The sequence below is a fragment of the Streptomyces sp. NPDC103540 genome (genome assembly GCF_055584445.1).
This window is the reverse complement of record NZ_JBVJMA010000009.1, coordinates 165,102-220,914: the sequence shown is the minus strand read 5'-3', so window position 1 is coordinate 220,914 and position 55,813 is coordinate 165,102. Positions and strand designations below refer to the sequence as shown.

50 protein-coding genes (1 of these 50 running past the window's edge) are annotated in these 55,813 nt (G+C 73.6%); 19 read left to right on the top strand and 31 right to left on the bottom strand.

Annotated elements, in window-relative coordinates; translation table 11 throughout:
• Positions 1-38 precede the first annotated feature (38 nt).
• Together ACZ6ZI_RS23020 and ACZ6ZI_RS23015 are read right to left on the bottom strand one after the other, a co-directional pair.
• A complete protein-coding gene (locus ACZ6ZI_RS23020; protein ID WP_469523769.1) occupies positions 39-962 on the bottom strand; it encodes a diacylglycerol kinase in 924 nt (307 codons plus the stop codon).
• Positions 959-2,596 (bottom strand): FAD-binding oxidoreductase, encoded by a 1,638-nt coding sequence (locus ACZ6ZI_RS23015; RefSeq protein WP_469523768.1) that lies wholly within the window; start codon positions 2,594-2,596, stop codon positions 959-961. The genes ACZ6ZI_RS23020 and ACZ6ZI_RS23015 overlap by 4 nt, the downstream gene beginning before the upstream one ends.
• 20 nt (positions 2,597-2,616) lie before the next feature.
• Here ACZ6ZI_RS23015 and ACZ6ZI_RS23010 point away from each other — a divergent pair, with 20 nt between their 5' ends.
• The 3 genes from ACZ6ZI_RS23010 to ACZ6ZI_RS23000 all read left to right on the top strand — a co-directional run bounded on the left by ACZ6ZI_RS23010 (position 2,617) and on the right by ACZ6ZI_RS23000 (position 5,295).
• Positions 2,617-3,216 (top strand): TetR/AcrR family transcriptional regulator, encoded by a 600-nt coding sequence (locus ACZ6ZI_RS23010; protein ID WP_469523766.1) that lies wholly within the window; start codon positions 2,617-2,619, stop codon positions 3,214-3,216.
• Positions 3,213-4,760 (top strand): glycerol-3-phosphate dehydrogenase/oxidase, encoded by a 1,548-nt coding sequence (locus ACZ6ZI_RS23005; protein WP_469523765.1) that lies wholly within the window; start codon positions 3,213-3,215, stop codon positions 4,758-4,760. The genes ACZ6ZI_RS23010 and ACZ6ZI_RS23005 overlap by 4 nt, the downstream gene beginning before the upstream one ends.
• Before the next feature lie 184 nt (positions 4,761-4,944).
• On the top strand, positions 4,945-5,295 hold the full coding sequence (locus ACZ6ZI_RS23000) for a hypothetical protein (RefSeq protein ID WP_469523763.1): 351 nt from the start codon (positions 4,945-4,947) through the stop codon (positions 5,293-5,295).
• Between the two features lie 55 nt (positions 5,296-5,350).
• Here the strand turns inward: ACZ6ZI_RS23000 and ACZ6ZI_RS22995 are convergent, their stop codons facing one another.
• The 7 genes from ACZ6ZI_RS22995 to ACZ6ZI_RS22965 all read right to left on the bottom strand — a co-directional run bounded on the left by ACZ6ZI_RS22995 (position 5,351) and on the right by ACZ6ZI_RS22965 (position 10,842).
• Positions 5,351-6,085: a dienelactone hydrolase family protein gene (locus ACZ6ZI_RS22995; RefSeq protein WP_469523762.1), complete on the bottom strand. Its 735-nt coding sequence runs from the start codon at positions 6,083-6,085 to the stop codon at positions 5,351-5,353.
• A gap of 215 nt (positions 6,086-6,300) precedes the next feature.
• Positions 6,301-7,464, bottom strand: a complete 1,164-nt coding sequence (locus tag ACZ6ZI_RS22990; protein ID WP_469523760.1) for an oxygenase MpaB family protein — start codon at positions 7,462-7,464, stop codon at positions 6,301-6,303.
• Positions 7,465-7,517: 53 nt separating this feature from the next.
• Positions 7,518-8,570 carry a polyprenyl synthetase family protein gene (locus tag ACZ6ZI_RS22985; protein ID WP_469523759.1) on the bottom strand — a complete coding sequence of 351 codons (1,053 nt, stop codon included), beginning with the start codon at positions 8,568-8,570 and terminating at the stop codon, positions 7,518-7,520.
• On the bottom strand, positions 8,563-8,841 hold the full coding sequence (locus ACZ6ZI_RS22980) for a polyprenyl synthetase (RefSeq protein ID WP_469523757.1): 279 nt from the start codon (positions 8,839-8,841) through the stop codon (positions 8,563-8,565). The genes ACZ6ZI_RS22985 and ACZ6ZI_RS22980 overlap by 8 nt, the downstream gene beginning before the upstream one ends.
• A 172-nt stretch (positions 8,842-9,013) precedes the next feature.
• On the bottom strand, positions 9,014-9,409 hold the full coding sequence (locus tag ACZ6ZI_RS22975; RefSeq protein WP_469523756.1) for a YciI family protein: 396 nt from the start codon (positions 9,407-9,409) through the stop codon (positions 9,014-9,016).
• Between the two features lie 177 nt (positions 9,410-9,586).
• A complete protein-coding gene (locus ACZ6ZI_RS22970) occupies positions 9,587-9,997 on the bottom strand; it encodes a VOC family protein (RefSeq protein ID WP_469523754.1) in 411 nt (136 codons plus the stop codon).
• A 77-nt stretch (positions 9,998-10,074) separates the two neighbouring features.
• Positions 10,075-10,842: an NPP1 family protein gene (locus ACZ6ZI_RS22965; RefSeq protein WP_469523753.1), complete on the bottom strand. Its 768-nt coding sequence runs from the start codon at positions 10,840-10,842 to the stop codon at positions 10,075-10,077.
• A 323-nt stretch (positions 10,843-11,165) separates the two neighbouring features.
• On the opposite strand from ACZ6ZI_RS22965, the gene ACZ6ZI_RS22960 reads away from it, so the two are divergent.
• A complete protein-coding gene (locus tag ACZ6ZI_RS22960; RefSeq protein WP_469523751.1) occupies positions 11,166-11,480 on the top strand; it encodes a hypothetical protein in 315 nt (104 codons plus the stop codon).
• A gap of 49 nt (positions 11,481-11,529) precedes the next feature.
• On the opposite strand, the gene ACZ6ZI_RS22955 is transcribed toward ACZ6ZI_RS22960, so the two are convergent.
• The 4 genes from ACZ6ZI_RS22955 to ACZ6ZI_RS22940 all read right to left on the bottom strand — a co-directional run bounded on the left by ACZ6ZI_RS22955 (position 11,530) and on the right by ACZ6ZI_RS22940 (position 16,438).
• Positions 11,530-12,957, bottom strand: a complete 1,428-nt coding sequence (locus ACZ6ZI_RS22955; protein ID WP_469523750.1) for a GH1 family beta-glucosidase — start codon at positions 12,955-12,957, stop codon at positions 11,530-11,532.
• A 174-nt stretch (positions 12,958-13,131) separates the two neighbouring features.
• The gene (locus ACZ6ZI_RS22950; RefSeq protein ID WP_469523748.1) at positions 13,132-13,986 is read right to left on the bottom strand and encodes a carbohydrate ABC transporter permease; all 855 of its coding nucleotides are present in this window, start codon (positions 13,984-13,986) and stop codon (positions 13,132-13,134) included.
• Positions 13,983-14,984, bottom strand: a complete 1,002-nt coding sequence (locus ACZ6ZI_RS22945) for a carbohydrate ABC transporter permease (RefSeq protein ID WP_469523747.1) — start codon at positions 14,982-14,984, stop codon at positions 13,983-13,985. The genes ACZ6ZI_RS22950 and ACZ6ZI_RS22945 overlap by 4 nt, the downstream gene beginning before the upstream one ends.
• A gap of 113 nt (positions 14,985-15,097) precedes the next feature.
• Complete coding sequence (locus ACZ6ZI_RS22940; RefSeq protein ID WP_469523745.1) at positions 15,098-16,438, bottom strand: ABC transporter substrate-binding protein; 1,341 nt, start codon at positions 16,436-16,438, stop codon at positions 15,098-15,100.
• A 241-nt stretch (positions 16,439-16,679) separates the two neighbouring features.
• On the opposite strand from ACZ6ZI_RS22940, the gene ACZ6ZI_RS22935 reads away from it, so the two are divergent.
• Positions 16,680-19,460 (top strand): glycosyl hydrolase, encoded by a 2,781-nt coding sequence (locus ACZ6ZI_RS22935; protein WP_469523743.1) that lies wholly within the window; start codon positions 16,680-16,682, stop codon positions 19,458-19,460.
• Positions 19,461-19,566: 106 nt separating this feature from the next.
• Here ACZ6ZI_RS22935 and ACZ6ZI_RS22930 read toward each other — a convergent pair whose 3' ends face one another.
• A complete protein-coding gene (locus ACZ6ZI_RS22930) occupies positions 19,567-20,604 on the bottom strand; it encodes a LacI family DNA-binding transcriptional regulator (protein WP_469523741.1) in 1,038 nt (345 codons plus the stop codon).
• 265 nt (positions 20,605-20,869) lie between these two features.
• The gene (locus tag ACZ6ZI_RS22925) at positions 20,870-21,226 is read right to left on the bottom strand and encodes a winged helix-turn-helix transcriptional regulator (RefSeq protein ID WP_469523739.1); all 357 of its coding nucleotides are present in this window, start codon (positions 21,224-21,226) and stop codon (positions 20,870-20,872) included.
• A gap of 67 nt (positions 21,227-21,293) precedes the next feature.
• On the opposite strand from ACZ6ZI_RS22925, the gene ACZ6ZI_RS22920 reads away from it, so the two are divergent.
• Both ACZ6ZI_RS22920 and ACZ6ZI_RS22915 read left to right on the top strand, forming a co-directional pair.
• Complete coding sequence (locus tag ACZ6ZI_RS22920; RefSeq protein ID WP_469523737.1) at positions 21,294-22,196, top strand: NAD(P)-dependent oxidoreductase; 903 nt, start codon at positions 21,294-21,296, stop codon at positions 22,194-22,196.
• 241 nt (positions 22,197-22,437) lie between these two features.
• On the top strand, positions 22,438-22,584 hold the full coding sequence (locus tag ACZ6ZI_RS22915) for an excalibur calcium-binding domain-containing protein (RefSeq protein ID WP_469523736.1): 147 nt from the start codon (positions 22,438-22,440) through the stop codon (positions 22,582-22,584).
• Positions 22,585-22,605: 21 nt separating this feature from the next.
• Here ACZ6ZI_RS22915 and ACZ6ZI_RS22910 read toward each other — a convergent pair whose 3' ends face one another.
• A complete protein-coding gene (locus ACZ6ZI_RS22910; protein WP_469523734.1) occupies positions 22,606-24,501 on the bottom strand; it encodes an alkyl/aryl-sulfatase in 1,896 nt (631 codons plus the stop codon).
• A gap of 505 nt (positions 24,502-25,006) precedes the next feature.
• On the opposite strand from ACZ6ZI_RS22910, the gene ACZ6ZI_RS22905 reads away from it, so the two are divergent.
• The 3 genes from ACZ6ZI_RS22905 (at position 25,007) to ACZ6ZI_RS22895 (ending at position 27,880) form a co-directional block, all read left to right on the top strand.
• A complete protein-coding gene (locus ACZ6ZI_RS22905; RefSeq protein ID WP_469523732.1) occupies positions 25,007-25,357 on the top strand; it encodes an effector-associated constant component EACC1 in 351 nt (116 codons plus the stop codon).
• On the top strand, positions 25,350-27,146 hold the full coding sequence (locus ACZ6ZI_RS22900; RefSeq protein ID WP_469523730.1) for a caspase, EACC1-associated type: 1,797 nt from the start codon (positions 25,350-25,352) through the stop codon (positions 27,144-27,146). The genes ACZ6ZI_RS22905 and ACZ6ZI_RS22900 overlap by 8 nt, the downstream gene beginning before the upstream one ends.
• Positions 27,147-27,226: 80 nt before the next feature.
• Positions 27,227-27,880: a DUF7691 family protein gene (locus tag ACZ6ZI_RS22895; RefSeq protein ID WP_469523729.1), complete on the top strand. Its 654-nt coding sequence runs from the start codon at positions 27,227-27,229 to the stop codon at positions 27,878-27,880.
• On the opposite strand, the gene ACZ6ZI_RS22890 is transcribed toward ACZ6ZI_RS22895, so the two are convergent.
• Positions 27,870-28,205, bottom strand: a complete 336-nt coding sequence (locus ACZ6ZI_RS22890; RefSeq protein ID WP_469524010.1) for a type 2 periplasmic-binding domain-containing protein — start codon at positions 28,203-28,205, stop codon at positions 27,870-27,872. The genes ACZ6ZI_RS22895 and ACZ6ZI_RS22890 overlap by 11 nt on opposite strands.
• Before the next feature lie 232 nt (positions 28,206-28,437).
• On the opposite strand from ACZ6ZI_RS22890, the gene ACZ6ZI_RS22885 reads away from it, so the two are divergent.
• The gene (locus tag ACZ6ZI_RS22885) at positions 28,438-28,884 is read left to right on the top strand and encodes a hypothetical protein (RefSeq protein WP_469523727.1); all 447 of its coding nucleotides are present in this window, start codon (positions 28,438-28,440) and stop codon (positions 28,882-28,884) included.
• A gap of 59 nt (positions 28,885-28,943) precedes the next feature.
• On the opposite strand, the gene ACZ6ZI_RS22880 is transcribed toward ACZ6ZI_RS22885, so the two are convergent.
• The 4 genes from ACZ6ZI_RS22880 to ACZ6ZI_RS22865 all read right to left on the bottom strand — a co-directional run bounded on the left by ACZ6ZI_RS22880 (position 28,944) and on the right by ACZ6ZI_RS22865 (position 33,218).
• Complete coding sequence (locus tag ACZ6ZI_RS22880) at positions 28,944-29,837, bottom strand: D-hexose-6-phosphate mutarotase (RefSeq protein ID WP_469523726.1); 894 nt, start codon at positions 29,835-29,837, stop codon at positions 28,944-28,946.
• Positions 29,838-29,957: 120 nt separating this feature from the next.
• Complete coding sequence (locus ACZ6ZI_RS22875) at positions 29,958-30,401, bottom strand: SRPBCC family protein (protein ID WP_469523725.1); 444 nt, start codon at positions 30,399-30,401, stop codon at positions 29,958-29,960.
• A gap of 154 nt (positions 30,402-30,555) precedes the next feature.
• Positions 30,556-31,893: a carotenoid oxygenase family protein gene (locus ACZ6ZI_RS22870; protein WP_469523723.1), complete on the bottom strand. Its 1,338-nt coding sequence runs from the start codon at positions 31,891-31,893 to the stop codon at positions 30,556-30,558.
• A gap of 2 nt (positions 31,894-31,895) precedes the next feature.
• Positions 31,896-33,218, bottom strand: coding sequence for an MFS transporter (locus ACZ6ZI_RS22865; RefSeq protein ID WP_469523721.1), 1,323 nt, complete (start codon positions 33,216-33,218; stop codon positions 31,896-31,898).
• Positions 33,219-33,426: 208 nt separating this feature from the next.
• On the opposite strand from ACZ6ZI_RS22865, the gene ACZ6ZI_RS22860 reads away from it, so the two are divergent.
• A complete protein-coding gene (locus ACZ6ZI_RS22860) occupies positions 33,427-36,093 on the top strand; it encodes an AAA family ATPase (protein WP_469523720.1) in 2,667 nt (888 codons plus the stop codon).
• On the opposite strand, the gene ACZ6ZI_RS22855 is transcribed toward ACZ6ZI_RS22860, so the two are convergent.
• Positions 36,055-36,432, bottom strand: a complete 378-nt coding sequence (locus ACZ6ZI_RS22855) for a DUF2255 family protein (RefSeq protein ID WP_469523718.1) — start codon at positions 36,430-36,432, stop codon at positions 36,055-36,057. The two genes, ACZ6ZI_RS22860 and ACZ6ZI_RS22855, sit on opposite strands and share 39 nt — an antisense overlap.
• 188 nt (positions 36,433-36,620) lie before the next feature.
• On the opposite strand from ACZ6ZI_RS22855, the gene ACZ6ZI_RS22850 reads away from it, so the two are divergent.
• Complete coding sequence (locus tag ACZ6ZI_RS22850) at positions 36,621-37,460, top strand: PLL family lectin (RefSeq protein ID WP_469523716.1); 840 nt, start codon at positions 36,621-36,623, stop codon at positions 37,458-37,460.
• A 135-nt stretch (positions 37,461-37,595) separates the two neighbouring features.
• On the top strand, positions 37,596-39,362 hold the full coding sequence (locus ACZ6ZI_RS22845; RefSeq protein WP_469523714.1) for a hydroxysqualene dehydroxylase: 1,767 nt from the start codon (positions 37,596-37,598) through the stop codon (positions 39,360-39,362).
• Here the strand turns inward: ACZ6ZI_RS22845 and ACZ6ZI_RS22840 are convergent.
• The 3 genes from ACZ6ZI_RS22840 to ACZ6ZI_RS22830 form a co-directional block, all read right to left on the bottom strand.
• A complete protein-coding gene (locus ACZ6ZI_RS22840; protein ID WP_469523712.1) occupies positions 39,343-40,470 on the bottom strand; it encodes a polyprenyl synthetase family protein in 1,128 nt (375 codons plus the stop codon). The genes ACZ6ZI_RS22845 and ACZ6ZI_RS22840 overlap by 20 nt on opposite strands.
• A 73-nt stretch (positions 40,471-40,543) precedes the next feature.
• Positions 40,544-41,278: a hypothetical protein gene (locus tag ACZ6ZI_RS22835; protein WP_469523711.1), complete on the bottom strand. Its 735-nt coding sequence runs from the start codon at positions 41,276-41,278 to the stop codon at positions 40,544-40,546.
• Positions 41,275-42,465, bottom strand: a complete 1,191-nt coding sequence (locus tag ACZ6ZI_RS22830; protein ID WP_469523709.1) for a 2-isopropylmalate synthase — start codon at positions 42,463-42,465, stop codon at positions 41,275-41,277. Before ACZ6ZI_RS22830 ends, ACZ6ZI_RS22835 begins: the two co-directional genes overlap by 4 nt.
• Positions 42,466-43,074: 609 nt before the next feature.
• On the opposite strand from ACZ6ZI_RS22830, the gene ACZ6ZI_RS22825 reads away from it, so the two are divergent.
• Positions 43,075-43,899 (top strand): MerR family transcriptional regulator, encoded by an 825-nt coding sequence (locus ACZ6ZI_RS22825; RefSeq protein WP_469523708.1) that lies wholly within the window; start codon positions 43,075-43,077, stop codon positions 43,897-43,899.
• A gap of 28 nt (positions 43,900-43,927) precedes the next feature.
• Here ACZ6ZI_RS22825 and ACZ6ZI_RS22820 read toward each other — a convergent pair whose 3' ends face one another.
• The 3 genes from ACZ6ZI_RS22820 to ACZ6ZI_RS22810 form a co-directional block, all read right to left on the bottom strand.
• Positions 43,928-45,415 carry a glycoside hydrolase gene (locus ACZ6ZI_RS22820; RefSeq protein WP_469523706.1) on the bottom strand — a complete coding sequence of 496 codons (1,488 nt, stop codon included), beginning with the start codon at positions 45,413-45,415 and terminating at the stop codon, positions 43,928-43,930.
• A 134-nt stretch (positions 45,416-45,549) separates the two neighbouring features.
• Positions 45,550-46,329, bottom strand: coding sequence for an SDR family oxidoreductase (locus ACZ6ZI_RS22815; protein ID WP_469523704.1), 780 nt, complete (start codon positions 46,327-46,329; stop codon positions 45,550-45,552).
• A gap of 190 nt (positions 46,330-46,519) precedes the next feature.
• Positions 46,520-47,674, bottom strand: a complete 1,155-nt coding sequence (locus ACZ6ZI_RS22810) for an NADH:flavin oxidoreductase (protein ID WP_469523702.1) — start codon at positions 47,672-47,674, stop codon at positions 46,520-46,522.
• Between the two features lie 175 nt (positions 47,675-47,849).
• Between ACZ6ZI_RS22810 and ACZ6ZI_RS22805 the strand changes: the two genes are divergently transcribed.
• Positions 47,850-48,386 (top strand): MarR family winged helix-turn-helix transcriptional regulator, encoded by a 537-nt coding sequence (locus ACZ6ZI_RS22805; RefSeq protein WP_469523701.1) that lies wholly within the window; start codon positions 47,850-47,852, stop codon positions 48,384-48,386.
• 54 nt (positions 48,387-48,440) lie between these two features.
• Here ACZ6ZI_RS22805 and ACZ6ZI_RS22800 read toward each other — a convergent pair whose 3' ends face one another.
• Positions 48,441-49,256 (bottom strand): SAM-dependent methyltransferase, encoded by an 816-nt coding sequence (locus ACZ6ZI_RS22800; RefSeq protein ID WP_469523699.1) that lies wholly within the window; start codon positions 49,254-49,256, stop codon positions 48,441-48,443.
• Positions 49,257-49,526: 270 nt separating this feature from the next.
• Between ACZ6ZI_RS22800 and ACZ6ZI_RS22795 the strand changes: the two genes are divergently transcribed.
• The 3 genes from ACZ6ZI_RS22795 (at position 49,527) to ACZ6ZI_RS22785 (ending at position 51,146) form a co-directional block, all read left to right on the top strand.
• Entirely contained in the window at positions 49,527-49,934 is a 408-nt protein-coding gene (locus tag ACZ6ZI_RS22795) for a VOC family protein (protein ID WP_469523698.1), read from the top strand.
• Positions 49,931-50,059, top strand: coding sequence for a hypothetical protein (locus ACZ6ZI_RS22790; protein WP_469523697.1), 129 nt, complete (start codon positions 49,931-49,933; stop codon positions 50,057-50,059). The genes ACZ6ZI_RS22795 and ACZ6ZI_RS22790 overlap by 4 nt, the downstream gene beginning before the upstream one ends.
• 244 nt (positions 50,060-50,303) lie before the next feature.
• Positions 50,304-51,146, top strand: coding sequence for a MerR family transcriptional regulator (locus ACZ6ZI_RS22785; protein WP_469523695.1), 843 nt, complete (start codon positions 50,304-50,306; stop codon positions 51,144-51,146).
• A 65-nt stretch (positions 51,147-51,211) separates the two neighbouring features.
• Here ACZ6ZI_RS22785 and ACZ6ZI_RS22780 read toward each other — a convergent pair whose 3' ends face one another.
• Both ACZ6ZI_RS22780 and ACZ6ZI_RS22775 read right to left on the bottom strand, forming a co-directional pair.
• Complete coding sequence (locus tag ACZ6ZI_RS22780) at positions 51,212-53,371, bottom strand: protein kinase domain-containing protein (RefSeq protein WP_469523693.1); 2,160 nt, start codon at positions 53,369-53,371, stop codon at positions 51,212-51,214.
• Positions 53,372-53,514: 143 nt separating this feature from the next.
• Positions 53,515-55,813, bottom strand: partial view of an outer membrane protein assembly factor BamB family protein gene (locus ACZ6ZI_RS22775; RefSeq protein ID WP_469523692.1) — the 3' portion only. It continues 50 nt past the right edge of the window; the window shows 2,299 of its 2,349 coding nt (coding positions 51-2,349); its start codon lies off the right edge, out of view — the gene reads right to left on this strand; its stop codon occupies positions 53,515-53,517.

Sequence of the window (55,813 nt, the reverse complement as noted above, 5' to 3'; positions counted from 1 at the left end):
GGGACGCCCGGACGCGGGTCCACGTCCGGGCGGCCGGATCAGTCCGGGACCAGCAGCGACAAGGAGCGCGGCACCACGCGGATCTCGGCCGGCAGCGGACCCACGTGGTCCCCGTCCGCGTACACGTTGATCCCCGGGCTCTCCACGCGCAGCGACGTCGTGCGGCGCGTGGTCACCTCGCTCCTGCGGACGTGCCCGCCCGTGAAGACGGTGGGGAAGAACCGCACGAGCCTGGCGCGCGGCATGGCGTCCACGAGCGTCAGGTCGAGCAGCCCGTCGCAGGGGTCCGCGTCCGGACAGATGAGCATGCCCCCGCCGTAGCTCCGCGAGTTGCCCACCGACGCCAGCGCCAGGTCGCGCGCGATCACCTCCCGTCCACCGTCGAGCACGAGCCGGAACGGCAGGGGGCGCAGCCCGGCCAGTTCCCGCAGCATGGCGATGTTGTACCGCGCGCGCCCGCGCGGTCGGCGCATCCGGTTGGCCCGGTCGCTCACCAGGGAGTCGAAGCCGATGGCCAGGACCGAGACGAAGTACCGGCTCGTCCCGTCGGCCGTCTCCACGAGACCCGTGTCCACGCGCAGCGTCCGGCCGGCCGCGACGACCTCCGCCGCGGCGCCCGGGTTCCCCCGGGGGAGGCCGTACTGCCGCGCGACGTCGTTGCCCGTCCCGGCGGGTACGACGCCGAGCGGCACGTCCGTGCCGGCGAGCGCCTGGACGGCCAGGGCCGCCATCCCGTCGCCGCCGACCACCACGAGCGCGTCGACGCCCCGGTCGACGGCCGCACGGGCCCGGCGCAGGGCGTCCCGCGGATCCGTGCCCGCCTCGACGTGCGTGCGTACGCCGAGTTCGCGCAGCCGTGCCACCGCCGTCCCGGCGACCCCGGCGGCGCGGCCGGAGCCCGCCGCCGGGTTCGTCAGCACCAGTACGTCCTTCACCGGGCGCCGCGTCGGCTCCGGTCTCACGGGATGAGCTTTCCCGGGTTGAGGATGCCGGCCGGATCCACGGCGCCCTTGACGGCGCGCAGTACCGCCGCGCCCAGGTCGCCGATCTCCTCGCGCATCCACGGCTTGTGGTCCGTGCCCACCGCGTGGTGGTGGGTGATGGTGCCGCCGTGGGCGAGGATCGCGTCGCCGGCGGCGGTCTTGACGCTCCGCCACTGCTCGACGGCGTCCCCGCGCTGGGCGCCGAGCACGGTGAAGTACAGCGAGGCGCCGGTCGCGTACACGTGCGAGATGTGGCACATGACCAGGGAGGTGGAGCCCGTCGCCCGCAGGGCCGTCTGGAGCGCGGAGGTCACGGCCGTCCGCAGGTCCTCCAGGTTCGACCAGCTGGTCGCGGTCTCCAACGTCTCGCACAGCGCGCCGCCGTCCAGCAGGGCGTCGCGCAGGTACGGGGCGCCGAACCGGCCGTGTTCCCAGGCGCGGGCCGGCTCCTCGCCCAGCGAGGTGCCCCCGGCCTCCGTCAGGACGGCGCGGGTCAGCTCCTGCCGGGCCGCGGTCGCCGCCTCGGACCCCTCGAAGACGGTGACCGCGAGACAGCCGGACACCGCCTGGGGCGCGCCGATCTTCGCCGTCATCGCCAGGTTGACCCCCGTCTCGGTCTCGTCCGACAGGCGCAGCACGGTGGGTCCGGTGCCCTGCTGGGCGACCGCGCGCAGCGCGGCGGCGCCGGTGGCGAAGTCCGGGAAGCTCCACGCCTCGTAGCGCTTGACGTCGGGCAGCGGGTGCACCCGCACCCTGACCCGGGTGATCACCCCCAGCGTGCCCTCCGAGCCCAGGAACACCTGGCGCAGGTCCGGCCCGGCGGCCGAGGCGGGCCCGCGACCGAGGTCGAGGACGCCGGAGGGGGTGATCACCCGCAGCCCCTGGACCATGTCGTCGAAGCGGCCGTGGCCGGCGGAGTCCTGCCCCGAGGACCGGGTCGCCGCGAACCCGCCGATCGTGGCGAAGCGGAAGCTCTGCGGGTAGTGGCCCAGTTCGAAGCCGCGTGCCGCGAGGAGTTCCTCGGCGCGCGGGCCCGTCACGCCCGCGCCGAGTTCGGCCTCTCCGGACACCTCGTCCAGGGAGTGCAGGACGTCGAAACGCCGCAGGTCCAGGGAGACGACCGCGGCGAACTCCCCGCGCACCGGGTCGAGTCCGCCGACGACGCTCGTACCGCCGCCGAACGGCACCACCGCGATGCGCTGGCGGGTGCAGAAGGTGAGCAGCTCGGCGATCTCCCCCTCGCTGCCCGGCACCACCACACCGTCCGGGGCGTCCTGCGGCTCCGAGGAGCGTCGCCGCAGCAGGTCGGGCGTGGACTTCCCGCCCGCACGGGGCAGCCGGTCGCCGTCCAGGGTGGACACGTGCTCCTCGCCGACGATCCCGGCGAGCCCCCGCAGGTGCACCCCGCTCAGGCGCGAGGGCGTGAGGCGGACGTCCCCGGCGGCGATCGGGGCGGCGTCCGAGGGGGATATCTCCAGGAGTCCGCGGACCAGCGCCGCGATCTCGTCGGTCAGGGGCTTGGCGAGCGCCGGGTCGCCCCAGGCGTTCCAGGCCATCGGAGGCAGCGGAAGGGTCGAGGCACCGCCCGGCGGCAGGTGAGGTTCCGTAGACATGCGTTACAGTTTTCCACATCATGTCAATGCGTAACGCTGATGCCGCCGCATCTCCCCGAACCGGAGACCGCAGTCTCGACGACCGGATCCTCGACGCCGCCGCCGAACTGGTCGCGGTGCTGGGCGGTCGCGTCCAGCTCACCGAGATCGCACGGCGCGCGGGCGTCAGCCGCCCCACCGTCTACCGGCGCTGGCCGGACGTCCGCGCCCTCGTCGGCTCCCTGCTGACCCGCGAGATCCTCGACACCGTCGCCCGCACGCCGCGCGCCTCGGACGACCGCGAGGGCCTCGTCCGGTGGATCGTCGAGATCGCCGTCCAGATGCGCGACCACCGCGTGCTCGGCGCCCTCTTCCAGGGCGACGCCGACCTGATCTCCGAGTACGTCGTCCAGCGGCTCGGCACCAGCCAGCGCGACCTGATCGACCAGCTCAGCGGCCTGCTGGCCGCCGCCCAACAGGACGGCACGGTGCGCGCCGGGGAACCCCTGGAACTCTCCGCCATGGTGCTGCTCATCACCCAGTCCACGGTCCAGTCGCACCGCATGGTCGCCGAGCTGCTGCCCGAGACCGCGTGGCGTCGCGAACTGGCGATCGCACTGAACGGATACCTGAAACCATGAACCGACGCTCCCCGACCGCCCTGGACTCCGCCCGCCGCACCGCCGACCTCGAAGCCCTCGCCGGCGGCGCCGGCGTGGACGTGCTCGTCATCGGTGGGGGAGTGACCGGTACCGGCGTGGCCCTGGACGCCGCATCGCGCGGACTGCGCACCGTCCTCGTCGAGGCCAACGACCTCGCCTTCGGCACCAGCCGCTGGAGCTCCAAACTCGTCCACGGAGGCCTGCGCTACCTCGCCTCCGGCCGGATCGGCGTCGCCCACGAGAGCGCCGTCGAACGCGGCGTCCTCATGACCCGCACCGCACCGCACCTCATCCGCGCCCTGCCGCAGATGGTCCCCCTCCTGCCGTCCGTCTCCCGCGGCGCGGCGCTGCTGGTCCGCACGGGCTTCACGGCCGGAGACGCCCTGCGGATGGCCGCGCGCACCCCGGCGGCCCTGCTGCCCCGCGCCCGACGCGTCGGCCCCGCCGAGGCGGCCCGCCTGGTGCCCGCCGTCCGCACCCAGGGCCTGCGCGGCGCCCTCGTCGCCCACGACGGCCAACTCGTCGACGACGCCCGCCTCGTCACCGCACTCGCCCGCACCGCCGCCGGACACGGCGCCCGCGTCCTGACGCGCGTCCGCGCCGGCCGGGTCACCGGCTCCTCCGCCGTCCTCACGGACACCCTGACCGGCACCGACATCGAGGTCACGGCACGCGCCGTGATCAACGCGACCGGCGTCTGGGCCGACCAGGTCGACGACTCCATACGGCTGCGTCCCAGCCGCGGCACCCACCTCGTCCTCGACGCGGCCACCCTCGGCCGGCCGCGCGGCGCGCTGACCGTACCGGTGCCCGGCACGACGAGCCGCTTCGTCTTCGCCCTGCCGCAGCAACTGGGGCGCGTCGTCCTGGGCCTGACCGACGAGGACGCCCCCGGGCCGGTCCCGGACGTCCCGGTGCCCACCGAGGAGGAGATCGACTTCCTCCTCGCCACCGTGAACACGGCCCTGGAACGCGACCTGACCCGCGCCGACGTCCTGGGCTCCTTCGCCGGACTGCGCCCCCTGCTCGACACGGGCGGCGGGGAGACCGCGGACCTCTCCCGCCGTCACGCCGTCCGCGAGGCCCCGTCGGGCACCATCACCGTCGTCGGCGGCAAGCTCACCACCTACCGCGCCATGGCCCAGGACGCCGTGGACCTGGCCTGCCGGATCCGGGACCTGCGAGCGGGCCCTTGCCGCACCCGCGACCTCCCGCTCGTCGGCGCCCCCGGCCACCCCGAGACGCCCACCGCCGTTCGCGCGGGCGTCCCCGCGCCCCTCCTCGCCCGCTACGGCGGCGAGGCCGGCGCCGTACTCGACACCGCCACGGTCTCGGATCCGCTCGGACGCATCGCCCCCCGCGTCAACGTCACCCGCGCCGAGATCGCCTACACGGTCACCCACGAGGGGGCCCTCGACGCCGACGACGTCTTGCACCGCCGCACCCGCATCGGCCTCGTCGACCGGGACGCGCGGGCCGCGCGCCCCGGCGTCGAGGACGTCCTCGCCCAACTCGGATCCTGACGCGCGAAGGCCCGGCCCCGCCCCGCCGGTACCACCGGTCGTGCGGAGCCGGGCCCTTGGCGACATCGGCAGAGCAAGCAGGCGGTTGCGGGGAGGGCCCGCCGAGGTGAAACTCGGTGCCTGTCCAGACCCTGGGCACCCGACCGATCATGCCCCGTGCGGTGTGTCAGCCAAGGAGAGCACCATGTCAACCGCGGACATCGCAGACGAGAAGGCCTGGTACGCGGTGCGCTGCGTGTTCCGGTGGGACGTCGTGGACGACACGACCTACGAGGAGCGCCTGACCCTCTGGCAGGCCGTCTCGATGTCCCAGGCCGCCGCCAGGGCGGAGGACGAGGCACGGACCTACGCGGGGGAGAACGGCCTGCGCTACCTGGAGCTGGCCCAGTGCTACCGCCTGGCCACCGGGGGGCGGCCGGGCGACGGAGACGAGGTCTTCTCCCTCCTGCGCGACAGCCCGCTCGACGAGGAGTCCTACCTGGACCGGTACTTCGACACCGGCGGCGAGCACCAGGGCACCGTCGCGGAGGGCTGACAGCCGCGCCGCGCCGCCCCGCCCCGACAGGACGGGACGGGGCGGCCTCCCGGCCCTACTTCAGGTGCCGGGCGAAGAACCGTGTCGCCGCCTCACCGGCGGACCGCGGGACGCCGGCATGACCGCCGAGATGGGCGTGCAGGGACTTGTCCCTCGAACCGAAGGCGTCGAACAGCTCCAGGGCCGCCTCCCGTTCGTTGCCCTCGTCGTCCCACTGCAGGAGCACGTGCAGGGGGATCGTGACCTGGCGGGCCTCCTCGAACACGGCGCGCGGTACGAGGCTGCCCGCGAACAGAACGGCGGCCGCGACGCGGGGCTCCACCGCCGCGAGGCGGACGCCGATGGAGATCACTCCCCCCGAGTAGCCGACCGGGCCGCCGATCCCGGGCAGGGCCAGGAGGGAGTCGAGGGCGGCCCGCCACTCCGGTACCGCCCGGTCGACGAGGGGCAGGACGAGGGCGTCGACGATCTCGGGGCCGACCGGCTCGCCCGCGTCCATCGCCCGCCGCATCGCAGCACGGGCCTGTTCGACGGCGGGCAGGCGGGGCCGGTCGCCGCTTCCGGGGAGCTCGATCGTGGCCGCGGCGAAGCCCTCCGCCGCGGCCTGCCCGGCCCGGTCCACCAAACGGGGGTACATCCGGCGCAGCCCGAGGGGCGGGTGGCCGAGCAGGATCAGGGGCGTCGGCCCGGACACTGAGGTGGGTGTCCACAGGATGCCGGGGATCTCGTCGAGGGTGAACTCGCGTTCGAGGATGCCGTCGTCGAGGTGTTGTTCGGAGGTGAAGCGCATGGTCGTGCCTTTCGGGAGTGCTCGTGAGACGGCGCTCCCGGACGACCTGTTCAGCGTCCGACCGTGACCCCTGAGGGGAGCACCCGTGTCGATACTGCGTTCACGGGTACCACCTCCTCGATCTCTCGCACGGCCTCCGGAAAACATAACAGCGGCCGCCGGGGCGTCCCAACGGTTTTCCGAGGGACGGGCGCCGGCGGCCGCCCGTACGGCCGTCAGGAGGACAGCGTCGGGGCGGGTGGAACCCAGCGGTGGGTGCGGGGCACCGTCGCGTCGACGTCGAACTCCTTCTTCAGCTGCTCCGGGATCGCGTAGTGCATGACGCGACCACGGGTGAGGGAGGACAGTTCGAGGACGGTCGTGAGGTGGCCGAGGCGGTCGAGCACCCAGGCGCCGAGCGGGGAGTGGTCCTCGATGCTCTCCAGGACGCCGAGGAGGTGCGGCACGGCCTTGACGACGGTGTCCCAGGGGGTGCGAGGCACCCGCAGCCAGTCCGCGCAGGTGTCGCCGACGAGATGGCGGATGAGCGCCGAGACGATCGGGTCGAAGAAGGTGCCCGGCACGATTTCCTCGTAGAGGTCGATGAGCTGCCGCGTCAGATGGGCGCCCTCCTCGGAGGGCGCCATGTGCCGGACCATGTACAGATCGAGGAACCGCCGCGCCTCCTCCAGTGACTTGGGGACGGCGTCCTGGTCGACGCCGAGCATCGCGCCGACCACGCGCCAGGCGTAGTAGTAGGCCTCGGCGCCCTCCGTGGACATGTGGATGCCCAGGCGGTGCAGGCTGTCCAGGACGAGCATCGAGAAGAACATCTGCCCGCCGATCATGTCCTCCTGACAGATCGGCGTGCCGAGTGCCCCGACGTCCCACCGGTTCTCGCGGACGAGGTGGTGGCGGATGGAGGCGTGCAGGAGGCGCACCTTCTGCGCGGCCGGGATGAAGCGGCTGCCCGCCTCGAAGGCGTCGGGCTGCATCAGGTAGACGGTGAACTGGCCGGTCTCCGCCATCCGCTTGGACGGGTACTTCAGTCCGTGGGTGGCCGACAGGAGCTTCGCCACGTGCGGGACGACGTAGCAGGCGGGCATGGAGGCGAAGGACAGGGCGGTGGAGATGTGCACGTTGTTGTCGATGAAGAAGAGTCGGGCCCGCTCCATCTCGCCCCAGTCCACCCACGCCGGCGGCGCACCCGTGACGTGCAGGTACTCCCGGGCCACCTCGGGCAGCCCGTCCGGCAAGGGGGCGCCGACGGTGGAGACGTACCGCATCAGGGTGTTGAACTTGCCCACCTCCCCCCGTTCGAAGAGCGTGGCCACGGTGGCGTCGGCGAGTTCGTCACCGGCCTGCCGCAGGGTGTCCATGGATGCCTCGGTGTAGGTCACGACGGGTCTCCTCGTACTTCGTCGGTCGTCGGTCGTCTGTGCCGGGCGGGGGGTCAGGCCCGCCGGATCGCGGCGGAGCCCGCCAGCGAGGTCAGGGCGGCCGTGGCGGGCGCGGGCACGTTCAGGGTCCCCAGCACCGCCAGCGCCTCGTCGACCCGCTCGCCGATCATCACCTCGATGCGGTCGGGGGCCTTCACCCCGCGCATCACCTCGCGGACCTCGGCCAGTCCCGCCTCGTCGAGGTCGCGGCGGCCGAGCAGCGCGGCGAGCCGCTCCCGCTCGCCCTCGTCCGCCAGGCGCCAGGTCTCGGCCAGCAGGGCGGTGGGCCGGTGACCGCGCACGTCGTCGGCATTGGCCTTGCCCGTGCGCACCGGGTCGCCGAACAGCCCGAGCAGATCGTCCCGCAGCTGGAACGCCTCCCCGAGCGGCAGCCCGTACGCGGAGCAGCCCTGACGGAGCCGGTCGCCGGCTCCCGCCAGGGCGGCGCCGATCAGCAGGGGCTGCTCGACGGTGTACTTGGCGGTCTTGTACCGGATCACCTTCAGCGACTCCGAGGTGTCCGGAGGTGTCCCCGTACGGAGGATCTCCAGGCACTCGCCCGCGATCAGTTCCCGGGCCATCACCGACCACAACGGGCGAGCCCGGGACAGATAGGCGGCCGGCAGGCCGCTGGTGGCGAACAACTGCCCGGCCAGCGACATCAGCAGATCGCCCACCAGCATCGCGAGCGAGCGGGCGGCCGCGTCGGCGTGCGATCGACGGCGCACGGCCTCGCGCAACGCGATGTGCGCCGTGGGGCGGCCGTGCCGGATGGGGCTGTCGTCGATGAGGTCGTCGTGCACCACCGCGGCGGCGTGCACCAGCTCCATCGAGGCCGCCGCCCGCACCAGCGCGTCGCTGTCGGGCTGCCCGGCCGCGCGCCAGCCCCAGTAGCAGAACGCCGCGCGCAACCGTTTGCCGTCGGCGACCGCGTCCTCCAACGCGCCGGCCACCGGACCGAGCAGAGGGTCGACGGCCGACAGCAGGTCGGCCTCGACGGCGACGAATTCCCGCAGCACCTCGTCGACGCGGGCCTTGAACGGGGCCGGCTCCCACCGATCAGACATGATCACCGGCGCGCCGGGCCAGAGCCTGCCGGGCGAGGACCTCCAGGTGGGCCGGCGGGGCGGCCGCGTACCGGTCCATCACCAGGCGCCCGCGCGCGAGCAGATCGCGCTCGGTGTCCGCCGCCAGCTCGGCCGTGTCCGAGCGGCGCAGCGCCCCCCACACGTACTCCAGGGCCGTGCCCACGGTGTTCACCGCCAGGTCGGCGAGTCCCACCGCCACCAGGACGGCCCGTTCCTCCGGGCCCCCGCGTCGTCCCGTGTTCCCTGTCATGGCCTCTCCTCACCCTGGGGCGCGGCCGGGCGGACGCCCGTGACCTGCCGCGCCTCCCAGGTTCGCAGCGCGCCCGACCCCCGGCCGGAGGAACTCACGATCGGGTGAACGGCCGTGGGCGGAGTGCGGCGCGCGGAGAGCGGAGTGCGGCGCGCCGCAAGGGCGGCCGGGCTCAGCCCTGCGTGGGGTCACCGGGGATCGGGTGCACCTCGACCGGGTCGTTGCCGGGCGTGCCGCCCGGGCCGGGGCACGCCGACGCCCGGGCGGCGATCTCCAGGGCCCGTTCCTCGCTCTTGACGTCGACCACCCAGTACCCGGCCAGGATGTGCCCGCCGGCCTGGCCGGGCCCCGCGGTCACCTGCGGCCGCCCGTCGCTGCCGGCCCGTACCGTCTTGACCAGGGAGGGGCCGCCCAGTCCCTGCCCGTCCACCCATTCCCCCGCGGCGGTCAGGTCCGCGTTGAGGGCGTTCATGTGGGCGAACATGGCCTCCATGTCGTCCTTGGAGAACGACGACATGACGGCGTCCCACTCCTCGACCGGCACGTTCATCTGGATCATGTACCTCATGTTCCTCACCCTTCCCGGGCTTCCGCCGGGGCCGGCTTTCGGCCCGTCGGAGAGGTAGACCGGCCGGGACCGCGAAACTCATCGGTGTGCGCCGACCCACCGCTTCGCCTCTCCTGGGGAAGTCTCGGGGACCGGCGGGGCCGAGGGGCGGATTACCCCGGTGCCAGGCGATTCGCCCTACAGTCGCAGGGGAGGTGCCTCCGCTTCGAGGACGAACGCGTGGCCGGCCGGATCGGCGTAGCGCCGTACGGTGGTCCGGCTGCCCGGTGCGGCCCCGTCGTCCCGGGCGGTCATCGGGCGGGCCCCGAGGGCCACGGCCTCGCGTTCGGCCTCGTCGAGGTCCCGCCCGTCGACCCGTATGAGCACGTGGGCCTGGTGGGAGCCCTCCGGAAGCGGCCAGGTCGGCGGTATGTGGGACGGGTCGCGGCGGATGCCGAGCGCCGCGCCCGCGGGGCCGGTGACGAGGAGGAGCTCCCCGTCTCCCGGCGCCGGCTCCACCGCCGCGCCGAGCAGGTCGGCGTAGAAGCGGGCCAGCAGCTCGGGCTCGGCGCTGTCGAGGACGAGAACGGTCGTCTTGGGTACGGTCATGCCCGCCGTCTGCCCTGTGTCGCGATCCGTACGCGCCGAGGCTCCGAGGCCCGGCCCGGCCGGGCCGGCCGGGCCCGTCAGGCGTTCGGGTCGAAGGCGATCCCCGCGGGCTTGGCCTTCGTCAGGTGGGAGGCGAAGGAGTCGTCGCGCAGGCCGAAGTGCGCGCTGCCGAAGTCGGCCGTGCTCAGCTTGTCCCGGAGGTTCGCGGGATAGCCGTCCCAGCCGACGAGCGTGGGGAACTGCCAGGTGCGGCGGTGGTTCTCCGGCGGCTCGTCGTTGTTGTTCGCCGCCCGGAAGCAGTGGGTGCCGATTCCGTCCTTGTGATAGACGATCTTCGGGTGGTTGCCGTCCCACCGGATCCGGTCCCGCGCGTGGACGACGAAGTCGCCGTGCGCCGAAGTCGACACGTACTCGGCCGTACCGTTCCTGGTCCACACCACCACGTGCTCCCAGTCGTGGCGGTGTCCGCCCAGGCTGACGCCGGCGAGGGCCTGGTCCTTCTCGAAGTAGAGGGCGTACAGGACCGCGCACCAGCCGTTGTTGCACTTGGCGCGGGAATAGCCGTTGGTGTTGTCGAGGTCCGAGGCGTCCCGGCAGTTCCCGTTGAGGGCGCCGGTGGGCTTCAACCCGCCGTTGAGTTCGCCGTTCACGCCGATCGCGGGCGTCGGGTAACACCCGTCGGTGTCGTAGTCGTAGGCCGGCTGGAACGTCGACTCCAGGGCGGAGGCGTTGCCCGCAAGGCCCGGGGGCGGCGCCGCGAAGGCCACCTGGGGGACGGCGACGACCAGCGCGAGGGCGGCTCCGACGACGGCCGCCGACTTCCGGCCGCGATGACTGGTCCGCATACGAGGTCTCCTGGAGTGTCGTGGCCGATGCGCGGGCCTGTGAACGCCCGCAGCATCATTGGCGAGCCGCGTCCACCACGGCAAGGGGCGTGCGGCATCGGATCCGTCACCTACGCGTGTCACCAACTCCCGCACGCCGCATACGCGTTGCCGACGGGCGGGAGCGCCCGGAAAGGCACCCTCGCGGAACCCTCCACGGTCTGCGTTGAACGTGTTCAGAAAATCTGACAGCATGGCGCGCGGAAAGGCCCGCCGGGCCGGGGCGAACGTGGATCCGTGCGCCTTCGGCCTGCCCGGCCACGAGACCCGGAGGTCGGTAACACATGATCGTCGCCCTGCTCATCTTCCTGTTCCTGGGTGTGGTGGTGGCCATCGGGCCGGGCCTGCTCATCGGGTACGCCTTCGTCGCGGTGAGCGGCGGACTGTCGCTCACCGCGAGGATCCCGCTGCTGGTTGCTCTGGCGTCGGCCACGGCGACGCTGTGGCTGGGCCTGGGGCAGACCGCCAACGTCCTGCTGCCGCTCGCCATGGTGCTGTCGTTCCTCGCGACCCTCGCCTCGGGGGCCCTGTTCCTCGGCATCGAAGCCCGCAAGCGGCGCGCGCCCTTCCACCCCGCGCCGGTGTGGCAGAACCGGTAGCCCGCCGTCCGGCGCTCGCCGCCCCGTTCCCGTACGAGGCGGGTCCCGCTCAGCTCCGCGCCAGCCCGTTTCGCGCGATGACCCCCGCGTACCATCGCGCGCTGTCCTTCACCGTCCGGCGCTGGGACGCGAAGTCCACGTGGACGATGCCGAAGCGCTTGCTGTACCCGTAGGCCCACTCGAAGTTGTCCAGCAGGCTCCACAGGAAGTAACCCCGTACGTCCACGCCGTCCTCGATGGCCCGGTGCACGGCCGTCAGGTGCGCGTCCAGGTACGCCACCCGCTCCGGGTCGTGGACCTGTCCCTCCGGGTCCGCGTAGTCGTCGTACGCCGCCCCGTTCTCCGTCACCAGGAGCGGCAGGCCCGGGAGTTCGTCGCGCAGTCGGGTCAGCAACTCGTACAGGCCGTTCGCGTCCACCGGCCAGTCCATCGCCGTGCGCGGGCCCGCCGCCGGGGTGAACTCCACATGCCGCTCGGCGCCCGCCCAGGGGGCCGGCGAGGCGGAGGAGCCGGCGGAGACCACGCTGGGGGAGTAGTAGTTGACGCCCAGCGAGTCGATGGGGGCGGACGTGACCTCCAGGTCACCGTCCCGGACGAACGACCAGTCCGTCACCCGCTTCGTGTCCTCGACCAGGTCCCGCGGCAGCCGCCCGTGGAAGACCGGGTCCAGGAAGATCCGGTTCGCCACCGCGTCGATGCGGCGCACCGCGTCCAGGTCCGCCGCCGTGTCCGTCAGCGGGCGCAGGGCGTGCAGGTTCAGGGTCAGGGAGATCTCGGCGGTGGAGGGGAGGCGGTCACGCAGGACGCGGACCGCGCCGCCGTGCGCCAGGTTGAAGTGGTGGGCCGCGCGCAGCGCGGCGAGGTCACTGGTGCGGCCGGGGGCGTGGACCCCGTTCCCGTACCCGAGGAACGCACCGCACCAGGGCTCGTTCAGCGTCGTCCAGGTGGCCACCCGGTCGCCCAACGCCCCGGCCACCAGGTCCGCGTAGTCCGCGAACCGGTGCGCGGTGTCGCGTTGCGGCCAGCCGCCCGCGTCCTCCAGCTCCTGGGGGAGGTCCCAGTGGTAGAGCGTCGCGACCGGCCTGATGCCGTTCGCCAGCAGCTCGTCCACCAGGCGGCGGTAGAAGTCCAGGCCGCACTCCACGGCCGGGCCCCGCCCCGTCGGCTGGACCCGGGGCCAGGAGACGGAGAAGCGGTAGTCCGTGACGCCGAGTTCCTTCATCAGCTTCACGTCGTCCGGCATCCGGTGCAGGTGGTCGGCGGCGATGTCACCGGTGTCACCGTTGCGGACCTTGCCGGGCGTACGGCTGAAGGTGTCCCAGATGGACGGCGTCCGGCCGTTCTCGGTGGCCGCCCCCTCGATCTGGTAGGCGGCGGTGGCGGTGCCCCAACGAAATCCCGTGGGGAAGCGCAGTCCGGTCCCGGTCTCGGGGCGGGTGCCCGTGGAGGTCGCGGGGCGGGCGTCGACAGCGGTCATGAGACGGACACTCCAGGAGGGTAGGGGGAATGGGGACGATCGGAGGGGCCCATGCGCCCCATGCGCCCGATGAGCCCATGGGGGTGCATGCGGGCGGTGCGGCCGATGGGTTGATCGGGCCGGTGGGGGCGATCGGGCCGGTGGCTCCATCGGCTCGGTCGTGGGGCGAGCGCGTCAGCCCTTCACCGCGCCCTGCATGATGCCGCCGACGATCTGCCGGCCCAGCAGGCCGAAGACGAGCAGCACCGGCAGCGTGCCGAGCAGGGTGCCGGCCATGATGACCGACTGGTCGTTGACGTAACCGCCGCCCAGCTGTCGCAGGGCGACCTGCACCGTCGGCTCCTGCGAGGACAGCGCGATGACCGGCCAGAAGAAGTCGTTCCACGCCGTCATGAACGTGAGCATCCCGAGCACCGCCATCCCCGGCCGCGCGATCGGGATCACGATCGACCAGAAGACGCGGGCCGTGGAGGCCCCGTCCACGCGGGCCGCCTCGATCAGCTCGTCCGGCAGCGACTGGACCAGGTACTGGCGCATGAAGAACACCCCGAACGCCGACACCAGACCCGGCAGGATCACCGCCTGGAGCTGGTTCACCCACTGGAGTTCGGCGATCAGCATGAACAACGGGATCACCCCGAGCTGCGGCGGGATCATCATCGTGCCGATCGTCAACGTCAGCAGAGCGCCCCGGCCCCGGAACCGCAGCTTGGCGAAGGCGAACCCGGCCAGCGTGCAGGAGAGCACCGTGCCCACGGTGATCGCCCCGGAGACGATCAGCGAGTTCAGCAGGGCCTTGCCGATGTCCGCCTCTTCGAGGACCGCCTCGAAGTTCTTCATCAGGTTCGGGCCGGGCAGCAGGCTCGGCGGCACCCGCGCCAGGTCCGCGTTGGACCGGCTGGCCGCGACGATCGTCCAGTAGAACGGGAACGCCGAGATCAGCAGCGCGAAGCCGAGGACGAGGTAGGCGAACCAGCCGCCCGCCATCGTCTTCCCGGCCCCGGACGACGGTCGGGCGAGCGCGGTCATCGGCCGGCCTCCTTGCGGGTGCGGCGGCGCGCGATCAGGGCGTTGACCCCGACGAGCAGCACGATCAGGACGAACATCACCCAGGCGATGGCCGCGGCCCGCCCCAGGTGGAAGAAGCCCCAGCCCTGTTCGTACATGTACAGGCCGAGGGTCTGGTACTGGTGCGAGATGCCGCCCGAGATCGACCCCTCGAACAACAGGGGTTCACCGAAGAGCTGGGTCGCGCCGATCGTCGAGACGATCACGGTGAAGACGATCGTCGGCCGCAGTCCGGGAAGGGTCACGTGGACGAACTGGCGCCATCGGGATGCCCCGTCCATCTCCGCGGCCTCGTACAGCTCGTGGGGGATCGACTGCATGCCCGCGAGGTAGATCAGCGCGTTGTAGCCGGTCCAGCGCCAGATCACGATCGTCGACACGGCGACCTGCGAGGCGACCGTGCCCGTCTGCCAGTCCACCGGGTCGAATCCGACGAGCCCGATCACGTAGTTGATCAGACCGAAGTCGCGGCCGAAGAGCTGCGCGAAGACGAGCGTGGCGGCGGCGACGGAGGTCGCGTAGGGGAGCAGGATCGCGGTCCGGATGAAGGTCCGGCCGCGCAGCTTGTAGTTGAGCAGGTGCGCCAGGCCCAGCGCCATCGCGAGCTGCGGGACGGTGGACAGCACACCGATGGTGAACGTGTTGCGCAGCGAGATCCAGAAGTACTCGTCGGCGAAGAGCGCGGTGTAGTTGGCGATGCCCCGCCACTCCATCTCGCCGCTCGTCTGGAGCTCGACGCGGTAGAGGGAGACGAACGCCGTGTAGAGGAGCGGGAAGAGGCCGAAGGCGAGGAACAGGGTGAAGAAGGGGGCGACGTAGGCGTACGGGGAGGCCTTGCGCCAGGTGCGCCGGAGAGCGGCTGCCGGACCGTCGCCCGGGGCGGCCCCGGGGGCGGGACCGGGTGCGGGACCGGCTTCGGCCCGGCCGGGCCCGGCCTTCGCGAGGGAGGTGGGGGACACGATGTGCGGCCCTTCGGGATCGGGACGGGAGGGGTGCGGGGCGGGGGCGGGGGCCCGGCCGTCCGGGAGGGGACGGCCGGTCGTGCGTGCGCGGCCGGCCGGGCGGACCGGTGTCAGCCGATCACGTTGGCCACGCCCTTCTTGGCCGTCTCCCACGCCGTTGCCGAGGGGACTCCCTTGCGCTCCACCTCGCTCAGCGCGTTCGTCAGCTGCTGCATCACGTTCTGGTCGTGCACGCCCAGCACCTGGACCGGGGAATCCTTGGCCGCGTCACCGAAGATCCTGCCGATCGGGGCGTCCGAGAAGTACGGGTCCGTGGCGTCCCCGATCTTCGCGATGGCGCCCGTCGAAGACGGGAAGTTGCCCTGCTTCCGGAAGACCTTCGCCTGCTGCTCGGGCGCGGTCAGCCACTCGATCAGCCGGTACGCCTCCTCCTTGTGCTTGGCCGCACGGGGGATCGCGAGGTACGAGCCGCCCCAGTTGCCCGCTCCGCCGGGGAGCTTGGCGACGTCCCACTTGCCCCGGCCCGCGTCGCCGGCCTGGCCCTTGACGTAGCCGAGCATCCACGCCGGGCAGGGGATCGTGGCGAACGAACCGGCGGCGAAGGCCTGGTTCCACTGCGGCGACCACTGGTCGAGCTTGGCGCTCAGGCCGGCCTCGGCCGCTTTCACGGAGGCGTCCCAGGCGGTCTTGACCGCCGGGTTGGTCTCGTAGACCAACGTGCCCGAGGCGTCGTAGTACCGCTCCTTCTCCTGACCGATCATGACCCCGTAGAGGGATCCGACGCTGTCCAGCCAGGCGCTCTGGGCGGGCGCCTTCCGCTTGTACTCCTTGCCCAGCTCCAGGTAGCCGTCCCACGTGGACCACCTCTTCGCGAGTTCCTCGCGGTCGGTGGGCAGGCCGGCCTCCTTGAAGAGGTCGGTGCGGTAGCACATGGCCTCGGGGCCCACGTCCGTGCCGAGGCCCAGGATCCTGCCGTCCTTCGTGGTCGCCGCCGACCACTTGGCCGCGGCGAACTGGTCCTTGAGCCGGTCCGCCCCGAACGCCTTGAGGTCCAGGAACCGGTCGGACTGCTGCTGGGTGACCGACGCGATCCGTCCCACCTCGACGCCCTGCACGTCCGCGAGGCCGCCGCCGCCGGAGATGCGGGTCTGGAGCGACTTCCAGTAATCCGCCTCGTCCTGGGTGTCGCTCTGCTTGATCGTCACGTTGGGGTGAAGTCGCTGGTACTCCTCGTAGAGCCCGGCCTCCTTGAAGCCGAAGGATCCGAAGAGGTCGACGGTGAGGGTGATCTTCCCGTCCCCGCCGGCGGAGGCGTCCGGCGAGGAGCCGGACCCGCAGCCGGCGAGGAGGGCCCCCGTGAGGACGACGGCGCCGAGGCGGACCGTGGCCCTCCCGACGGCTCGCGCGGTGGCTCTCGTGGCCGCTCTCGTGGTGGCTCGGGCGATGGGCATGGGAAGCCTCCCTTGACGTCGGGATGAACCGAGCGCCTTGAGAGCGCTCTCACTCAGTGCGCTTGGAGCGTCTCCCACCACCTGCTCCCCGTCAAGAGTCGAACGCATAACAGCCCGACGTTCGCGTCAACTGGGCTCGTTGTGGCCTCTCTTGACATCACGGTTTCAGGAGATTTACGTTCCTTGGCACTTGAGAGCGCTCTCGAACGCGCTCTTCCCCCCATGATCGAGGTGTTGTTTCGTGCGAGCCTCACCCTTCAGACCGGCCGCGGCGACGCTGCTTGCCATCGCCCTGGCCGCCGTCGGTCTGACGTCCGCCGCCACCCCCGCGGTCGCCGCCACCATCCCCGCCGGTTTGGGCAGTTACACCGACGTCCGACCCGCCGGTACGTCCGGCCCCACGACGAACACCGGCGCACCCGTCACCCCCAAGCTCACGGCGGCCGCCCGGGACAAGCCCGTCCCGACCAACGACTGGTGGACCTCGCTCGCCTACCAGCGCTACGGCGACAACCCGTACTCCACCCCCATGTACGGCCACCCCCTCACGTACCAGGCCAAGGCCTCCGGCCTGGAGGTCGGCTACCCGACCACGCCCGCGATCGTCGGTGACGGCCGGCAGTACGAGTACGCCCACAAGGCCGATCTCACCGTCGGCCTCACCGGCCTGAACTCCCCCGACACCAAGGCCGACGCCTGGTCGGACTGGACCGTCACCCCGTACTGGGCGGACGGCACCCGCACCTTCCGCGCCACCATCGGCCACGGCATGCCGTTCGTATACGCCAAGGGCTCCGGCGGCGACGCCCGCGTCACGACCGCCTCCGCGCCGACCGTCTTCGCGGACGACGGCAACGTCCTCGGCATCACGGTCGCCGGTCACCACTACGCCCTCTTCGCCCCGACCGGTGCCGACTGGAACGTGTCCGGCACCACCATCACCGCCGCGTTGGCGGGCAAGGACTACTTCTCGCTCGCCGTCCTGCCCTCCACGGACGCGCTGGCGACCTACCGCACGTACGCGTTCAGTTTCGTCACCGGCTCCAGAGTGGCCTGGCAGAGCGTCGGCGCCGACGTCCGGGCGACCTACACCCTGACCACCGAGGCCAAGGAGGGCACCGAACGCGGCACGCTCCAGGCCCTCTACCGCCACCAGTGGCTCCACACCACCGACGCGTTGACCCCGTACACGTACGTCTCACCGCGCGGCACGATGAAGGTGCGCGCTTCCGCCTCCTTCACCACCAGTCAGCGAAGCAGCGGAGTGGTGCCCGCCCTGCCCGCCTCGGACGGGATCGACCGGGCCCGCCTCGGCGCCTACCTCGACGAGGTCGCCCAGGCCTCCGACCCGTTCTCCGGGGCCTCCGACACCTACTGGACCGGCAAGGCGCTCGGCCGGCTCGCCCAACTGGTGCCCGTGGCCGACCAGATCGGCCGGACCGCGACCCGCGACAAACTCCTCGGCCTGATGAAGGGCCGGCTCCAGGAGTGGCTCACGGCGGGCGGGGCCAGTGGGTTCGCCTACGACCGGGACTGGAAGACCCTCACCGGCTATCCGGCCTCGTACGGCAGTGACACCGAACTCAACGACCACCACTTCCACTACGGCTACTACGTCTACGCGGCGGCGATCGTCGCCCAGTACGACCAGGCCTGGGCGGCGGACTCGGCCTGGGGCACGATGGTCAAGCACCTGATCCGCGACACGGCCAACCCGAGCCGCACCGACACCGCGTACCCCTTCCTGCGGGGCTTCGACGTGTACGCGGGCCACAGCTGGGCCTCCGGCCACCAGGGCTTCGCGGCGGGCAACAACCAGGAGTCCTCGTCGGAGTCCACCAACCTCAGCGCCGCGCTGGTGCTCTGGGGCGCGGCGACCGGCGACACCTCGCTGCGCGACCTCGGCAGCTACCTGCTGACGACCGAATCCGAGGCGATCACCCAGTACTGGTTCGACGCGAACGAACAGGTCTTCCCCGCGTCGTACCGCTACGGGACGGTCGGCATGGTCTGGGGGAGCGGCGCCGCCTACTCCACCTGGTGGACCGCCAACCCGGAGGAGATCCACGGGATCAACGTCCTTCCCGTGACCGGTGGCTCGCTGCACCTGGCCCGCGAGAAGGCCGCCATCACCCGGAACATCGCCGAGATGGAGCGCGAGAACGGCGGCCCCGCCCAGGAGTGGCGCGACCTGCTCTGGGAGTTCGAGGCGCTGGCCGCTCCGGCCTCGGCGAAGGCCAAGTGGGACGCGGTGAACGGGAACTACACCCCGGAACAGGGGGAGTCCAGGGCGCACACCTACCACTGGATCGGCACGCTCGACACCCTCGGCGCACCGGACACGACGGTCGGCGCGGACCTGCCCACCGCCGCTGTCTTCACCAGGAACGGCGTCCGTACCTACACCGCCCACAACCACGGTTCCACCGCCCGTACGGTGACCTTCACGGACGGCAGGACCCTCGCGGTCGCGGCCCGTTCGACGGCCACGGCCACCGGCCCCGGCGGCCAGGACCCCGACCCGCAGGAACCGGGCCCGTCCACCGGCAACACCTTCCGCCTCAAGACCGGCGGCGTCCTGACCACCGCCACCACGGACCCGGCCGGCGCGGACACCCTGGCCTCGGCCGACGGCGTCAACCGGGACGGCACCCCGTACCGGCCGACGGTCTACGAGGCGAGGCAGGTCAACGGCAAGCCCGCCGCCGGAGCCGCCACCGCCTTCCGCCTCAGGGTGGACGCGGGCACCAGGGTCGGGCTCGCCCCGCAGGTCCGGGTCAGCTACGACCTGACCGGTGACGGCACCTTCGACCGCACCGAGACCTTCCGCTACTTCGCGACCGACCCGCTCGCGGGCTGGGAGGAGTACACGCAGGCGGTCGGCGCGCAGGCCACCACCGGCAGCCTGGGCGAACTCAGGAACGGCACCGTCCGCCTGGAGGTCTGGAACGCCCTGGGCAACGGCACGTCCCAGCTCCAGACGGGCACGGACGCGGCGGTGCTGAGGATCCCGTACGTCTGACCCGGCTGCGCGATGGCGCGGCGGCGTGGTGGTGCGGCGGGTCCCGGGCTCCGCGGAGCGGGGCCCGCCGTACGCGTACGTCGGGAACCGGATCCGATATCCGGGCTCAGGCCGAGGCGCGCCGCACCAGCGTGGTCGGGGTGATCACCGAGTCCGGCGCCGCGCCGTTCCCGGTGCGGTCGAGGTTGCGCAGCAGCAGCCGTGCCATCAGCCGCCCCTGGCCCTCGATGTCCTGCCTGACGGTGGTCAGCGGCGGGTCGGTCTCCCTGGCCACCGGATCCATGTCGTCGAACCCGACCACCGCCACCTGCTCGGGCACCGCGATCCCACGCTCCCGCAGGATCCGCAGGGCCCCCGAGGCCATCAGATCGTTGGCGACGAACACCGCGTCCAGGTCGGGCCGGCGTTCCAGCAGCTCGGCCATCGCCCGCGCCCCGCTCTCCACGGTGAAGTCGCCCGCGGCGACGAGCGTGGGATCGGTGTCCACCAACACGTCCCGGTAGCCGTCGAAGCGGTCCATCGCCGAGGTCTGGTCGGACGGCCCGCCGATGTGGGCGATCCGCTCGCGCCCGAGGTCCCGCAGGTACTGCACGGCGACGCGGGCCCCGCCCCGGTTGTCGGCGTCGACGTACGGGACGGCCCGTTCGCCGGGGGCCGCCGTCCAGCCGGGCCGCCCCCCGAACACGGTCGGAATCCCCGCCCGCCGGGTGATCTCGGGCAGCGGGTCGTCGGTGTGCAGGGAGAAGGCGAGCGCGCCGTCCACGTGCCCGCCGGACAGGTACCGGGTGATCCGGCCGAAGTCCCCCGGCCCCTCCACCAGCAGCAGCACGAGCTGGGTGTCGTGGGCGGTCAACTCCTTGCTGACGCCCCGGATCTGCTGGGAGAAGAAGGGGTCCGAGAAGATCCGCACCTCCGGCTCCGCGATGATGACGGCCACCGCGCCCGTCCGCCGGGTCACCAGGGTCCGGGCCGCGTGGTTGGGGACGTAGCCGAGCTCGTCGACCGCCCGGAGCACCTTGTCGACCAGCGGTTTGCGGACCCCGTCGCCCCCGTTGACGACCCGCGAGGCGGTGGCCCGGGAGACCCCCGCGCGCGCCGCGACGGCCTCCAGGGTGGGGCGGGAACCGGGGGACTGCTCGGGCAAGGCGGTCGCTCCTCGTCGACGGGGGCGGCGACGCGCACGGTGGTGCGGACCTGTGCCGTCGCCGGATCCTCTACAGCTTAACGCCGCCACGGGCGCACTGAGAGCGCTTCCAACGGGCGCCCGCCCAGCTCGCCGCGGGCGCCCCACGCCGGCGCGAACGGCGGCCCCGACACCCACCTTTTTGTGGGTACTTGGCGGACGGACCCGTACGCGCCAAGGTGGGAGGTGTCGGGGGCCGCACGACACGCGAGGAGGAAACGACGGCTCAGGACGCGGCCCGGGAGCGCGAGCTTTCCAGCCGGTCCAGCCGACCGTGGCCCCACCGCGATACGGGGCCGAGCGCCTCGGACAGTTCACGCCCGTAGGCGGTCAGCGAGTACTCGGTCTTCGGCGGCCGGACCTCGAACACCTCCCGGTGCACGAGCTCGTCCTCCTCCATCTCGCGCAGCGCCTGCGTCATCACCTTCTCGCTCAGGCCCGGCAACATGCGGCGCAGCGCACCCGGGCGCATCGGACCGGACTCCAGCAGCCACAGCAGGGTGGTCTTCCATTTCCCGTCGATCACCGCGATCGCGGCGGTCACCCCGCACACGTTCGGGTCCTGTGCCCGGCCACGCGTCATCCCCCGACCCCTCTTCTTCCTCGTGTTCACCGACGGGCCCACTCGCCCACTTCCAAGGAGCACCTTCGTGACCGCACCGCATTCCCCGTCCACCGACGTGACCGTGATCGGCCTGGGGCCGATGGGGCGGGCACTGGCCGGCGCGTTCCTCGCCGCAGGCCTGCGGACCACGGTCTGGAACAGGACCCCCGGCCGGGACCGGGAGCTCGTCGACCTCGGTGCGACCGGGGCCCGCGGCGCCGCGGAGGCGGTGGCGGCGAGCCCGCTGACCGTCGTCTGCGTCGTGAACCACGACGCCGCCGACTCCGTCCTACGGGATCGGGCCGTCACCGACGCCCTCGAGGGCCGTGCCGTCGTCAGCCTCACCGCCGACACCCCCGCCCGCGCCCGGGACGCCGCCGCCTGGGCCTCCCGGCACGGCATCCGCTACCTCGACGGAGCGATCATGACCCCGGCGGCGACGATCGGCGGCCCCGACGCCGTCTTCCTGTACAGCGGTCCGGCCGACCTCCACGCCGAACTGCGTCCGGTGCTCGACACCCTCCGCGGATCCCACCACCACCTCGGGGAGGAGATCGGCCGGGCCGCCGCCTACGACATCGCCCTGCTGGACGTGTTCTGGACCGCCATGGCGGGCTACGCCCACGCCCTCGCGGTGGCCCGGGCCGAGGGCATCACCGCCCGCGAACTCGCCCCCTTCGCCCAGGGCATCGGCGCCATCCTTCCCGGGATCTTCGCGGAGGCCGCCGAGGACGTGGACGGCGGCGGCTACTCGGGCGAGGGCAACCCGATCACCTCGGCCGTCTCCTCCATGGCACACATCGTGGAGGCTTCGGAAGCGCACGGCATCGACGCCTCGGTCCTGCGCGCGGCGGAGGGGCAGGCCCGCCGCGCCATCGGCCTCGGCCACGGCGCGGACGGCTTCATGCGCGTCACCGAACTCCTCGGCCGCACCGCGGGAGCGCGCTGACGGCTCGCCGCCCACCACGACGTCGGCCGGATGGACTTCGCGCAGGAGGTCCGGCGTCGGCTCGCCGAGGTCGTCGCCCCGGACCGGGGCGACGCCGTCACCGGGGACCGACGGGCCGACCACGCCGCCGAGCCCGGCCGCGGCCGTTCCCGCCCCGCCGCCGAGCCGGCCGCGCACCCCCGCCGCCGACGACGGCAAGCCGAGGACCGCCGAGACCACGCCGGCCGACAGGAGCGCCGTCGTGGGTGGCCCGAACCCCGGCGGAGACGGCGTCTCGTACCGCAACTGCTCCGCCGTCAGGGCGGCGGGGGCGAACCCCATCCGCAGGGGAGACCCCGGGTACGGACGCCACCTCGACCGCGACGGCGACGGCGTCGCCTGCGAATGAGCCCCCGCGCCGCCGCCCCCGTCAGGGGGTCACGATGGCGAAGTCGGGGTCCGGGGCGTCGAGGGCTCCGAGGAGCCGGACCAGCCGGGCGGGATCGCCGCCGACACGGGCGTGCCGGGCGATCTCGTCCGCCGGGATCGTGCCCATGAGCAGCGCCCGCAGGTCGCTCTCGCCGAGCGCGATCTCCACGTCCGGCCGACCGGTGGTCGTCCGCGCCCCGAAGGTGTGGCTGAGGACGCCGTTGCGCAGGTGCTGGGTGATCCGCCGGCCGTCGTCGAGGATCCAGAGGACGTCGATGGTCTCGTCCCAGCAGGCGGGCGCGTCGACCCGGATCGCGAGGGAGTCGAAGAGCTGATCGAGGGTGAGCGCCGCGATCAGGTCCGGGGAGGTGGGGACGGTGGGGGTGCCGACGTTGCCGTGGCGCAGTTCGTGGGCGCCCATCAGGTAGAAGTTGCGCCAGGTTCCGTTCTCGCTGCCGTAGCCGAGCTGCTCCAGCGCCCGCGCCTGGAGGGTACGGGCCTCGGCGTTGTCGGGGTCCGCGAAGACCACGTGGTCGACGATCTGGGCCACCCACCGGAAGTCGCCCTCGGCGAACGAGGCACGGGCCTGCTCCAGCACCCTCCGCGCCCCGCCCATGCACGCGACGTAGCGCCGGGCGGCCTCGGCCGGCGGGTGCTGCCACAGGTGGGCCGGGTTGCCGTCGAACCAGCCCAGGTAGCGCTGGTAGACCGCCTTGGTGTTGTGGCTCAGCGAGCCGTAGTAGCCGTGGGTGTGCCAGGCGCGTTCCAGCGCCGGCGGCATCTGCACGCGCTCGGCGATCTCCAGCGGGGTGAGGCCCTGGTTGAGCAGGCGCAGGGTCTGGTCGTGCACGTAGGCGTACAGGTCGTGCTGTTCGCCCAGGTACCGGCCGATGCGCTCGCGACCCCAGGTGGGCCAGTGGTGGGAGGCGAAGGAGACCTCCGTGCCGTCGAGGAAGAGGTCGACCGCCTCGGCCAGGTAGCGCGCCCACACCCGGGGGTCGCGCACCTGCGCCCCGCGGAGGGTCAGCACGTTGTGCAGGTTGTGCGTGGCGTTCTCGGCCAGGCACAGCGCGGACCGATCGGGGAAGTGAACGTTCAGCTCCGCCGGGGCCTCGGTTCCCGGGGTCAGCTGGAAGACCATGCGGATGCCGTCCACGGTCTCCGTCTGCCCCGTCCGCGTCACCGTCAGGGTGGGCGGGACCAGGCCCACGGTCCCGGTCGACGTCGTCTGCCCGAGGCCCGCCCCGACCTGTCCCCGGGGTCCCTTGGGCAGCGCCGCGCCGTACATGTAGGCGGCTCGCCGGGCCATCGCCGTGCCGGCGTACACGTTCTCGCTCACCGCGTGGTGCATGAAGCCCTCGGGGGCGATCACCGGGACGCCGGCGGCGACGTCCGCGTCGTCGATGACCCCGCGCACCCCGCCGAAGTGGTCGACGTGGCTGTGGGTGTAGAGCACGCCGGTCACCGGGCGGTCGCCCCGGTGGGCGCGGTAGAGAGCCAGGGCCGCGGCCGCCGTCTCCGCGCAGATGAGGGGGTCGATCACGAACACCCCGCGCTCGCCCTCGACGACGGTCATGTTCGACAGATCGAGGCCGCGGATCTGGTAGATGCCGTCGGTGACCTCGAACAGGCCGTGCCGGGACACCAGACGGGACTGCCGCCACAGACTCGGGTTGACCGTGTCCGGGCAGTCGCCGTCGTCCAGGAAGGCGTAGGCGTCGGCGTCCCAGACCACGGCTCCGCTGGCGTCCCGGACGCACCCGTCCTCGAAGGCCCCGACGAATCCCCTGGCGGCGTCCTCGAAGTCCTGCCCGTCGTCGAACGCGAACCGTCGCGCGATCGCCGCGTTGTTCTCCGCGATGGCCGACTCCGCGTCCCGCCGTTCTTCGTCGTGCATCGTCTCGCGCGTCCTTCCCGAGTTCTCCGCCCCGTGCCGCGGCCGTACCCGCCCACCCTCCCGAGCGCCGCCCACTTCCACCATCGGGGCGGCCCGATCGGAGGAAGGCCCGCACGGGAGCACGTCGCGGCGCGCGGGCGTTCCGGGCAGGGGGCGTCCGTGCTCGGCCGTTCGGGTGGCGTCGCGGTTCCGGAGCCGACACCCGGCGTGCAGGATCGCCATCCGGACCGTCCGAACGGGCGATGCCCCGGACGGGCAGGGGTACACCTTGTCGGACACGACCCGGCCACGGCGGAGTTCGGGGAGGGATACGCCACCCGCACCCGGATCGACCGGACGGCTTCCGGAACGTGGACGATGCCGTACCGCAGCCCGTGGCTGAGGCTCCCGCAGGAGCACGGGCCTCCGGTAACCGACCGGTTCGCGCCACCGCTTGACCTGATCCACGGCTGGAGCGGGGAGATCCGGCCTGCCAAGCTGGGCCCACGGCACGGACGGGGGAGACATGAGCGCGCACGCGTATGAGATCCGGGTCGGCGGTGACTCGGGCGGCGAGGACCTGCGGCGCCTGGCCCAGTGGTTGCGGGACGACGAGTACGTCGGGGAAGCCGGAGAGCTCTCCTTCGAGGCCGGACCGCCCGTCGAGGGGGCCATGGGGGCGGCGTTCGAACTGATCCAGTTCTGTGTGGACAGCGGATTCCAGACGGCCAACCTCGTCCTCGCGATCACCCTCTGGCGCCGCACCCGATCCGAGCCGCCGACGGTCACCATCGAGCGCGACGGCGTGCGCGTCGAGGTCCACAGCGCGGACCCGGAGGTCGTGGCACGCCTGGCCGCCCGCCTCGAGAATGGCTGAGGAGACCACCGCGGCCACCCTGCCCGACCCCTCCTCCTCCTGGGCCGTCCTCATCGGCTGCTCCGGCTACGAGCACTTCGAAGACCTGCCGGCCGTCGCCAACAACCTGCTGACGCTGCGGCAGTTCTTCACCTCCTCGGAGGGCTGGGCGCTGCCCGAGGAGCAGTGCGTCACCATCGCCGATCCGCGCACCCCCGGCGAGGTCGTCAATCCGCTGCGCACGGCGGCGGGCCGGGCCCGGGACGCCCTCTTCGTGTACTACGCGGGCCACGGCGTCCTGGACGACGAGCTGCGCTTCCACGTGTCCCTGACCGGTTCGGCGGGCGACGAGCCGTGGTCCTGCCTGTCGTACGAGTGGATCCGCAAGGCGCTCGCCGGAGCACGCGCCCCGAGGAAGGTGGCCGTCCTGGACAGCTGCTTCAGCGGCAAGGTCCACCTGGGACTCATGTCCCGCCCCTCCGACGCCGTGCGCGCCGGCACGAGCGCACGGGGGACCGTGGTCCTCACCTCGGCGCGGGACGACCGCGTCGCCCTGGCACCACCCGGGGACCGGTACACGGCCTTCACCGGCGAGCTGCTGACGGTCATGACCGAGGGCGTACCCGGCGGACCCGCCCTGATCACGGTCGACGGAGCCTACGAGCACGTGAAGCGGTCCCTCGCGAGCAGGGGGCTGCCCCGGCCGGACCGCACCGGCAGCGACACCGCGGGCTCGCTCGTCCTGGCCGTCAACGCGGCGGCGGACCTGCCGTCCACGGGGCCCGTGGTGGCCGTGGCCTCGTTCCGCGACACGATGCGCCGACTGGCCGCGCGTACGGGTCCGGCCACCGTGCCCGAGGCGCCGGCGGACCCGAACCCCGAATCGGCCGGCCCCTTCCCCGGAGAGGTGCTCCGGGGCCGCTACAGGGTGCGCGCGTGTCTGGGCGTCGGCTCGATGTCGAGGGTGTACGCCGCCCACGACCGGATCCTGGGGCGGACGGTGGCCATCAAGATGGCCTCGGGGGCCCTGGCGCGCGGCGGCGACGCGCACGACGAGGCCCGGGTCGTGGCCGGCCTCAACCACCCGGCGATCGCGACCGTGCACGACGTGTGGAGGTACCGGGACGGCGACTGCATCGTCATGGAGTACATCGACGGCCGCGACCTGGCCCGGTTGAGACTGCGCACCGCGCTCACGCCGGCCGAATGCGCGGCCATGGCCTACGAGTTCCTCGGAGCGCTCGCGTACGCGCACGACGCGGGGGTCGTCCACTGCGACGTGAAGCCGGCCAACATCATGATCACCGTCGAGGGGCGGGTCAAGATACTCGACTTCGGCATAGCGGGCAGAGTGGCGGACGCGCACCCCGGCATCCACCCGGGCATCCACGCCGGCATCCACGCGGGCGGCTTCGTCGGAACCCCGCGCTTCGCTCCCCCCGAGTCGTTCGCGGGAGCGCCCCCGGACGTCCGGCGTGACGTCTACGCCTGTGGCGTCACCCTGTTCTTCCTGCTCACCGGCGAGCTGCCGTTCGACGCCGAGGCCGATCGCGACGCCGAGGCCGGTCGCGGGGACCTTCTGCCGCCCCAGGTCAGGACGTCGCACGTGCCGAGACCGTCGTCCCTTGCCCCCGGGGTCAGCCCCGGCCTCGACGCGTTGGTGATGCGGGCCATGCACCCCGACCCGGAGCGGAGGTTCCAGACGGCGGCGCAGATGAGGTCGGCCCTCGCCCACCACCCCCGGCTACCCGACCGCGACCGCCCCCTCGGCCGCTCCACGCCGGCCGACTCCGTCGGCCGGGTGCGTTGACTCGCCAGGTCCCGCCCGTCGAGCATCCGCGCATCGGCCCCGGACAGCGTGCTGTCAGTGCCCTTTGGCAGCATGCACCCATGAGCAAGGTAGTGAACTACAGCATGGCGAACCGCGGCGAGGTCGCGCGCTTCGTGCCCGCCCTGGACCTGAGCGCCGACGAAGCGCGACGCCTGGACAACATGCGCGTCAGGGCGAAGGCGCGACAGGACAGTCTCGACCAACAGGGCGTGGACTGGGGGCTGTCGGTCCCGGACGCCCTGGAGGAGCTGGTGACCGGCAAGGCCGAATCCTCCGCCGAATACGCCGGCTGCGCCTACTACGCGGCCCTCCAGGTCATCATCGACCACAACGCGAGCGACAGCGCGACCCTGGCGAGCTACCGGAGCCCCGTCACCTACTTCTCCGCCCTGGACGACGCCCTCGGCGCGGCGGGCGTCCCGGCCGAACTGCTGCCCTACCAGTACGTCTTCAGCGGCCCGCCCGCGGAGATCGGGATCCGCGTGCCCCGTCCCGCGGACGGCTCGCCGGAGATCGGCTGCTGGCCCCTGGCGAAGGCCGTCCCCGCGGTGGAGGCCTACCGCGCGGCCCTGGACCGCGTGGACGCCGATCTGCGGTACGACCTCGGGGAGCTGATCGAGGCCCTCGACGGTTGGGCCGCGGACTGGACCGAGAACGAGGGCGCCTGGTGGTGGGCCGAGGACGGCTCGATCTTCTTCTCGATCACCGGCTGACCTCCGGGGAGACCGCCCGGGGGCCGACGGACTCCTCGGAGGCGGTCGGGGGTGCGAACAGCTCCCGGACGGTCGCGGCGGCCGTCTCGCGCAGCCAGGTGTGGGCGCGGTCGTCGTCGTGGCGCCGGTGCCACAGCAGGTGCAGCGGCACCTCGGGCAGCGGGAGCGGCGCCCGCAGCGTGATCAGGCCGAGCCGGTCGCGGGCGGTGCGGGTGACGGCGTCGGGCAGGGTGACGACCAGGTCGGTGTCGAGGGCGAGCCGCAGCGCGAAGGCCGTGGTGGGCCCGGCGGCGACGACGCGCCGTTCGAGGCCCCGCGCGGCCAGGGCGTCGTCGATCCCGTCGCGCGCGACGCCCGGCGAAGGCTCCCTGGAACGCCCTTCGCGGTCTCGCTCGCCCGCTGACCGGCCGGGCCCGGACGGTGCGGCTCACTTGGATGCGAGTCGCCCCACCCCCAGTAGACCCGCCCGTAGGGCAGGGGGACCGGGAAAACTCGATCGACGGCCTCGCACTCCACGGGTGAGGATGCGGGACCGCCCTCAGACCGCCGGAGGTTCCGTGGGATCCAGAGACGCCGACATCGACTTCACCTTCGCGCACCCGATCACGGTGCGCGCCGTTCTGGACGCGATCACCGGAACGGGCTGGTCCGTCGAAGTGCCCGTCGGACGCGTCAGCTACATGATCAACGACGCGGACGACGCCTACGAGTGGTACGACGGCGCCACCGACGCCCTCGGCGGGGTCTTGGCCCTGCTCGACGCGCCCGCGAACCTGCCGTACACCGTGGCCTTCAACGTCCACCATCCGGAGGCGGGTACCGGCGGGATGCTCATGTTCATGCCCGGCCGGAAGGACGTCTCCTTCGTGCCCGCCGGCGACCGTCGGCGCCTTCCGGCGGCGCCGGAGTTCACCGACCTCGCCTGGTACCTGCACGCGCTCGTCCCCGCGCTCGTCGCGGCAGGGCTCGAAGGGTACGAGGCCAAGGAGATCCGTTACCGATAGGCCCGCGTGGCCGCGGCGCGGCCCCGTCCCCGGACGGGGGGCGGGGCCACGCGGGGGCGTCAGGCGTCGGGGAGCAGGCGCAGGGTGAGGGCCAGTCGCCCGGGGCGGCCCTCCGTCACCTCGATGGGGGTGTTGATCCGCGCGGTCTCCACGCACAGGAAGCGGCGGTAGTCCTCGTCCGTCAGGTCGGCCATGGACGCCGACAGCTCCGGGCCCGGGTTCCAGACCACGACGTCGCCGGCCTGGTCGTGCGTCACCTCGATGGCCCGGCCGAGGGTCCTGTCGTCGATGACGGTGGTCTTCTCGGGTCGGGTGTAGACCCGTTCGACGTGGCCCTCGGGCGTCACCGCGCCGCCGGCGTCCACCACGTCCTCGGCGAGGAGGTTGTCGCGGTACGGGGCGCCGAGGCCGGTGACCTCCGCCGTGCCGAGGTCTCCGATCGGCAGGTAGGTGTGCAGGGCGGCCGTGGCGACGAACTCGCCGTGTGCCTCGATCTCGACGTCGCACGCCGCACCGAGCCTGATGCGCGTGTCCAGGGTGAACTCGTGCGGCCACAGCGCGAGCGTCGCCTCGGAATCCCGCAGGCGAAGGGTCAGCAGGACCGAGTCCTCGCCGCTGTCGTGCTCCACCAGCTCCCACAGGAGGTTGCGGGCGAAGCCGTGCGACGGGAGCGAGGGGGACGCGGAGGGCCCGAACCAGGGCCAGCACAGGGGTACGCCGCCCCGGATGGGCTTGCCCGCCTGCCAGGTGGCCCGCTCGCCCAGCCAGAGGCCGGGCGCGGAACCCGTCGGCTGCCAGGCGATCAGCTGGCCCCCCTGGAGGCTGACCACGCCCCGGACGCGCGGGTGGTCGACCACCAGGACCGGGATCTCGCCGATCCGGCGGAGGGTCACCGAGTCGGACAGCCGCTCGGTGACGGCCAGGCTGAAGAATGCGGAAAGTTCGTCGCTCATGCCCCGACTCTCGACAACCGATGGCGAGCTGGTCAAATCCGGCGTTCGTCAAGGCCGCGACGAAGGGCCCGCCTCCCGCCGCGGCAGGAGGCGGGCCCGAGCCGGCCGGGTCCCGGGAAGCTATTCCGCGGCCTTCTTCAGCGCCTTCAGCCACGAGACGAGCGAGTCGTCGAGCGCGGCCGCGAGGTGGGCGCGGTCGGCCTCGACGGGGGCGCCCGCCCAGGACTCCCGGGTGTGGACCACGACCGCGTCGCCTTCCTGGGTGAACGTCCACTCGTGCACGCCGGTGATGCCGTGCGCGGGGCCGCCCCACAGGATCCGGTGCCGGGCCTCGTCGACCGCGTAGACGGTGGAGTCGATGGTCAGTCCCGCCGTCACCCAGTGGAAGGTGGCGCCGGGTGCGACGGGGCCGTCGAGGCGGGCCTCGGTGATGTCGTGCTGCCAGTCGGGCCACAGGCCGATGTCGGTGTGCAGCTCCCACACCCGCTCCAGGGGAGCGGCGATCCGGATGGTGTGGTCGGCGACGACGGGCGCGTTCTCGTCGATGGTGGTGGGGTAGGTCATGACGACTCCTCGGTGTGGGTCGGTGTGGGTCGGTGTGAGCCGCTGCCGGTTTCGGCGGGGGCGCAATGCGAGGGGGAGGGGGCCCGGGCCGCCGCTGCGGGGGAATCAGGGGCGGCCCGGGCGGCCGGTGGGCGGCCGGCGCGCGGCCGGCCGGTCAGGCGCGGTCGTCGGTGTCGGGGATCCAGTGGCCGTGGATGCCGGCGGGCACCCGTCGGGGGAGTTCCACGGCGGCCACGGTGCTGAGGTCGCCCGCGTCCAGGACGAGCAGCTCCGAGGCGTCGGCGGTGAGGTCGCTGACGATGGTGAGCAGGTAGCCGTCGTCCTCGGACGTGCCGCCCTCGGCGGGTGCGAAGACGGCCTCGCCCGGCATCCGACCCTCACCGTGCGCCAGCAGCCTCTCCTTCCCCGTCCGGGTGTCGAACTTGACGGTGTGGTAGCCCGACAGGCCCGCGCCCGGGAAGGCGATGGCGTAGCTGTAGCGGTAGTCGGCGCCGGTGTGGGCGTCGTTGATCGACGGGAACTCGGTGACCAGCCCGTTCAGGGGCTCGGAGGTGACCTTGCCGCCGACCGGGTCGATGACCCAGCGGTGGAACGTCGACCCGGTCGCCGGGCTCGTGCCGAACCCCGGGGCGCCGACCCACCACTTCCACGAACTCTCCCAGGCGGAACGGTCGAAGGACGGCGCCTCCAGGACGATCCGGCCCAGCGAGTCGGTGTAGGCGTTGGCCACGTGCAGCAGCGCCGCCTGGTCGGGCACCTCGAACCAGCGGGCCGGGCCCCCGGCGCGCGGCACCACGCCGAGGCGCAGCGGGACGTCGTCGTGCCAGCGGTAGGGGATGCCGGAGTGTTCCGCGTGGTCGAAGACGACCGGCGAGGCGATGAAGACGACGTGTTCGCGGGTGATGGCGAAATCGTGCATGAGGGAGGGGCCGGCGCCGTCGATCACCTCCGACCGGATGATCGCTCCGGAGGCGTCGGCCACGTAGTAGGTCAGGTACGGCGGGAAGGGACCGTAGCCGAAGAAGTGCAGTTCGCCGGTGACCGGGTCCTCCTTGGGGTGGGCGGTCATCGCGCCGGTGAGCCTGCCGCCGAAGTCGTGGACCCCGATCGTCTCCAGGTCGGCGCTGACCTCGTAGGGCAGGTTCGCCTCCTGGAGGGCCAGGTAACGGCCCCCGTGGAAGATGATGTTGGTGGCGGCGGCGCTGACGTCGAGCTCGGTCCCCGTGAACGGCACGCCGTCCAGGAAGGGGGTGCGTACCCAGCGGTTGCGGTACCACTCGGCCCGCCCGTCCTTCAGCCGGATCCCGTGGAGCATGCCCTCGCCCCGGAACCAGTGGCTGGGCGTGATGCCCGGCTTGGGGTTGTGCCCGTTGCGGAAGTAGCGGCCGTTCAGCTCGGGCGGGAGGGTGCCGCGCACCTTCAGGTCGCGACCGGTGATCTCGTCGGTGACGGGGGCGAAGTGGCCGCTGAGGTAGGGCTTGTCGAGCGTCATGGTCAGGCCTTTCGGGTGGACCGCGCCGGGAGGGCGGACAGGAGGGAGATCACGAGGGTCAGGGCGGCGCAGGCCAGGAAGGCCGAGCCGATGGAGGGGAGCAGGGTCAGGAAGGACAGTCCGACGGCGCCGCCGATCTGCCGGGTGGCGTTGACCAGCCCGCCGGCGAGGCCGTTGTCGGAGGCGGCGACTCCCGCCGAGGACAGCGCGGTGAGCCGTACGAAGGCCACCCCGAGCCCGGCGCCGATCAGGAGCGTGGGCCCGAGCAGGTCCACGGGGAAGCTGCCGTCGGCCGGCGTTCGCGACAGCCAGGCCAGACCGACCGCGAGGACGGCCAGCCCCGCCGGCAGGACCGCGCGGCCGGACAGCCGCCCGGTGGCCCACGAGGTGAGGGCGATCACGATCGCGAGGGGCAGCTGGGTCAGCCCCGCCTCCAACGGCGTGTAGCCGAGGACGCGTTGCTGGTAGAGAGGCAGGAAGTAGAACAGGCCGAGCCAGACCGCGCCCAACAGCGCCATCAGCACACCGGGCAGCGCCACCACCTTCATGCGCGCCGGCAACAGGGGCTCGGGAGCCCGGCGCTGGAGTGCCACGAACACCCCGAGCAGCACCAGTCCGGCTGCGGCGATCACCCAGGGGCCCGACAGCCCGTAGGTGAGGGCGACCAGCCCCGCCGTCACCGTCACCGCACCCGGCGCGTCCAGGCTTCCGCCGCGCGGCCGGTCCGCCGCGACGAGCAGCCACGTCGCCACCAGGACGGCCAGGGCGAGCGGCACCATCACCACGAACACCGCACGCCATTCGTACAGGCTCGTCAGCACCCCGCCCAGCAGGACACCGGCCGCCCCGCCGGCCCCGGAGACCGCGCCCCACACCCCGAGCGCGGTGCCGCGCGCCCTGCCGCCCGGATGGAGCGTCAGGACGAGGGCCAGCGCCGTGGGCGCCAGCAGCGCCGCGCCGACGCCCTGCACCGCCCGGCTGACGATCAGCGTCGTCGCCGTGGGCGCCAGCGCCGCCCCCAGGGAGGAGGCGGCGAACAGCCCGACGCCGGCGAGGAACACCCGGCGCAGCCCGTACACGTCGCCCGCCCGCCCACCGGCCAACAGCAGGGCGCCGAAGGCGAGGACGTAGGCGTTGACCGTCCAGGCCTGGGCCGTGTCGGACAGTTCGAGCCCGGCCCGGATGCGGGGGAGGGCGACGTTCACGATCGAGGCGCTCAGTACGACGAGGAACTGGGCCGTGGCCAGGACGACCAGCGGTGTCCATCCGGTGGCGGTCCGCGGTGCCGGGTCGGTGCCGGTCGGTTGCGGTGCGGTGCGGTTCATGGCTCAACCCTCGCGGCGGGCGCCCCCCGCTCGCGTCGGTGGTCATCACCTATAGGCGACGCGGGCGCCGTAGGTGTCGCCCGCGCACCCGGTACTCGCCCCGATGCCGGCCCGGTACTCGCCCCGGGCCCGCCCGGAAAGGAGGTCAGGAGCGGAACAGGTCGTTCCCCGATTCCCCTGGCGCGCAGCACCGCATAGGTTGGCGATCATGCCCGCAACGAACACGGACGCCGACGTACTGATCGGTCGACAGGACGAGACACGCCGGCTCGAAGCGCTGCTCGACGCGGCCCGCCAGGGCCGGGGCGGCGCCCTGCTCCTGCGGGGTGAGCCGGGGATCGGCAAGAGCGCGCTGCTGGACCACCTGCACCGCGCGGCGAACGGATTCCTCGTCATGAGGGCGTCCGGCGCGGAGTTCGAGAGCGAACTGCCCTTCGCCGCACTGCACCAACTGCTGGCGCCGACCACCGGCCGGCTGACGGAGCTGCCCGCACCGCACCGCACCGCGCTCCAGGTCGCCTTCGGCCTCGACACCGGCACCCCCGACCCCTTCCTCGTCGGCGTCGGATCCCTGGGCCTGCTCACCGAGACGGCGGCCGAACGCCCCCTCCTGTGCGTCGTCGACGACGCCCAGTGGCTGGACGGGGCGTCCGCCAAGGCGCTCGCCTTCCTGGCCCGCCGCGTCGCGGCCGAGCCCATCGCCCTCGTCTTCGCCGCCCGCGAGGCGAACGCCCTGCCCGAACTCGCCGGGCTGCCCACCCACCACCTGACCGGACTCGGCGAAACGGATGCCCGCGCACTGCTGGCCACGGCGGTCCGCGCACCCCTGGACGAGCGGGTACGCGACCGGATCCTGGCCGAATCACGCGGCAACCCCCTCGCCCTGGTGGAGCTGCCCCGGACCGCCGGCCTCGCCGGAATGGCGGGCGGGTTCGCGCAGCCCGACTCGGTACCCGCCGTGATCGAGCAGAGCTTCCGCTCCCGCCTGGAGCTCCTCGCGCCGCCCGCCCGCCTCCTGGTCACCGTCGCCGCCGCCGACCCGATCGGGGACCCCGGCCTGCTGTGGCGCGCGGCCGAACTGCTCGGCATCGACCCCGCCGTGGCGGGCACCGTCCCCCTCGTCGACTTCGGCACCCGCATCCGCTTCAGCCACCCCCTCGCCCGCTCCGCCGCCTACCGGGCCGCCGCACCGCAGGACCGGCGACGGGCCCACGAGGCACTCGCCGCCGCCACCGACCCGAACGCCGACCCCGACCGACTGGCCTGGCACCGCGCCCAAGCCGCCGCCGGCCCCGACGAGCAGGTCGCCGCCGGGCTCGAAACCTCCGCCGCCCGAGCCCGGGAACGGGGCGGCCTCGCCGCGGCGGCGGCCTTCCTCGAACGCGCGGCGGCCCTGACCGCCGACCCCGACCGGCGGGCCGACCGCGCCCTCGCCGCCGCCCGGGCCAAGCTCGCGGCCGGCGAGTTCGACGCGGCGGCCGAACTGCTGACCACCGTGACCGGCGACGATCCCGGCCGGGCCGCCGGCGCCGACCTGCTGCGCGGCAAGCTGTCGTTCGTCCGCCGCCGGGGCGACGAGGGCCCCACCGCCCACCTGCTGCGCGCCGCCGGCCGGCTGGCGGCCACCGACCCCGCCCGGTCGCGGGAGTGCCACCTGGACGCCATCGAGATGGGCGTCCTCCTCGGCGACCTCGACCGGGTGGCGGAAGCCGCCCGCGAGGCCCCGGCGCCGGACGGGCCGGCGACCACCGCGAGCAGGCTCCTGACCGGCGTGATCGCCCTGGCGGGCCAGGACCACCGGACGGCCGGAGAGATCCTCGGGCCCGTCATCGCCGACCCCGACGACCAGGTTTGGGCAGCCCGCCCGTCGCTGGGCTACCTGCTGGCCGCCGAGTTCTGGAACTTCGACACCATGGACGCGATCGCCGCCCGGACCGTCGCCGCCGGCCGCCGCTCGGGCTCCTTCCACGCCCTGCCCATCGGACTGGCCATGCGGGCCACCACGACCGTGCACCGGGGCGACCTCGGCACCGCGACCGAGCTGATCTCCGAGGAGGAGGCGATCGCCGACGCCACCGGCGCCGCCCCCCTCGTCTACCCGCGCCTCCACCTGGCCGCGCTGCGCGGCCGACGCCAGGAGGCCCTCGACCTGTTCGCGTCCGTGGACCGGCGGATGAGCCTGAGCGTCCAATGGGCGACGGCCGTGCTCGGCAACGGCCTGGCCGACTACCCGACCGCGCTGCGGGCCGCCCGACTGGCCGTCGAGCACGGCGCCGTCGGCACCGCCGGCCTCGTCCTGCCCGAGCTGGTCGAGGCGGCCGTACGCTGCGGCGAACCCGAGACCGCGGCAGCGGCGCTGGCCGCCCTGCGCGAACGCACCCGCGCGGGCGGGCACGCCTGGGGCCTGGGCGTCGAGGCCTACGCCCGCGCCCTGGTGACCGAGGACGAGAACGACTACCGGGAAGCCGTCGACCTCCTGGAGGGCGGCACCCTGACCGTCTACCGCGCCAGGGCCCACCTGCTGTACGGGGAATGGCTGCGCCGCCAGGGCCGGCGGCGCGACGCCCGCACCGCACTGCGCCGGGCGCACGAAGCGCTGTCCGACCTCGGCGTCGAGGCGTTCGCCGAACGCGCCGCCGGCGAACTGCGCGCCACCGGCGAGCAGGCGCGCAGCCGCACCTCGAAGGCCTCGGACCAACTGACGCTGCAGGAGGTGCACATCGCCCGTCTGGTCGCCGACGGCGCCACCTCCAAGGAGGTGGCGGCCAAACTCTTCCTCAGCCCCCGCACCGTCGACGCCCACCTGCGCAACATCTTCCGCAAGCTCGGACTCACCTCACGCAGGCAACTGCGCGACCTTCCCGACCTCCGTTAGGCGCAGGGTGGTGGCCGCCGCCTCGGCCCCGTTCATCGACTCCACCGGACCGGGCCAGTGCAGCCCGTACTTGGCCCGGTAGGCCCCGGACACCCGCTCGACGAGGGCCGGATCCGTCACCGGCCGGAGCACGACCCCCAGCCGCACCCCGGCCGACGCCTCCACCTCCGTCTCGGCCCGCCGCAGGACCCGCCGGTACCAGGCACTGCGCCGCCCGAACGCGGAGCGCACGTACGCCTCCCCGTCGAGCACCACCACCCAGACCGTCCGGCCCGACCACCTCCCGGCGCCGTCCCGTACCCACAACACGATCTCCGTACGATCCACGTCACTTCCCATGGGGCCACCCTGGTGGCGCGGGCGCCCCCTACGCGTCGGTGGTCATCACCTAGGTACGCGCCGCCGGGGGCCCGATCCGGACGCGGTGACGCGGTGCGTGGCCGAATCCGCGGGCCGGCGCGAACTGCCCCGCCTCGGGAGGATGGGCGTGCGGCCCGCACGGGCCGGTCGGGAGGACGGGGAGCCGAATGGGAACACGCGGGGGACGGATGCGGGGCCGCTGGGTCCGGGCGGGGGCGCGCGCGGCGGTCGCGATGGCGTTGGTGTGCACCGGGGTGGCGCTGGCCCCCTCGACGGTGGCACGGGCCGCCTCGCCCGTGTGCGCGATGGACACGGGGGCCGCGGGCCTGGCGAGCGCGCCGGTGGCGGGCACCCTGCTCTCCGTGGAACGGGCGGACGGCCGGATCGCGCAGCTCCAGCTCTTCTACGATGCCACCGCGACCAGGGGCCTGCCCTTCGTCTGGCATCGCGAGCAGAACGCGCCGGGCGGCGCGTACGGGGGGTGGCAGCGGGTGAGCGCGGCCACCGTGGGCCCGAAGAGCCAGGCCATCGCGGCGATCGAGAACTCGGCGGGCGGGCTGGAACTGCTGTTCTCCACCTACGGTTCCTTCTGCCGCACGGTGCGGGACGACGCCGGCGCGGGCGGCTGGAGCGTCGCGGAGGGCTTCGGTCTCGCGCCGACGCCGTACCACGGCGGAGTCGTGCTGTTCAAGGAGCGCGACGGCAGCATCGACGCCTTCGCCTCCGGGAGCTACGGCGCCGGCGCGATGGAACGGCGCCACCAGCAGGACGCGGGCACCGGCTGGGGCCCGAAGCAGTCCCTGGGGCAGGTACCGGAAGCCGGCGTGGGACTGGGCCAACCCAGCCTGGTGGAACAACTGCCCGACGGCAGGCTGCGCGTGGTGGCGCGGGAGTGGAACCGGGACCGCACGTGGGAGATCCGCCAATCGGCGCCGGGCGGTGGCTGGGGCCCCTGGCAGCTCACCACACCGGTCCAGACCGTCTCTCACCGAACGACGCGGGCTTGACCGGCAGGATCCGAAAGGGACGGTCCAGGCCTCGCCCACCCCGCCCGGTGGTGTCCGACCGCACGGATGTGATGATCTTGCGTCCGGCGCGCCCGGGGCTTCCGTGCCGCGACGGCACGGAGCGGGGGACGGGGCATGGGGACGACGCGAGCGGGATCGCCGACCGGTCGGCGGGTGGTCGTGATCGGAGGCGGTCCGGCCGGCCTCACGGCGGCGATGGAACTGGCCGAACGAGGGTTCGCCGTGACGGTGGTCGAAGCCCGGGCCCTGGGCGGCAAGGCCCGCAGCATCCCCGTGCCCGGCACCGGCCGCGACGGGCGCCGTGACCTCCCCGGGGAGCACGGGTTCCGCTTCTTCCCCGGGTTCTACCGCAACGTCACGGAGACGATGGCGCGGATCCCGTCCCCCGGCGCCGGCCTGACCGGCCGTACCGTGGCGGACCGGCTGGTGGCCACCTCGGAGGTGCTCTACGCACGGGACCGGGGGCGCGACGGGGTGGTCGTGGACATCTCCGGCGGCCCCGGCACCCGCGACGTCGAGGCGACCCTGCGGGCCGTGGGCCGGCTGCTGGCGCGGACCCCGGGCCTCTCGCCCGAGGAGAGCGCCTACTTCGCCAACCGGCTGCTCGTGTTCGCCACCAGCGGCCGGGCCAGGCACGAAGACGAGTTCGAGAACACCTCCTGGTGGGAGTTCACCGCGGGGGCCACCGCCTCGGAGGAGTACCGGCGCCTGTGCGTCATCGGCCCGACGCGCACCCTGGTCGCGGCCAAGGCCGAGGTGGCCGCCGTGGAGTCCATCGGCCGGACCCAGGTGGAGTTCTGGTCCGGGCTCCTCGGCGGAGCCGACCACGCCGAGGCGGACCGCGTCCTGGACGCGCCGACGACGGAGGCCTGGATCGGCCCCTGGGCGCACCACCTGCTCGGGCTCGGCGTCCGGTTCCTCGTCGGACACCGGGTCACCCGACTCCTGACGGCGCGCGGCGCGGTACGGGCGGCCGCCGTCCGCACCCCCTCCGGAGCACTGCGCGAGATCGAGGCCGACTGGTTCGTGTGCGCGGTCCCCGCCGAGGCCGCGGTACGGACGCTCGGCCCGGAGGTGTGCGAACTCGACGAGTCCCTGACCGACATCGACCGGTTGGAGACGGACTGGATGACCGGCGTCCAGTTCTTCCTGCGCGAACCGACCCCGCTGGTGCGCGGGCACGTCATCCACGTGGACTCGCCCTGGGCCCTCACCTCCATCGCCCAGGCCCAGTTCTGGTCCGACATCGACTTCCCCGACCGTTACGGCGACGGGACCGCGCGCGACTGCCTCTCGGTCGACGTCTCGGCGTGGGACGTACCGGGCCCGCTGACCGGCAAACCGGCGCGCGCGTGTACCCGGGAGGAGGTCATCCGGGAGGTCTGGCACCAACTGACGGACTCGCTGCGCCGCGACGGACGGGAGCTGTTGTCCCCGGGCCTGGTGCACTCCTGCTTCACGGACCCCGCGATCCGCTGGCCCGCGAAGAGCGGGGAGCTCGCCCGCAACACGGAGCCGCTGCTGATCAGCACGGCCGGCTCCCGACGGTGGCGCCCCCGCCCCGCGGGCAAGGTGCCCAACCTCTTCCAGGCCGGCGACCACGTCGACGTCGACCTCAACCTCGCCACCATGGAGGCCGCCGACCAGAGCGCCAAGGCCGCCGTCAACGCCCTCCTCGCGACGGCCGGTACGCGGGCCCCCGACTGCGTCGTGCGCGGCCGCCCGCAGCCGGCGGAACTCGCCCGACTCCACGACCTGGACGACACGTTGCACGCGGCGGGCCTCCCCAACGCCTTCGACCTCCCGGCCCCCTGGCTCCGCGGCCGCGAAGCGGCCGGCCGATCCGCCCCGACGCCCCGGATCAGTACGCGCGACCGGTGACGAACGCGGCCAACGCCCTCAGATCGGCCCCGGCCTCCCGCGACGGCGGGCACACACGGGCGAGAGCGGCGAGCGCCGCCCGCTCGTGGGACCGGGCCACCGCGAGGGAGACGGCCCGCGCCCCGCTGAGGTCGACGAGCCGACCCGCCTCTGCCCGCTGCGCGGGCGTCCACGGCCCGGACAGCGCGTAGAGCTCGCGCAGCCGACGGGACACCGCCTCGTCCGCCCGGGCGGGATCCGAGGACCAGGCCACGGCCACCGGGTGGGACTTCTTGCGGGCCGTCAGGTCCGCGCCGACCGGCTTGCCGGTCACGGTCGGGTCGCCCCAGACGCCCAGGACGTCATCGACGATCTGGAAGGCCGTGCCGAGGTGTTCCCCGAAGGCGGCGAGGTCATCGGCGGTGCCCGGGGTCGCCCCCAACGCGCAGGCGCAGGCGAACAGCGACCCGGTCTTGTCGGCGTGCACGCGAAGGGTGGCGGTGACCTCGGGGCACGCCTCGTCCTCCAGCGCGAGGTCCAGGGCCTGCCCCTGGAGCAGCCGTACGAGTGCCTCCCCGAGCAGGCCGGCGGACCGCGAGGCCGCGCGCAGCACCCCGGGGTCGGGCACCGACGGGCCGGCGGTGGCGTCGGCGTGCGCACCCGTGGCGGTGAACACCAGGTCGAGGGCGTGGGGGGTGAGGGCCGCGACGGCGTCCTCCACGGCGCCGGGTCCGAAGACGCGCCAGGCCGCGGGACGTCCCCGGCGCACCTCGTCCCCGTCCATCACGTCGTCGTGCATGAGGGAGAGCGTGTGGAGCAGCTCCACGGCGGCGGCCCCGGCCCGCAGGAGGGCGCTCCCGTCGCCTTCGCTCTCGCCGTCGAGGGGGTCGCCGGTCGCCCGGGCGGCGGCGAACACGAGCGCCGCTCGTACCGCCTTGCCCCTGCCTCGGCCGTCCTCGGCGACCACCCTGCCCTCCGCGTCCCGCACACCCCACTGGTAGGCCAGTATCCGCGCCGAGGCCGGATCCACCCTTTCCAGCAACGGGGCGATGACGGCGTCCGTACGGCGCCGGGCCTCGGCGAGGAGGGCGCCGACCTCGACAGAGGTGCCGGTGGGGGAGGGGTCCACGCGTACTCCGGAAGCGTCGGCGGGTCGGGTCGACCCGGTTCGGCCCGCGGCGGGTACCGCCGGCGGTACGAGGCTACCGAGAGGTCGCCGCGCCTCCGGTGGGTGTCGGCTCGACGTATCGGGCGCGCAGATGCCGTAGGTAGTCGTCGGGGTGGGGGTAGGGGTGGTCCTGGGCGCCGTGACGGTGCAGACGCAGCCCTCCGTCGGGGGTCACGCGAACGGTGGTCGTCGCCAGCCGTTCCCGCGGTTCCCGCGTTCCGGCCCGTCGGGGCGCGGGCTCGGGATCCGCCAGGTGCAGGACCGGCACGGTGGGCGGGAACATCGCGAGCGCGCTGTCGGTGTCCCCGGCGGGTGGGTGCCCGGTCCGGTTGGCGCTGCTGACGTACAGCACCGGATGGTCGTCCAGCAGCGGTCGCAGCGCTCGCGCGCGGGCGCCGAACAGCAGCATCCACCCGTCCTTCACTGCCGGCTCCACCCAGGAGGGGCGGGTCCCGCGCGCGTGCAGCGGCAGGAGGACGGTGAGGTGTTCCTCGGCCAGTAGGCGCAGGGCCGGCCCGCGGTGCCGCGGTGCCAGGTCCCACAGGTCGGTGAGGGTGTCGAGCGTCCCGTGGTGATGGGCCCACAGGGCGACGGGCTGGTCGGTGGGCCGCTGTTTGGCCCGGTTGACAGCGGTCGCGGTGGTCGCGGTGACGACGTGGGTGAGGGGCGCGGGATTGGGCAGCACGACCGCGCCGCCGTGGCGCAGCACGCGGCGGGCCTCGGCCAGGGTCGCCGGTGCGCGGCCCGCTCCGCCCGTGGCGGCGTTCACCGGGCGCCTCCGGCGTCGGTCCGGGTGAGGCCTTCGAGGTACGCGGCGAAGACGGCGTCGTCGGTCACGGCTTCTCCGGAGCGGTAGGCGCGGGTCTTGGCCCAGTCCATGGCGGCGCGCGTCCGCTCCGGGTCGAGGGTGTGGCCGAGGCGGGCGGCGACGGCGCTGACGACGCGGGCGTTGGCGAGCTGGGTGAGGATCACGCGCGGTTCGACCCCCAGTACCTCGCGGGGGTCGTACGGCTGGAACAGCTCGGGGTGGACGAAGGGGGTGCCGGTGGAGATGGCGCCGACGCCCGTCCCGACGATCGGGGTGGTGACGCCGAGGGGCGCGCCCGTCTCGTCGGCCACCATGCGCGCGATGCCGGGCAGCCGGGTCAGGTCGGGGGCCGTCCACCACGGTGCGGCATCCGTTCCGAGCAGCTCCTCACCGTGCCGGGCGAGGAGGAAGAGCAGTTGCTCGGTGGCGACCATCCCGGCCCGCTCGGCGATGCCGAGCCAGGAACTCGACACCACCCGCACCCCGGCCGCCAGCGCTTGGAGGGTGTTGGCCAGACCGAGCCCGAGGTCGTTGTGCAGGTGGGAGGCCGGCACCACCTCCGGGCCGCACGCCGCCCGGACGCGGGCGAACATGTCGTGGCAGGCGCGGGGGAGTTGAGATCCGACCGTGTCGGCCAGGATGACCAGCCCCGCACCGGCCTCGGTGAGGGCCTGGGCGTGATGGGCCATGAGCGGGGCGTCGGCGCGCGAGGCGTCGGCCAGACACACGTCCACGGCCAGGCTCTCGTCCCGATCGCGTGCCCGTTTGACCAGATCGGCGGCGGCTTCGAGGGCCTGGGCGGCACCGCGATGGACCATCACCCCCGCCATCGCGTCCGAAGCCGGGACCACCACCATCACCCGCGCGTCGCGGCTGCCGCGCACCGAGGCCACGGCCTGCTCCACGTCGCGGTCCACGCCACGACACACCGCGGCCACGCTCACCGCGCCCTCGGCCTCCACCGCGACCTGCCGCACGGCCTCGAACTCCTCGGCGCACACCGCCGGGAAGCCCGCCGCGAACACGACGTGCCGGGGGCCGTCGGCGCCGAAGATCCGGCCCGTCTCGCGGGCCACACGCACCCGGAGGTCCGCCCGCATGAGCGTTTTGGCCTGGGCGCCGTCCCGCGCGGACTCCTCCCAGAACACGACCCGTCCCCTTCGGGCCGACTCCCGCACCGCATCCACCCCGCACCACGTCCCTTCCGCCCGCCGACCACCTGGTGGGGAAACGTTCGCCCGGCCGGGCGACCCGTGGTTGCCCCGGGCCTCCGCCTTCACCCGTTCGGGCGATGAGTCGGGCATGCCCGGGGTTTGCCTCGGACGCCTGGGATACGCGCCTTCGGACGCGGTCGCCGACCGGGAGGCCCTCACCGTGCGGCGGTGCGTCGCCCGCACACGAGGGTGCCCCTCCGCTACGGGAGGGGCACATCACGTCGTCGGACGTCGCGGGGGCGGCGCCGCGTGCTACGGGTGGAAGTGGTCGCGGCCGTCTTGGACGAAGGCCAGGACCTGGTGGCCGCCGTACGAGGTCGCCGCGGCGCGGATCTCCGGCATGTCGGTGGTCATGACGTCCACTGTGCCCGCGTCAAAGGACACCAGCCGTCCAGAACCGGCGGCGGCGCCCGCGCCCACGTCGCCAGGCTCGCCGACCTGGGCCACGAGGATCTCGCGGGGCACCACCGCGTACGGACTCGTGGGCTGCGCGAGAATCGGCGGGTTGACTTTGACCCTGGGGGAGACCGGAGCGTGGTGGGCATGGAGGAAGAGGCACTGCTGGGCATCGGCGCGTTCGCCCGTCGGGCGCGCCTGTCGCAAAAGGCCCTGCGGCTCTACGACCGCCACGGCCTGTTGCCGCCCGACCACGTCGATCCCGTGACCGGCTACCGCTACTACCGGGAGGGCCGGCTCGGCGCCGCCCGGCTGATCGTGCGGCTGCGCGGATTGGACATGCCCCTGGCCGAGGTCGGCGAGATTCTCGCCGCCCCGGCCCCGGAGGCGGCCCGACGGGTGGCCGCGTACTGGGACGGCGTGGAGAGCCGCGTCGCGGCGCAGCGGGAGCTGGCGGCGCACCTCCACATCCATCTGCTCGGAGAAGAAGGAAACCTGGACATGTACGAGATTCAGCAGCGCGAGGTGCCGGACCAGCTCGTCCTCACGGAGCAGCGGCACATCACCCCGGAGGAGCTCCCCGACTGGATCACCGCGGCGCTGGACCGACTGGCCCCGGTGGCCGAGGCGCACGGAGGGTTCTTCGGCCACCCGTTCGTCGTCTATCACGGGGAGGTGACCGAGGACAGCGACGGTCCCGTGGAGATCTGCGTCCCGGTGGACCCGGCGCGGGCGGACGGGATCCCGGTGGCCACCCGCGTCGAGCCGGCCCACGTCGAGGCGTACACCCGCATCACGAAGGCGCAGGTGGCCTACCCGCAGATCCTCTCCGCGTACGACGCGGTGTACGCCTGGGCCGAGGGCGAGTCCCGCACGCCGTCGGCGGCCCCCCGAGAGATCTACTTCGCGGAGTGGTCCGAGATCGCCCCGACCGACCCGGCCTGCGACATCGCCGTCCCGCTGACCGGCTGACCGGGGCGCTCACGTCCTGCCCGGTCCGTTAAAGGTGCACGTCGGAGATCTCGAAGGTCTGCACGGTCCGGGCGTTGAAGTAGGACCAGAACCGGTTGCCGCGCAGCAGGGTGTCCGTGTGGTGTCGGTAGCGTTCGCCGCCGGCATCCGTTCCGGTGGCCCATCGGTCGATGACGGCGCCGTCCTGTCCGGGCCTGGCGAACCTGGAGAGGTCGAAGTCGATCCACTGACCGCCCGCGTGGTTCACGGCGACGATGACGAGGGTGCGCCGGGCGGGGTCGTAGGCGGCGACGGCGTCGGGATGGCCGGCATCGATGATCTTCATGCCGGGGCGGATGTGGCGCATGTAGTGGGCCAGGACGAAGTACTTCGGGTTGACGGCGCCGATGACCCCGTTGGTGAGGGTGATCGCCCCGTAGTTCTCCCAGTCGAGGATCTGCCAGATGACCCACGCCGTCGGATGCAGCCAACGGAGGTCGAGGTGGAGGTTGCGCGCCAGCTGGAGGCCGCTGGTGTCCCCGTCGCCGTACTCGGACATCCAGATGTTCTTGCCGTCCGCCGCGACGGCGCGGTGCAGCGCGGCGCGGTCACCGTCGAACTCGTAGCCGTGGACGTTCACCCGCCCCACGGCCGCGCGGGTGGCGGCGTCGAAGTCGGCGTTGTTCTTCCAGTGGTGGACGGCGCTGCCGACGCCCCAGTCGTCGAGGCCCGCGACCATCGTCGACCGCAGTCCGCGGGCGTCGAGCTGGGTGCGGGTCAGCCGGGTGATCTCGGCCAGGCGGCGCCGGTCGTAGTGGCAGCCCTCCTGCCCGCCGACGAAACCGGCCGGGTGGCCGCCCCAACTGGCCCCGGGCTCGTTCACCGGCTGGACGGAGGCGAAGTCGATGCCCCAGTGGTCGCGCGCGTACCGCGCCACCGTCGCCAGGTACGCCGCGTGCCGGCCGAAGTTCTGGTCCTGCAGGTTGCACGTCAGCGGGTCCGCGGCCCCGCGCGGGTCGTCGTTCTTCAGCATCCACCACATCGGCGAGTTGCTGAAGAGCTCGAACGTGTCGGCGCCCCGGTCCCTGGCCAGCCACATCATGTCGCGCTGGTTCGCGTCGGCGTACCAGTTCCAGCTCGCCGACGACGGGTCGGCCGACTGCCAGTCGAGCTGATAGCCCTCGATCTGCTTGAAGCCGTCCAGCGTCGGGGCGGGCCGCATCGTCCTGCCGCCGATGCTGTTCGTCCCCGAGGCGCCGGCGTTGTAGCGGACCACGTTCATCCCCAGGCCGGGCAGCGACTGCCCGCGGAACTCGACGGTCCTGCGGCTGAACAGCACGTCGGCGAGATCCTCGCGGGGGCCCAGTTGGTTGGCCCACCAGGCCAACGAGGTGCCCCACCCCTCCCACGTGCCCCAGTCGACCGAGGGATTCACCGTGGTGGAGAAGTCCGCCCGGGCCGTCCCGGCACCGGACAGGACGGCAGCCGCCCCGACCGGCAGAGCCGCCAACCCGCGTAGAACCGTGCGACGTTCCATTCGTTTACCCCCGACAGGTCATCCGCGCGCACGGATCTCGACGCGCGGAACTGCGCAGCGCAGATCAAGATCATTATGGCGGTGCCGCGCGTCCGACGGCCGAGTTCCGCGTGGCTGTGCGTGCGGCGGGCCGGTCACCCGGCCGCGATCGGGCCCAGGTAGGTGCCGCCGGAGACGTCGATGGTCTGGCCCGTGATCCAGCGCCCCCGCGGGCCCGCCAGGAATCCGACCACGTCCGCGACGTCCTCCGGCTCGCCGATCCTGCCGAGCGCGGTGATCGACTCCAGCACGGCCACCGCCTCGGGGACGGAGGCGTAGGGGGCGATCATGTCGGTCGACACCACCCCGGGTTCGACCGTGTTCACGGTGATCCCGCGGCGGCCCAGCTCGTTGGCGAGCGAGGGGGCGAGAGCCGCCAACGCCGCCTTGGTGACGGTGTAGCCGATCTGGCCGGCGTCCGCGATCCGGGTGGCCGCCGAGCCCATGTTGACGATCCGCCCGCCGTCCCGCAGCAGCGGCAGCGCCCGCTGGACGACGAAGACCGGCGTGCTCACGTTGACCGCCAGGAGCCGCGCGAACTCCTCCTCGGTGAGCTGCCCGATCGAACGCGCCGAGTGGACGCCCGCGTTGTTGACCAGAACGTCCAGACCGTCCGCGCCGTGCTCCGCCAGCCCGGCGGTGAGCTCCTCGAACAGCCGGTCCACCGCACCGCTCTCGCCGAACCGGGCCCGTATCGCGAACGCCCGCCCGCCGCCCTCGGTGATCCGCGCCACGGTCCGTGCGGCGGCCGCGTCGTCGGCGCCGTAGTGCACCGCGACGAGCGCTCCCTCGGCGGCGAGCCGCAGGGCGACCGCCCGCCCGATCCCGCGCGAGCCGCCCGTCACCAGTGCGGTCCTGCCGTCCAGCTCCCCCATGGTCGCCCCTTCCTCCGGTTCTCCCGTTGATCGGTTCGGTTCCCGGACTCCCACCCTGCCGGAGCCGGGCCCCGGGCGGACAGGGCACGATCGGCCGGCCACGTGGCGCGAAGACGCGCCGGGCAGGCCGGACGCCCGGGGCTTCGGCTCGTCTTCGGTCCCCGGCCTCCGGCCTGTCGGCAGGCGGCGGTTACCGGCTGAGGGACCCCAGCGCCGCCGGGTCGTACGGCTTCAGTTCGTCGAAGCGGTCGGTGAGGACCTTCGCCGCCCACTGGGGGTCCTGGAGCAGCGCCCGGCCGACGGCGACCATGTCGAACTCCTCGCGCTCCATGCGGTCCAGGAGGTTGTCGATGTCACCGAGGGAGGCGCCCTCGCCGGCGAAGGCGCGGAGGAAGTCGCCGTCGAGGCCGACCGATCCGACGGTGATGGTGGGCCGGCCCGTGAGCTTCTTCGTCCAGCCCGCCAGGTTCAGGTCCGAGCCCTCGAACTCGGGGATCCAGTAGCGGCGGGTGGAGGCGTGGAAGCCGTCGACGCCCGCCGCCACCAGCGGGGCGAGTATCGCCTCCAGCTCCTGCGGGGACTGCGCGAGGCGCCCGTCGTAGGCCTCCTGCTTCCACTGCGAGTACCGGAAGATCACCGGGAAGTCGGCCCGGACGCGCTCGCGGACCGCGGCCACGACCTCGGCCGCGAACCTCGTACGGTCCACCGCGCTGCCGCCGTAGGCGTCGGTACGCCGGTTGGTCCGCTCCCACAGGAACTGGTCGAGCAGGTAGCCGTGGGCGCCGTGCAGCTCCACACCGTCGAAGCCGATCCGCTGCGCCTGCGCGGCGGCCTCGGCGAACGCCTCGATGACGGCGTCGAGGTCGGCGAGGGTCATCGCCCTGCCGGTTCCCTCGGTGCCGTCCACGCGGATGCCGGAGGGGCCGATGGCCGGGGCGTCGGCGTACGGCGGCTCGCCCTGGTTGCGCACCATGCCGATGTGCCACAGCTGGGGCACGATCGTGCCGCCCGCCTCGTGCACGGAGGCGGCGACCCGCTCCCACCCGGCCAGCTGCTCCTCGCCGTGGAACCGGGGCACGCGGTCGCTCTGCCCGGCGGAGTCGTGGCCGATGTAGGTGCCCTCGGTGACGATGAGGCCCACACCCGAGGCGGCCCGGCTCGCGTAGTACTCCCGTACGTCCTCACCGGGAACGCCGCCGGGGGAGAACATGCGCGTCATCGGCGCCATCGCGATGCGGTTGGGGACGGTCAGGCCGTTCAGCGTGACGGGTCGGGACAGGATCTCGGCCGCGCGGGAGGTGGCGGCCGTGGTGGCGGACGGGCTGACGGACGGGCTGACGGTCATGGCGGTCCTTCGGGTCGAGGCCGGCCCGCCGCGATGGCAACGGGGAAGTGCATAGTACACACGATATGTATCATGCATATTGCGGGGCGGTGCGGTCGGTCGTCCGGCACATCCGGCCGGCGTGCGGGCCCGCCCCACCCGGGCTCCGCCCACCCCAAAGCGGCGGTCCGCGATAATGGAGCGTCGAAACGATCGGGGAGGCGCGGTGCTGGAGAAACTGGAGCGGGAGCTGATGCTGCTCTCACGCCACCAGGTGCTCGCCCGACGCGAACGCGACCCCGACCGCCTGGAGCGGTCGGCGTACCTGCTGCTGAGTCGCATCGACACCCAGGGCCCCATGTCCATCGGCCAGCTGGCGGAGGCCTTCGGCCTCGACACCTCGACCGTGAACCGCCAGACGGCCGCCCTGCTGCGCTCAGGGCTCGCCGAGCGCGTCCCGGATCCGGACGGCGGAATGGCGCGCAAACTGCGCATCACCGCCGAAGGGGGGCGTCGCCTCGCCGAAGACCGGGAGATCAACCGGTCCTGCCTCGCCGGAGTGATCGCCGACTGGTCCCCCGAGGAGGTGCGCGAGCTGGAGACCGCCCTGTGCCGACTCAACCGCAGCGCCGAAGCGCTCGAAGGACGGCACTGGCCGCGCCCGGAGGAGGGCGGTACCCCCCTCCCGGACGGCCCGTCGGCCCCGCGGGCCCCCTTGCCCCCCGCCCCGTAGACGGCCGGGCGGCGTCACGCAGGCGCTCACGTACGCGCTCACGCAAGCCCTGCGCTACGGCTTGTGGGCGACACCACCCGCGATGCACCGCCGGGCCGCGTTCAGCGGTTCGGTGTGCGGGCCGTCCGGCTGCCAGTCGGCGCACCGCACCAGGCCCGGAGCGACCATCGGCAGGCCGTTGAACAGGTCCTCCAGCTCGGCCCGGGTGGAGAAGGTGCCACTGCCCATCATGCTGTGCAGGAACATCTCCTCCATCTTCCGGGCGGTCGCGCTGTACTCGTCCTCCGGGTCGAGGAAGTGGCTGAGCGCCACGTAGGAGCCGGACGGAAGGGCGTCGACGTAGGCGCGCACGATGTCCTTGCGGGTGCGCGTGTCCTCGCCGTTGTAGTGGTGCAGCGTGCCCATGTGCAGCAGTGCGATCGGCCTGCTCCAGTCCAGGTGGGACCGTACGAGTTCGTTCGCCAGCAGCCGCTCCGGCTCGAAGATGTCCTCGGCGACGAAGACGGCGCTCGCGTCGCCTTCCAGGAGCGTGCGGCTGTGGGCCAGGACCAGGGGGTCGTTGTCCACGTAGACCACCCGGGCCTCGGGATTGACGCGCCGCACGACCTGATGGGTGTTCTCCGCGGTCGGCAGGCCCGAACCGCAGTCCAGGTATTGCGTGATGCCGCTCCGGGCGGCCAGGAAACGGCAGACGCGGATCAGGAACGCGCGGTTCTCCACGGCCAGGTCCGCGGCCTCCGGAGCGGCCTTCCGCACCCCCCGGACCACCTCGCGGTCCACCTCGTAGTTGTCGCTGCCGTTCAGGAAGGCGTCGTAGACCCTGGCGATGCTGGGCTTCGTCGGATCGATGGAGCTCGGAGCGTGGGACATGAGGCCTCGCTGTCGGTCTGGGGGAGAGGGATCGGCCAACGGACGCTAGTGCCGGGAATCGGCCGAATGGGGCAATGCCCGGCGGCGTTCGGCCGAATCCACCCGATCGTGTGAGCCGCTGCCACAGCCACAGCCACAGCCACAGCCGCCCCGCCCCGCCCCGCCGCGGGGCGGGGCGTCCCGGGCGACACGGGCCCGCGGATCGCCGCGTACGGGCCCTCGGGTCCCTACGATGCCCGGACCGACACCGCCGTGAAAGGGGAGCGTCCCGTGGGCTCTCGTCTCAACCCGTACATCAGCTTCGCCGGTGACGCCCGACAGGCCCTGGAGTTCTACCGGGCGGCCCTGGGAGGCACGTTGGCCCTGAACACCTACGAGCAGTACGGCGCCCCGACGCCCGACTACAACGACAAGATCATGCACGGGATGCTCGAAACGGACGACGGCTTCGCCCTGATGGCCTCCGACACCCCGCCCGGTATGGAACACCGGCCGGGCAACAACATCTCGGTCAGCCTCAGCGGCGACGACGCCGACGCGCTGCGCGGCTACTGGGCGAAGCTGTCCGAGGGCGGCACGGTCGCCGTACCGCTGGAGAAGCAGATGTGGGGCGACGAGTTCGGCATGTGCGTGGACAGGTTCGGCATCACGTGGATGGTCAACATCACCGAGGAGTGAGTACGCGTACTCAACACGCGGATCCCGCGCGGCGCACGGTGGGGCAGATCGCGGTGGGGGCGCTGGTGGCGGTGTCCCTGTTCCTCGTCTGGTTGTCCACCGAAGTCACCGGATTCTTCCTCTGAGGGCACGGTGACGCTTCGAACGCGCCCGCCCGCGACATCGAGCGTCCCTGGGCTCGCGCAGATCGTGGCCCTGGCGCTGGGCGTCCTGGCGCTCGGGATGAGGGTGGTGTGGCGCAGGGCCGGCCGTGCGGGGAAGCGGGTCGGCCGACCGTCGACACGGCGCCGACCCCGGGCGGGCGGTTGCACATGACGTAGCGGCATGTGGTGTCGTCGAGGGACCACAGCACGAAAGGCCCTGTCTGCGATGTACCCCTTCGCCACACCTCCTCGCGAGGTCAAGATCGGCGATGCCGCCGCCTTCGCCGGAACCACCCCGCGCGCCATCCGCCACTACCACCAGATCGGCCTGCTGCCGGAGCCCGAGCGGGGCGGGGACGGACGCCGCCGCTACGGCTACGACGACATGATCCGCCTGCTGTGGATCCGCAGGATGTCCGAGGTCGGCATCGGCCTGGACGACATGCGGGCCGCCTTCGATGCGACCCGGGACGTCGGGGACGTCCTGGGCCGGCTGGAGGAGACCCTGGCCGCCCAGGAGGCCGAGATCAAGCGCCGGCGCGCCGCGGTCCGGCACCTGCGGGCCGTGGGCAGCCCGCTGGGCCTGCTCTCCCCCCTGGTCACGCAGCGGCTCGGCGACCTGCCCGCCGGCGCACTGCGCCCCTCCGACCTGGAGGCCCTGCTCGTCACGGAACGGATCTTCGGGCCGCCGGCGGCCGCGATCCAGGCCGGCGTGTTCATCACCCTGGCTACCCACCCCGACCTGAGGGCCGAGGCGGACCGCCTCGATGCGGCCGACGCCGCCCTCGACGACACCGTCGACCCCCACGACCCGCGCGTCGAGGAACTCGCCGCGCGACACTGCGCACACCAGACGGCCCTGCTCCAGGCCATCGAAGCGGCCGGACTGGACGCGGACGACGAGCGGCTCTTCGACATCGACGACGCCGAGGCGAGCGGCGAGGAGGAAGCCCGGATGAGTGCCTTCGAAGCGGTCACCAAGATGCCCTACGGCTTCTCCGCGGCCCGGACCCGGTGCATGGAACTCACGGCACTGCTCCTCTACGGGGACCCGACCGGCGACCGCTGATCGCCGACCCCGCGCCGGCCGCCGACACGAAGCCGGTGCGAAGGCCACCGGCCACGCCGCGTGCCTCAGGCCAGCGGGATCGCCGCCACCCGGTCCGTCGTCTGGGCGTACAGGCGGTCGCCGCGACGGGCGAGGAGCTCCGGGCCGTCGGACATGCCCACCGCCCCCGCGGACAGGGTCCACACGGTGCGGCGGGCGTCCGGGTCCACCGCCACGACGGCCTGCCCGTCGCCGCCCACCGCCACGTACAACTCCCCGCGGAACGGCGCCGCGCTCGCGATCTGCCGGACGTACGCGCCCGGGTCGTGCGTCCACACCCTGCGCCCGGTCCTCGCGTCGAAGGAGTTCAGCACCCCGTCCGCGACGTGGACGACGCCGTTCACCCAGACCGGCGCGCTGAGCAGCCGGTCCCCCTCGGGCTCCAGCCTCCAGGAGACGGTGCCCGTCGCCAGGTCCACCGCCGTGATCGTGTCGTCCACGTCGAAGGCGTGCGCGTCCGAGACCACCGGCGGTCGCATGCCGCCCGAACCGTCGGAGGCGACCGCCTGTTCGTCCGTGCGCAGCCGACGCGACCACAGGAGCCGGCCGTCGCGCGTGTCGACGGCGAAGATCCGTCCGGGGTCGGAGGCGACCAGCCGTCCGTCCGCGACGGTCGCCGACATGATCAGCGACCGGTCCGGGCCCCACACCGCACCTTCCATGCGCTGCCGCCACCGGATCTGGCGGGTCGTCAGGTCGTAGGCGGTCAACCAGGGTTGGTGCCCGTCGCCGTCCGAGCGGTAGGAGGCCCGTAGGTACAGGCAGGTCTCGTCGGCGGTCAGGACCACGCTGGTGAAGTCGAGATCGCCCAGTACGGACGGGCCGACCGCGTCCGCGCCGAGACGACCGGTGCGGGGATCGACGTAGCCGGCGCCCGGGTTGGCGTCCGCGTCGATGAACAGACCCGCGAGCCGGCCGCCCGCCGGGACCATGCCGACCCTGGTGGTCGAGGCCTCCCACAGGGTCGCCCCGTCGGAGGTCGACATCCCGCGCAGGACCTGACCGTGGTGGACCAGCACCTCGTCGCTCGCCATCGCGGGCGTCGCGGAATGCGGCGCGGCCACCGACCACGACGGGGCCGGGGCGGTACCGGCCGGACGACGGGCGGAACCGCTCGGAAGCGGCGTGCCCGACGGGCCGCCCGCGCGGGCCCCGCCGCCGGAGCCCGACAGCGCACCCGACCACCACAGCGCCCCGAGACCCGCCCCGGTGACGGCCGCCGCGGCGGCGCCCGCGAGGAGCCCCCGACGCGACGGCGCGGGCCCCGCCGCGGGGGCCCGCAGCGGGGCGGAGCCGAGCGCGGCGATGTCGCCGACGCGGCGCGACAGGTCGGCGAGCACCCCCGGGGGCAGCAGATCGGCGAACTCGCCCGCCTCGAAGGGCCCCCAGGTGTCCCGCAGGGCCTCCGGCGACGGACGCCCGTCCGGTTCGGCCGCCAGACAGGCGGCGACGCTCGCGCGCAACCCCTCCGGCACCCCGGCCAGGTCGGGCGCCGCGCCGTCCCGCAGCAGCCGCAGCGTGTCGTGTCGGCCCCGGGCCTCGTACGGGCCGTGCCCCGTCGAGGCGTAGACCAGTACGCCGCCCAACGCGAAGACGTCGCCCCGCGCGTCGGGCCGCTCACCGCGCGCCTGCTCGGGCGACATGTACCCCGGAGTGCCCGTGACACCGCCGGGGGCGGTGAGGCGGGGGCTGCCCGGAGCCTGCGCGAGACCGAAGTCGATGAGCAGGGGGCCGCGCGCGGTGATCAGCACGTTGGACGGTTTGAGGTCGCGGTGGACCAGCCCGGCCCGGTGCAGCGCGGCGAGGGCCCCGGCGAGCGCCGACCCCAGCCGGCGGACGGCCGCCTCCGGGAGCGGGCCCCCCGCGGCCATCGCTTCGTTCAGGGAGGGGCCGATCAGGTACGAGGTGGCCAGCCACGGGGGTGACCCCTCGGGGTCCGCCCCCAGGAACGCGGCGGTGTGCTCCGCGCCCAGCACCCGGGCCGCCTCCGCCTCCAGCACGAGCCGCTCCCGCTGGTCGGGCCGCTCGCGCAGGTCCGCCCGTACGGTCTTCACCGCGGCGAGCCGCCCACCGGCCGAGCGCGCCAGGAACACGGTCCCCATGCCGCCGCTGCTGAGCCGGCCGAGGAGGGTGTACCCCCCGAGCCGCTCGGGGTCGTCGGGGAGCAGGGGCAGGACCGTGGACATGGGCGTGTACTCCTTCGGAGCGGCGTACGAGGACGAGGAAGGCGAGGACGAGGAAGGCGAGGGCGTGGAAGGCGAGGGCGTGGAAGGCGAGGGCGTGCACCGCGCGGAGGCGGTGCGGCGGCGTCGGCGGCGGGTCGGGTCGGTCAGTCCGCCGGGATCGCCACCACCGCCGACGACCGGGCGACGAGCAACACCCCGGCCGTGGAGACGAGTTGGAACGGCTCCCGCGCCTCCGTGCCGGACAGCGAGACCTGCCACTGCCGCCGGCCCGAGGCGAGATCGGTCGCGATGACTCGGCGCAGGGTCGACAGGTAGACCGTGCGGCCGGACGACCCCACGACCATGGGCCCCAGCATCGTCCACTCCAGCACCTCGTCGAGGCTCTGCTCCCACAGCGTCCTGCCGGTGTCCGCCGCCACCCCCACCAGCGGACCCAGGCCCGCGTCGTTCACGCACAGCACGCCGCCCGCCAGCAGGGGAGGGCCGTTGGTGTCGCCCACCTGGGCCCGCGACTCCCACAGCCGGGCGCCGGTCGTCAGGTCGTAGGCGTGCGCGTGCTCCCGGGACAGCAGGAAGAGCCGGCCGGCCACCGGGTCGACGGCGGAGGCGGCGCCGCCGTACACCTCGGGGTACGTACGGTTCCAGAGCATGCGCCCCGTCGCGCGGTCGAAGCCCGCGATCGCCAGGGTGCGTACGGCGTGCACGTCGCGGAAGACGCCCTCGTCGGGCGGTGGCACCTCGACCACGACCGTCGCCGGGCCGACCGTGACGTCGAGGTCGTAGCCGAACCCGTCCGGGAGCGGGGTGCGCCACGTCTCCCGGCGCCGCTCCAGGTCGAAGGCCGCGAGCCGGTTCCCGCCCTTCGGGGTGCCGTCGCCGACCAGCAGCCAGGCCGTGCCGCCCTCGACGGCGAGCACCTTCGTGAGGTCCTCGTAGCGCTGCAACCACTGCGTGCGCCCGTCCCCCAGGGAGACCAGCGCCAGCCCCGACCGCGCCATCAGCGCGCGGTCGCCCGGCACCGCGACGGGCCGGTTCAGGCTCTGGCCCGCGCCGGGCAGCTCCCACACCTGCCGGCCGGTGCCGAGGTCGTGGCCGTACACGTCGTCGCCGCGCGCGACCAGGAACCGGCCGCCGCCGGACACGGGCAGCAGCCGGGTCCGCGCCGTGTCGTCGTCCAGGCGCCACAGGGCCCCCGGCGGCATCCCCGACACCCGGGGGAGCGGGGACGCCGGACCGGGTCGGGCACCGGGGGCCGGGGCTCCGCCGGGCTCGTCGCGGACGAGGCCGGACCAGGCGAGCGCCCCGCCGGCCCCGAGGGCCGCCCCGGCCGCGCCGGTCAGCAGGCCGGAGAGGACCCGGCGGCGGGTCGGGGTGGCGGGGGCCGCGGGCGGTGGCGGGGCCTGCGTCGCACGGGGCCCCGGAGCCGCGTCGCGCGTCCGGGTGTCGGCCGTCGCGACGCGCTTGCCCGCCTCCTCCGGCCCGTCCGGAAGCGTCGCCACCGCCGTCGCGGCACGTTCCGCCGGCCGCTCGTCGGGCGCCTCCAGGTCGGCGACGGACTGCGAGCGCACCGCCAGCGCGGCCACGACCCGTCCGGGCGCCGTGCCGTGCGCCCACGCGGGTTCCGCCCCGCCCGGGGTCAGGGCCGCGCACAGCTCGGCGGCCGTCGGCCGGTCCGCGGGGGAGGGGGCCAGCGCGGCGGCCACGGCCCGGACCGACTCCTGCGGAAGGCCCGGAAGTTCGGGCAGTACGGGTGCCTCGTGCGCGGCGCGGTAGGCCAGCACGGGCGGCGGGCCGTCGCCGAACGGCAGCCGCCCCGTGGCGGTGTGCAGGAGCAGCACCGCGAGGGCGTACACGTCGGCCGCCGCCGAGGAGGGCCCGCCGGCGGCCACCTCGGGCGCCATCCAGGCGGCGGGCACCGTCGACACGCGGCTGTGCGGCTCGGGCCCGCCGCGCGCGGGCTCGGTCTCACCACGCGCGCCGCCGCCCCCGGGCGTCGTGAGGGTGCGGCAGGCGTGCAGGGCCAGCAGCAGCGGGCGGCCCGTCGTCAGCCAGACCCCCTCGGGCGCCACGGCCCCGTAACCGACGCCCCGCGCGTGCAGGCCCGCCAGGGTGTCGGCCACCGCCCCCGCCACCCGTACCGCCTGCTCCGCGGGCAGCACCCCGCCCCCGGCGTCCGGCCGCGCCAGGTCGGCGAGGGACACCGCGGGCGCGTACGCCAGGGCCACCCAGGCGGGCGCGGTGTCGGTCCGCGCGTCCCGTACGGCCGCCGTCCCCGGCACCGGCCCGCCCCGGCGCAACGCCGCGGCCGCCCCGTGCGCTGCCGGGGGCAGCAGGCACACCACGGCGTGCCCGTGGGCCCGGTCACGGCCGAGGTACATGCCGTTCTCGGGCGGTTCGGGGCGGGGCCCCGGCCAGCGGGCCAGCAGCCGGTACGGCCCGACC

Excerpts from the sequence above, each read along its gene's own strand:
- ACZ6ZI_RS22880 (WP_469523726.1), bottom strand. The coding sequence starts at position 29,837 with ATGAGCGACGAACTTTCCGCATTCTTCAGCCTGGCCGTCACCGAGCGG.
- ACZ6ZI_RS22970 (WP_469523754.1), bottom strand. The coding sequence starts at position 9,997 with ATGACCGTACCCAAGACGACCGTTCTCGTCCTCGACAGCGCCGAGCCC.
- ACZ6ZI_RS22995 (WP_469523762.1), bottom strand. The coding sequence starts at position 6,085 with ATGCGCTTCACCTCCGAACAACACCTCGACGACGGCATCCTCGAACGC.
- ACZ6ZI_RS22875 (WP_469523725.1), bottom strand. The coding sequence starts at position 30,401 with ATGACCTACCCCACCACCATCGACGAGAACGCGCCCGTCGTCGCCGAC.
- ACZ6ZI_RS22805 (WP_469523701.1), top strand. The coding sequence starts at position 47,850 with ATGGAGCGTCGAAACGATCGGGGAGGCGCGGTGCTGGAGAAACTGGAG.
- ACZ6ZI_RS22985 (WP_469523759.1), bottom strand. The coding sequence starts at position 8,570 with ATGTCTGATCGGTGGGAGCCGGCCCCGTTCAAGGCCCGCGTCGACGAG.
- ACZ6ZI_RS23005 (WP_469523765.1), top strand. The coding sequence starts at position 3,213 with ATGAACCGACGCTCCCCGACCGCCCTGGACTCCGCCCGCCGCACCGCC.
- ACZ6ZI_RS22855 (WP_469523718.1), bottom strand. The coding sequence starts at position 36,432 with ATGGGAAGTGACGTGGATCGTACGGAGATCGTGTTGTGGGTACGGGAC.
- ACZ6ZI_RS22925 (WP_469523739.1), bottom strand. The coding sequence starts at position 21,226 with ATGACGCGTGGCCGGGCACAGGACCCGAACGTGTGCGGGGTGACCGCC.
- ACZ6ZI_RS22845 (WP_469523714.1), top strand. The coding sequence starts at position 37,596 with ATGGGGACGACGCGAGCGGGATCGCCGACCGGTCGGCGGGTGGTCGTG.
- ACZ6ZI_RS23010 (WP_469523766.1), top strand. The coding sequence starts at position 2,617 with ATGTCAATGCGTAACGCTGATGCCGCCGCATCTCCCCGAACCGGAGAC.
- ACZ6ZI_RS22825 (WP_469523708.1), top strand. The coding sequence starts at position 43,075 with ATGGAGGAAGAGGCACTGCTGGGCATCGGCGCGTTCGCCCGTCGGGCG.
- ACZ6ZI_RS22950 (WP_469523748.1), bottom strand. The coding sequence starts at position 13,986 with ATGACCGCGCTCGCCCGACCGTCGTCCGGGGCCGGGAAGACGATGGCG.
- ACZ6ZI_RS23000 (WP_469523763.1), top strand. The coding sequence starts at position 4,945 with ATGTCAACCGCGGACATCGCAGACGAGAAGGCCTGGTACGCGGTGCGC.
- ACZ6ZI_RS22905 (WP_469523732.1), top strand. The coding sequence starts at position 25,007 with ATGAGCGCGCACGCGTATGAGATCCGGGTCGGCGGTGACTCGGGCGGC.
- ACZ6ZI_RS22975 (WP_469523756.1), bottom strand. The coding sequence starts at position 9,409 with ATGAGGTACATGATCCAGATGAACGTGCCGGTCGAGGAGTGGGACGCC.
- ACZ6ZI_RS22940 (WP_469523745.1), bottom strand. The coding sequence starts at position 16,438 with ATGCCCATCGCCCGAGCCACCACGAGAGCGGCCACGAGAGCCACCGCG.
- ACZ6ZI_RS22870 (WP_469523723.1), bottom strand. The coding sequence starts at position 31,893 with ATGACGCTCGACAAGCCCTACCTCAGCGGCCACTTCGCCCCCGTCACC.
- ACZ6ZI_RS22785 (WP_469523695.1), top strand. The coding sequence starts at position 50,304 with ATGTACCCCTTCGCCACACCTCCTCGCGAGGTCAAGATCGGCGATGCC.
- ACZ6ZI_RS22895 (WP_469523729.1), top strand. The coding sequence starts at position 27,227 with ATGAGCAAGGTAGTGAACTACAGCATGGCGAACCGCGGCGAGGTCGCG.
- ACZ6ZI_RS22965 (WP_469523753.1), bottom strand. The coding sequence starts at position 10,842 with ATGCGGACCAGTCATCGCGGCCGGAAGTCGGCGGCCGTCGTCGGAGCC.
- ACZ6ZI_RS23015 (WP_469523768.1), bottom strand. The coding sequence starts at position 2,596 with ATGTCTACGGAACCTCACCTGCCGCCGGGCGGTGCCTCGACCCTTCCG.
- ACZ6ZI_RS22820 (WP_469523706.1), bottom strand. The coding sequence starts at position 45,415 with ATGGAACGTCGCACGGTTCTACGCGGGTTGGCGGCTCTGCCGGTCGGG.
- ACZ6ZI_RS22860 (WP_469523720.1), top strand. The coding sequence starts at position 33,427 with ATGCCCGCAACGAACACGGACGCCGACGTACTGATCGGTCGACAGGAC.
- ACZ6ZI_RS22800 (WP_469523699.1), bottom strand. The coding sequence starts at position 49,256 with ATGTCCCACGCTCCGAGCTCCATCGATCCGACGAAGCCCAGCATCGCC.
- ACZ6ZI_RS22955 (WP_469523750.1), bottom strand. The coding sequence starts at position 12,957 with ATGACCGCTGTCGACGCCCGCCCCGCGACCTCCACGGGCACCCGCCCC.
- ACZ6ZI_RS22865 (WP_469523721.1), bottom strand. The coding sequence starts at position 33,218 with ATGAACCGCACCGCACCGCAACCGACCGGCACCGACCCGGCACCGCGG.
- ACZ6ZI_RS22910 (WP_469523734.1), bottom strand. The coding sequence starts at position 24,501 with ATGCACGACGAAGAACGGCGGGACGCGGAGTCGGCCATCGCGGAGAAC.
- ACZ6ZI_RS22980 (WP_469523757.1), bottom strand. The coding sequence starts at position 8,841 with ATGACAGGGAACACGGGACGACGCGGGGGCCCGGAGGAACGGGCCGTC.
- ACZ6ZI_RS22900 (WP_469523730.1), top strand. The coding sequence starts at position 25,350 with ATGGCTGAGGAGACCACCGCGGCCACCCTGCCCGACCCCTCCTCCTCC.
- ACZ6ZI_RS22780 (WP_469523693.1), bottom strand. The coding sequence starts at position 53,371 with ATGTCCACGGTCCTGCCCCTGCTCCCCGACGACCCCGAGCGGCTCGGG.
- ACZ6ZI_RS22960 (WP_469523751.1), top strand. The coding sequence starts at position 11,166 with ATGATCGTCGCCCTGCTCATCTTCCTGTTCCTGGGTGTGGTGGTGGCC.
- ACZ6ZI_RS22850 (WP_469523716.1), top strand. The coding sequence starts at position 36,621 with ATGGGAACACGCGGGGGACGGATGCGGGGCCGCTGGGTCCGGGCGGGG.
- ACZ6ZI_RS22810 (WP_469523702.1), bottom strand. The coding sequence starts at position 47,674 with ATGACCGTCAGCCCGTCCGTCAGCCCGTCCGCCACCACGGCCGCCACC.
- ACZ6ZI_RS22815 (WP_469523704.1), bottom strand. The coding sequence starts at position 46,329 with ATGGGGGAGCTGGACGGCAGGACCGCACTGGTGACGGGCGGCTCGCGC.